This is a genomic window from Anabaena sp. CCY 9613, assembly GCF_963920895.1.
Taxonomy (GTDB): Bacteria; Cyanobacteriota; Cyanobacteriia; order Cyanobacteriales; family Nostocaceae; genus Cyanocohniella.
This window is the reverse complement of record NZ_CAWUDE010000007.1, coordinates 1-57,671: the sequence shown is the minus strand read 5'-3', so window position 1 is coordinate 57,671 and position 57,671 is coordinate 1. Positions and strand designations below refer to the sequence as shown.

The 57,671-nt window shown below is 40.3% G+C and carries 47 protein-coding genes and 2 tRNA genes (1 of these 49 running past the window's edge); 16 read left to right on the top strand and 33 right to left on the bottom strand.

Features of this window, described 5'->3' with window-relative positions; translation table 11 throughout:
- Nucleotides 1-1,313: the 5' portion of an iron uptake porin gene (locus tag ACM0OT_RS10340; protein ID WP_414564280.1), read on the bottom strand. The gene continues 286 nt to the left of window position 1, outside the view; only the first 1,313 of its 1,599 coding nucleotides appear in the window; its start codon is at nucleotides 1,311-1,313; its stop codon lies beyond the left edge, outside the window.
- A gap of 148 nt (nucleotides 1,314-1,461) precedes the next feature.
- Here ACM0OT_RS10340 and ACM0OT_RS10335 point away from each other — a divergent pair, with 148 nt between their 5' ends.
- On the top strand, nucleotides 1,462-2,493 hold the full coding sequence (locus ACM0OT_RS10335) for a metal ABC transporter substrate-binding protein (RefSeq protein WP_414564279.1): 1,032 nt from the start codon (nucleotides 1,462-1,464) through the stop codon (nucleotides 2,491-2,493).
- A gap of 299 nt (nucleotides 2,494-2,792) precedes the next feature.
- The gene (locus ACM0OT_RS10330) at nucleotides 2,793-3,563 is read left to right on the top strand and encodes a metal ABC transporter ATP-binding protein (RefSeq protein WP_414564278.1); all 771 of its coding nucleotides are present in this window, start codon (nucleotides 2,793-2,795) and stop codon (nucleotides 3,561-3,563) included.
- Nucleotides 3,564-3,638: 75 nt separating this feature from the next.
- On the opposite strand, the gene ACM0OT_RS10325 is transcribed toward ACM0OT_RS10330, so the two are convergent.
- Complete coding sequence (locus ACM0OT_RS10325) at nucleotides 3,639-3,902, bottom strand: ArsR/SmtB family transcription factor (RefSeq protein ID WP_414564415.1); 264 nt, start codon at nucleotides 3,900-3,902, stop codon at nucleotides 3,639-3,641.
- A 231-nt stretch (nucleotides 3,903-4,133) separates the two neighbouring features.
- On the opposite strand from ACM0OT_RS10325, the gene ACM0OT_RS10320 reads away from it, so the two are divergent.
- Together ACM0OT_RS10320 and ACM0OT_RS10315 are read left to right on the top strand one after the other, a co-directional pair.
- The gene (locus ACM0OT_RS10320; protein WP_414564277.1) at nucleotides 4,134-5,003 is read left to right on the top strand and encodes a metal ABC transporter permease; all 870 of its coding nucleotides are present in this window, start codon (nucleotides 4,134-4,136) and stop codon (nucleotides 5,001-5,003) included.
- A 79-nt stretch (nucleotides 5,004-5,082) separates the two neighbouring features.
- Nucleotides 5,083-5,155: transfer RNA gene (locus ACM0OT_RS10315), tRNA-Phe, on the top strand.
- A 218-nt stretch (nucleotides 5,156-5,373) separates the two neighbouring features.
- Here the strand turns inward: ACM0OT_RS10315 and ACM0OT_RS10310 are convergent.
- Both ACM0OT_RS10310 and ACM0OT_RS10305 read right to left on the bottom strand, forming a co-directional pair.
- On the bottom strand, nucleotides 5,374-5,604 hold the full coding sequence (locus ACM0OT_RS10310; protein WP_414564276.1) for a type II toxin-antitoxin system HicB family antitoxin: 231 nt from the start codon (nucleotides 5,602-5,604) through the stop codon (nucleotides 5,374-5,376).
- Entirely contained in the window at nucleotides 5,601-5,837 is a 237-nt protein-coding gene (locus ACM0OT_RS10305) for a type II toxin-antitoxin system HicA family toxin (RefSeq protein ID WP_414564275.1), read from the bottom strand. Before ACM0OT_RS10305 ends, ACM0OT_RS10310 begins: the two co-directional genes overlap by 4 nt.
- A 226-nt stretch (nucleotides 5,838-6,063) precedes the next feature.
- On the opposite strand from ACM0OT_RS10305, the gene ACM0OT_RS10300 reads away from it, so the two are divergent.
- Nucleotides 6,064-8,025, top strand: coding sequence for a pentapeptide repeat-containing protein (locus ACM0OT_RS10300; RefSeq protein ID WP_414564274.1), 1,962 nt, complete (start codon nucleotides 6,064-6,066; stop codon nucleotides 8,023-8,025).
- Between the two features lie 74 nt (nucleotides 8,026-8,099).
- Here ACM0OT_RS10300 and ACM0OT_RS10295 read toward each other — a convergent pair whose 3' ends face one another.
- From ACM0OT_RS10295 to ndhC, 3 genes are read right to left on the bottom strand one after another with little or no spacing between them, the layout of a single operon-like run.
- Nucleotides 8,100-8,627, bottom strand: a complete 528-nt coding sequence (locus tag ACM0OT_RS10295; RefSeq protein WP_414564273.1) for an NAD(P)H-quinone oxidoreductase subunit J — start codon at nucleotides 8,625-8,627, stop codon at nucleotides 8,100-8,102.
- Nucleotides 8,620-9,357 (bottom strand): photosynthetic/respiratory NAD(P)H-quinone oxidoreductase subunit K, encoded by a 738-nt coding sequence (gene ndhK / locus ACM0OT_RS10290; protein ID WP_414564272.1) that lies wholly within the window; start codon nucleotides 9,355-9,357, stop codon nucleotides 8,620-8,622. Before ndhK ends, ACM0OT_RS10295 begins: the two co-directional genes overlap by 8 nt.
- Entirely contained in the window at nucleotides 9,348-9,710 is a 363-nt protein-coding gene (gene ndhC / locus ACM0OT_RS10285) for a photosynthetic/respiratory NAD(P)H-quinone oxidoreductase subunit C (protein WP_414545259.1), read from the bottom strand. Before ndhC ends, ndhK begins: the two co-directional genes overlap by 10 nt.
- Nucleotides 9,711-9,905: 195 nt before the next feature.
- Here ndhC and ACM0OT_RS10280 point away from each other — a divergent pair, with 195 nt between their 5' ends.
- The 6 genes from ACM0OT_RS10280 to ACM0OT_RS10255 all read left to right on the top strand — a co-directional run bounded on the left by ACM0OT_RS10280 (nucleotide 9,906) and on the right by ACM0OT_RS10255 (nucleotide 12,224).
- Nucleotides 9,906-10,253, top strand: a complete 348-nt coding sequence (locus ACM0OT_RS10280) for a rubredoxin (protein ID WP_414564271.1) — start codon at nucleotides 9,906-9,908, stop codon at nucleotides 10,251-10,253.
- 111 nt (nucleotides 10,254-10,364) lie between these two features.
- Entirely contained in the window at nucleotides 10,365-11,384 is a 1,020-nt protein-coding gene (locus tag ACM0OT_RS10275; protein ID WP_414564414.1) for a photosynthesis system II assembly factor Ycf48, read from the top strand.
- A 120-nt stretch (nucleotides 11,385-11,504) separates the two neighbouring features.
- Nucleotides 11,505-11,753 carry a cytochrome b559 subunit alpha gene (gene psbE, locus ACM0OT_RS10270; protein WP_414545262.1) on the top strand — a complete coding sequence of 83 codons (249 nt, stop codon included), beginning with the start codon at nucleotides 11,505-11,507 and terminating at the stop codon, nucleotides 11,751-11,753.
- A gap of 9 nt (nucleotides 11,754-11,762) precedes the next feature.
- Entirely contained in the window at nucleotides 11,763-11,900 is a 138-nt protein-coding gene (psbF, locus tag ACM0OT_RS10265) for a cytochrome b559 subunit beta (RefSeq protein ID WP_414564270.1), read from the top strand.
- Between the two features lie 9 nt (nucleotides 11,901-11,909).
- Nucleotides 11,910-12,029 (top strand): photosystem II reaction center protein L, encoded by a 120-nt coding sequence (locus tag ACM0OT_RS10260; protein WP_010997988.1) that lies wholly within the window; start codon nucleotides 11,910-11,912, stop codon nucleotides 12,027-12,029.
- Nucleotides 12,030-12,101: 72 nt separating this feature from the next.
- Entirely contained in the window at nucleotides 12,102-12,224 is a 123-nt protein-coding gene (locus ACM0OT_RS10255; RefSeq protein WP_414545263.1) for a photosystem II reaction center protein J, read from the top strand.
- A gap of 150 nt (nucleotides 12,225-12,374) precedes the next feature.
- Here ACM0OT_RS10255 and psaI read toward each other — a convergent pair whose 3' ends face one another.
- The 10 genes from psaI to ACM0OT_RS10205 all read right to left on the bottom strand — a co-directional run bounded on the left by psaI (nucleotide 12,375) and on the right by ACM0OT_RS10205 (nucleotide 26,339).
- Nucleotides 12,375-12,485: a photosystem I reaction center subunit VIII gene (psaI, locus tag ACM0OT_RS10250; protein WP_414564269.1), complete on the bottom strand. Its 111-nt coding sequence runs from the start codon at nucleotides 12,483-12,485 to the stop codon at nucleotides 12,375-12,377.
- A 110-nt stretch (nucleotides 12,486-12,595) separates the two neighbouring features.
- Nucleotides 12,596-15,481, bottom strand: coding sequence for a hypothetical protein (locus ACM0OT_RS10245; protein ID WP_414564268.1), 2,886 nt, complete (start codon nucleotides 15,479-15,481; stop codon nucleotides 12,596-12,598).
- A 151-nt stretch (nucleotides 15,482-15,632) separates the two neighbouring features.
- The gene (locus tag ACM0OT_RS10240; protein WP_414564267.1) at nucleotides 15,633-16,280 is read right to left on the bottom strand and encodes a flagellar motor protein; all 648 of its coding nucleotides are present in this window, start codon (nucleotides 16,278-16,280) and stop codon (nucleotides 15,633-15,635) included.
- 14 nt (nucleotides 16,281-16,294) lie between these two features.
- Complete coding sequence (locus ACM0OT_RS10235; protein ID WP_414564266.1) at nucleotides 16,295-17,857, bottom strand: hypothetical protein; 1,563 nt, start codon at nucleotides 17,855-17,857, stop codon at nucleotides 16,295-16,297.
- Nucleotides 17,858-17,951: 94 nt separating this feature from the next.
- The gene (locus ACM0OT_RS10230) at nucleotides 17,952-21,194 is read right to left on the bottom strand and encodes a tubulin-like doman-containing protein (RefSeq protein WP_414564265.1); all 3,243 of its coding nucleotides are present in this window, start codon (nucleotides 21,192-21,194) and stop codon (nucleotides 17,952-17,954) included.
- Nucleotides 21,195-21,212: 18 nt separating this feature from the next.
- Nucleotides 21,213-22,349, bottom strand: a complete 1,137-nt coding sequence (locus tag ACM0OT_RS10225) for a vWA domain-containing protein (RefSeq protein WP_414564264.1) — start codon at nucleotides 22,347-22,349, stop codon at nucleotides 21,213-21,215.
- Between the two features lie 278 nt (nucleotides 22,350-22,627).
- Complete coding sequence (locus tag ACM0OT_RS10220) at nucleotides 22,628-22,873, bottom strand: hypothetical protein (RefSeq protein ID WP_414564263.1); 246 nt, start codon at nucleotides 22,871-22,873, stop codon at nucleotides 22,628-22,630.
- A gap of 3 nt (nucleotides 22,874-22,876) precedes the next feature.
- Nucleotides 22,877-23,731, bottom strand: coding sequence for a hypothetical protein (locus ACM0OT_RS10215; RefSeq protein WP_414564262.1), 855 nt, complete (start codon nucleotides 23,729-23,731; stop codon nucleotides 22,877-22,879).
- 159 nt (nucleotides 23,732-23,890) lie between these two features.
- Nucleotides 23,891-24,670, bottom strand: coding sequence for an RNA polymerase sigma factor SigF (locus tag ACM0OT_RS10210; RefSeq protein WP_414564261.1), 780 nt, complete (start codon nucleotides 24,668-24,670; stop codon nucleotides 23,891-23,893).
- An 832-nt stretch (nucleotides 24,671-25,502) separates the two neighbouring features.
- Nucleotides 25,503-26,339, bottom strand: coding sequence for a photosystem II manganese-stabilizing polypeptide (locus tag ACM0OT_RS10205; RefSeq protein WP_414564260.1), 837 nt, complete (start codon nucleotides 26,337-26,339; stop codon nucleotides 25,503-25,505).
- A 363-nt stretch (nucleotides 26,340-26,702) separates the two neighbouring features.
- Here ACM0OT_RS10205 and ACM0OT_RS10200 point away from each other — a divergent pair, with 363 nt between their 5' ends.
- Nucleotides 26,703-27,068: a hypothetical protein gene (locus ACM0OT_RS10200; RefSeq protein ID WP_414564259.1), complete on the top strand. Its 366-nt coding sequence runs from the start codon at nucleotides 26,703-26,705 to the stop codon at nucleotides 27,066-27,068.
- A gap of 73 nt (nucleotides 27,069-27,141) precedes the next feature.
- Here the strand turns inward: ACM0OT_RS10200 and ACM0OT_RS10195 are convergent, their stop codons facing one another.
- Entirely contained in the window at nucleotides 27,142-32,124 is a 4,983-nt protein-coding gene (locus ACM0OT_RS10195; protein ID WP_414564258.1) for a hypothetical protein, read from the bottom strand.
- Nucleotides 32,125-32,462: 338 nt separating this feature from the next.
- On the bottom strand, nucleotides 32,463-33,794 hold the full coding sequence (locus ACM0OT_RS10190; RefSeq protein ID WP_414564257.1) for a P-loop NTPase fold protein: 1,332 nt from the start codon (nucleotides 33,792-33,794) through the stop codon (nucleotides 32,463-32,465).
- A 749-nt stretch (nucleotides 33,795-34,543) separates the two neighbouring features.
- Between ACM0OT_RS10190 and ACM0OT_RS10185 the strand changes: the two genes are divergently transcribed.
- Nucleotides 34,544-35,389 carry a cell division protein FtsQ/DivIB gene (locus ACM0OT_RS10185; RefSeq protein ID WP_414564256.1) on the top strand — a complete coding sequence of 282 codons (846 nt, stop codon included), beginning with the start codon at nucleotides 34,544-34,546 and terminating at the stop codon, nucleotides 35,387-35,389.
- Between the two features lie 374 nt (nucleotides 35,390-35,763).
- Nucleotides 35,764-37,050, top strand: coding sequence for a cell division protein FtsZ (gene ftsZ, locus ACM0OT_RS10180; RefSeq protein ID WP_414545675.1), 1,287 nt, complete (start codon nucleotides 35,764-35,766; stop codon nucleotides 37,048-37,050).
- A 374-nt stretch (nucleotides 37,051-37,424) separates the two neighbouring features.
- On the opposite strand, the gene gshB is transcribed toward ftsZ, so the two are convergent.
- The 4 genes from gshB to ACM0OT_RS10160 form a co-directional block, all read right to left on the bottom strand.
- A complete protein-coding gene (gene gshB / locus ACM0OT_RS10175) occupies nucleotides 37,425-38,399 on the bottom strand; it encodes a glutathione synthase (protein ID WP_414564255.1) in 975 nt (324 codons plus the stop codon).
- Nucleotides 38,400-38,514: 115 nt separating this feature from the next.
- A complete protein-coding gene (gene grxC / locus ACM0OT_RS10170) occupies nucleotides 38,515-38,784 on the bottom strand; it encodes a glutaredoxin 3 (RefSeq protein ID WP_414545677.1) in 270 nt (89 codons plus the stop codon).
- 167 nt (nucleotides 38,785-38,951) lie between these two features.
- On the bottom strand, nucleotides 38,952-39,560 hold the full coding sequence (locus ACM0OT_RS10165) for a PEP-CTERM sorting domain-containing protein (protein ID WP_414564254.1): 609 nt from the start codon (nucleotides 39,558-39,560) through the stop codon (nucleotides 38,952-38,954).
- Between the two features lie 368 nt (nucleotides 39,561-39,928).
- Nucleotides 39,929-40,699, bottom strand: coding sequence for a PEP-CTERM sorting domain-containing protein (locus ACM0OT_RS10160; protein WP_414564253.1), 771 nt, complete (start codon nucleotides 40,697-40,699; stop codon nucleotides 39,929-39,931).
- Between the two features lie 621 nt (nucleotides 40,700-41,320).
- Between ACM0OT_RS10160 and ACM0OT_RS10155 the strand changes: the two genes are divergently transcribed.
- Nucleotides 41,321-42,607, top strand: a complete 1,287-nt coding sequence (locus ACM0OT_RS10155) for an APC family permease (protein WP_414564252.1) — start codon at nucleotides 41,321-41,323, stop codon at nucleotides 42,605-42,607.
- A gap of 163 nt (nucleotides 42,608-42,770) precedes the next feature.
- Here the strand turns inward: ACM0OT_RS10155 and ACM0OT_RS10150 are convergent, their stop codons facing one another.
- The 10 genes from ACM0OT_RS10150 to alr all read right to left on the bottom strand — a co-directional run bounded on the left by ACM0OT_RS10150 (nucleotide 42,771) and on the right by alr (nucleotide 56,519).
- Complete coding sequence (locus ACM0OT_RS10150; RefSeq protein WP_414564251.1) at nucleotides 42,771-45,257, bottom strand: AAA family ATPase; 2,487 nt, start codon at nucleotides 45,255-45,257, stop codon at nucleotides 42,771-42,773.
- A gap of 131 nt (nucleotides 45,258-45,388) precedes the next feature.
- The gene (locus ACM0OT_RS10145; protein ID WP_414564413.1) at nucleotides 45,389-46,012 is read right to left on the bottom strand and encodes an AAA family ATPase; all 624 of its coding nucleotides are present in this window, start codon (nucleotides 46,010-46,012) and stop codon (nucleotides 45,389-45,391) included.
- A 104-nt stretch (nucleotides 46,013-46,116) separates the two neighbouring features.
- Nucleotides 46,117-46,692 carry a CHAT domain-containing protein gene (locus ACM0OT_RS10140; RefSeq protein WP_414564250.1) on the bottom strand — a complete coding sequence of 192 codons (576 nt, stop codon included), beginning with the start codon at nucleotides 46,690-46,692 and terminating at the stop codon, nucleotides 46,117-46,119.
- Nucleotides 46,693-46,863: 171 nt separating this feature from the next.
- Complete coding sequence (locus tag ACM0OT_RS10135) at nucleotides 46,864-49,812, bottom strand: response regulator (protein ID WP_414564249.1); 2,949 nt, start codon at nucleotides 49,810-49,812, stop codon at nucleotides 46,864-46,866.
- Nucleotides 49,813-49,900: 88 nt separating this feature from the next.
- A complete protein-coding gene (locus ACM0OT_RS10130; protein ID WP_414564248.1) occupies nucleotides 49,901-52,156 on the bottom strand; it encodes a methyl-accepting chemotaxis protein in 2,256 nt (751 codons plus the stop codon).
- A 58-nt stretch (nucleotides 52,157-52,214) separates the two neighbouring features.
- Nucleotides 52,215-52,724 (bottom strand): chemotaxis protein CheW, encoded by a 510-nt coding sequence (locus tag ACM0OT_RS10125; RefSeq protein WP_414564247.1) that lies wholly within the window; start codon nucleotides 52,722-52,724, stop codon nucleotides 52,215-52,217.
- Nucleotides 52,725-52,728: 4 nt separating this feature from the next.
- Nucleotides 52,729-53,106, bottom strand: a complete 378-nt coding sequence (locus tag ACM0OT_RS10120; protein ID WP_414564246.1) for a response regulator — start codon at nucleotides 53,104-53,106, stop codon at nucleotides 52,729-52,731.
- Between the two features lie 123 nt (nucleotides 53,107-53,229).
- Nucleotides 53,230-54,297 carry a response regulator gene (locus ACM0OT_RS10115; protein ID WP_414564245.1) on the bottom strand — a complete coding sequence of 356 codons (1,068 nt, stop codon included), beginning with the start codon at nucleotides 54,295-54,297 and terminating at the stop codon, nucleotides 53,230-53,232.
- Between the two features lie 821 nt (nucleotides 54,298-55,118).
- A tRNA-Leu gene (locus ACM0OT_RS10110) sits at nucleotides 55,119-55,200 on the bottom strand.
- Nucleotides 55,201-55,331: 131 nt separating this feature from the next.
- The gene (alr, locus tag ACM0OT_RS10105; RefSeq protein WP_414564244.1) at nucleotides 55,332-56,519 is read right to left on the bottom strand and encodes an alanine racemase; all 1,188 of its coding nucleotides are present in this window, start codon (nucleotides 56,517-56,519) and stop codon (nucleotides 55,332-55,334) included.
- Between the two features lie 506 nt (nucleotides 56,520-57,025).
- Between alr and ACM0OT_RS10100 the strand changes: the two genes are divergently transcribed.
- Complete coding sequence (locus tag ACM0OT_RS10100; RefSeq protein WP_414541979.1) at nucleotides 57,026-57,523, top strand: HNH endonuclease; 498 nt, start codon at nucleotides 57,026-57,028, stop codon at nucleotides 57,521-57,523.
- Nucleotides 57,524-57,671 lie beyond the last annotated feature (148 nt).

The window sequence follows — 57,671 nt, the reverse complement described above, 5'->3', positions numbered from 1 at the left end:
TCTCCACGATCGCCTGTTAAGGTACGGCTATTGGTGTATCCCGCCCAACCACCTAAGACTATTCTTTCACTGATACCAACAGATGCTTGAACACCATAGGAATTGCTGGAAAAAGCTAAATCTTCGTCCACAATACTTTGGAATGTGGCGGCATTACTACCCGTGAGTAAGGGCTGTTTGTAAGAATTAATGTAAGTTAAACCCAAAGCAATGCGATCGCTTGGTCTGACTGTTAATTGGGCCAGCGCACCGTAAGCACCATCGAACAAACCATTTTTAGGTGATGGATCATTCGCTGCACCACTTAAATATCCTAAGCTGAGTGCTAATTTATCACCGAACTGCTGGGTTATCCCTAAACCGGCTCCATCCATTTGGCTATAAATGGGGTTGCGTGTACCAAAGGTAGATAAAGCCCCAAAACTGCCATCTCCGTCAAAAATATTGATAGTATCGGTGATGTCATCTGCTGCACCTGCATTGGCGATGGCAATTACTTCTGTCCTTTCACCCAAAGGAAAACTGTAAAACAATGCATCTATTTCGGCATTGGTATTACCATCTTCACCGGCAAAAAATAAGTTACCTTCTGGTGTGCCAATGTTGGGGCTGAGAATATTATTAGCTTGGATTCTCGTAAATAAGGTATCTCTCCCAGTAAAACTGGTGACAAATTCCACGCGTGCCCGTACGCCCAGAGTTGTATTCTTGTCTGTAATATCTTCCTCGTTGACTCTATTACCACCCAAGACATCACTAATAACCGCCACAACTTCCCCTTGCAGTTTAGTAGTGGTGGAAAACTGATTCGCTTCTAATTCGGCGGTGCGTAATTCCAGTCCATCCAAACGACCACGTAAAGTCAGCAGTTCTGCGGCAAATTCTTCTTGTAGTCTTTGCAGTTGCACTAAATCTTGTTGTCCTACCACATCACTAGTAGCGGTAGCAATTAATTCATTCACCCGATCAAGACAAGCATTCAAACCAGCAGCAAATTCATATCGAGTCAGCGCCCGATTACCTCGATAAGTTTGATTAGGATAACCTGCTATGCAACCGTAACGTTCTACCAACGATTGCAATGCTTGGAAAGCCCAATCTGTAGGTTGCACATCCGATAACTGAGAAACGGAGGTAACTTGTGCCTGAGTTTCAGTAATATACTCATTTTTTGTCTCTAAGTTAGCTATATTTAGAGACTCAGTGATTTCTGATTTTGTGGGTATTTCCCCTGCATATACACCAGTGCAAAAAAAAAGCACAGTACTGCAAAATACTGGACTAACTAGTAGATATTTACAGAATTCTCGCATTTTTTTCCTCACACTTAATTATTCTACAAACTTTTTTTACTATACTATATTGTGTATTGTGTGAGAATGAGACTTATTCTACAATAGAAAACTAAACTCATTCTCAATCAAAAATTAAAACAATATTGAATTTATAGGAGAAAACATTGTGATTTGGAATCCATTAGGATGTAGAACAGGCAGACAACGCAGAGGTATTCTGCCCTTCATGGCTCTACTTATATTGTCAGTAACCGTTGGCTGTAACCAATCAAACTCAAATTTGGGCGAAACTACTGAACAAACACCCCAGGCACAAGAAGCCGCTGCGACACCAGCAAATCAAGAAAAAATAAAAGTTGTAGCCACAATTTTACCCACTTATTTGTTTACCAAGGCGGTAGCTGGAGATGCAGCAGATGTATCAATTCTGGTACCACCGACTACAGATGTGCATGATTACCAAGCTACACCGGATAATGTTAAGGCGATCGCTTCAGCCAATATTTTGGTAAAAAATGGTTTGGGACTAGAGGAATTTCTGGATAGTACTATCAAAAATGCCGAAAATCCTAATTTGACAAGAATTGATGCCAGTCAAGGTATTCAAACATTAGACGAAATTTCACCTGTGGATCAAACCGTGACAGATACCGACGGACACAGCCACGGTCACAGTCATGATCATGCTGATGGTAATCCCCACGTTTGGTTAGACCCAGTATTGGTAAAACAGCAAGTAACCAATATTCGGGATGGATTAATTGCTGCTGATCCTGCTAATAAAGCTACTTATGAAACCAATGCTGCGGCTTACATTCAGGACTTAGATAAGTTAGATCAAGAATTTCAGCAAACCTTGCAAAAAACTCCTAACTGCACCTTTATTACTTTTCATGATGCCTTTCCATATTTAGCTCAACGCTACAACTTGAAACAAGTAGCTGTAGTGCAAATTCCTGAAGACCAACTTTCACCAGCCGATGTGCAAAAAACTGTGAAAGCTGTACAAAAATATGACGCTAAAGCTTTGTTTAGTGAACCAGGAGTAGATAATAAACTATTAACCAGTCTGGCTCAAGATTTGAATGTAACTGTGCGTACCTTAGATCCTTTAGAAACTAGTGGTGATAGAGAACCTCAATATTACTTCCAGACTATGAGAAATAACTTGCAAACTTTGGCAGATGGGTGTAATTAAACCTCATCTATTATCAAAAGTGGAGTTTTTGTCATGGCGATGCCAGGAAGCAATCTCATAATCTTGACTACAAACTACAGTTTTCAAAGTAGATAAGATTTAGTACCACAAGGTGAAAGTCAAAAAGCTTTTATTTTTGGCTTTTGCATTTTTGGAAAATTTTACCTATTTACGCCCTGGAATAGTAATATTAAAAATCCCGGATTAATAGCCGAAAACGAAAAGAATATAAGCCCCTAAAGATATTTAGGGGTATCATGAATTTTGAATTTTGAATTTTGATTCCGGAGCGAAGCAACGTGGCATCTCCAATTTTAAAAGTAGAAAGATTAACTGTATATCAAGGAAATTATTTAGCTGTTCGAGATGTTTCCTTTGAGTTATTGCCAGGAACAGATACAGCTATAGTCGGCCCCAATGGTGCAGGTAAAAGTACTTTAGTAAAAGCAATTTTAGACTTGATTCCCCACAGTAATGGCAAGGTAGAAATTTTTGGTTGCCCAATTACAAGACTAGGCAATTTACGTCACCAATTGGGATATATGCCACAAAATTTCATTTTTGACCGCAGCTTTCCCATTTCTGTAGGTGAATTAGTGGGGCTAGGATGGGCAAAGGAAAGTAAAAGAAAAAACGAGTTTTTTTCTAGGTTGTGGAGAAAAGATCAAGAAAAGTCAGCAGCCATAGTAGAAGCCTTACGACGTACAGATGCTTATCATCTGCGAAATCAAGCAATTGGTACTCTTAGCGGTGGTCAACTCAAACGCGTCTTATTAGCTTACTGTTTAGTAGCGCCGCGGAAACTTTTATTGCTAGATGAAGCTTTTGCAGGTATTGATGTCCAAGGCGCAACAGATTTTTATGCTTTACTCAATGAATTAAAAAGAGAGGAAGGTTGGACAGTATTACAGGTTTCTCACGATATTGATATGGTAAGCCATCATTGCGATCGCGTTCTTTGCTTGAATCAAACTGTTGTTTGTACTGGTAAGCCAGAAATTGCCCTATCACCCCAGAACCTTTTAGCTACCTATGGGCCAGGGTTTAGTCCCTACAAGCATCACCATTAATAACAACTTGTGAATTTTGAGAAAATTTTTATATTGAAAAGTAAAAACCAACTATTTACTACTTAATTTTTTAATTTATTCAGGTTCATCCAGGTGTTCAGCAACAGCTTGATAAAGATGAAAAATATGATTATCGTGCAAGTGATAAAATACATTCCGTCCTTGCTTACGATAGCCAACTAAACGCATTGCTCTTAAGTTGCGTAGCTGATGAGAAACAGCCGATTCACTCATATTCAATAAAGCAGCTAAATCACTAACACATAGTTCTTTATTAGCCAAAAAAGAGAGAATTCGCAATCGATTAGCATCTCCTAAAAAGCTAAAAAAATCTGCCATGCGTTGAGCTTTTTCACTGCTGAGAACTTCATCTGCTAAGTGTTGCACAATATCGCTATCTATAGTTGTTTATATTAAATTATACTGAATTATTACACGCTTGATAATCAAGTTTAATGACATTTAAAGAACCAAATTTTTGATGAGTATTTTTCTGAATTTACCTGTTAAGGATGACTAAAAAAATATATATTTTAACTACTTAGGTTCATTTATATATAGATTACGCTAATGTATTTATCCTTTAATTGCCCAATAAACTGGCTGGCAATTACCACTAGTCTGGACTTATTGAACTTGTTACAATTTCCCTTCATGCAGCGGGCGATCGCAGGTGCTGTGTTGATGGGTATACTAGGAGGCTTACTAGGTAGCTTCGCCACATTACGCCAGCTATCTTTTTTCAGCCATGCTGTGGGTCATGCAGCACTAGTAGGTGTGGTATTGGGTGTCCTGCTACAGTTAAATCCCACTTGGATGCTATTGCCGTTTACCCTAGTCTTTGGCGTTGTTGTCCTCTATTTCATCGACAAAACAGATTTAGCCAGTGATAGCGTTCTTAGTATAGTGCTATCAGGCGCATTAGCTATCGGTGTGATCCTCTCTAGCTTGGTTCCAGGTTATCGTGGCAACTTAATGAGAGTCCTATTTGGCGATATTCTGGCCATTGACACCACAGATTTAATTTTGACGCTACTTTTGTTGATAGGCAGTAGCATATTTTTACTTTCAACTCTACGACAGCAAATTTTGTTGACCCTAAACCCCGATGTGGCGCAGGTACAAGGTGTTCCAGTTCAATTATATCGTTATGGGTTTGTAATTCTACTGTCGTTGGCCGTTGCCGTGGCCATCACAGCAGTAGGCATTTTATTAGTAAATGCCTTTTTAGTGATTCCGGCCTCCACCGCCAAACTTATGAGTCACCACTTTAGCCGCTTTCTGCTCATATCCGTGGTAATTGGTGCTACCACAAGCGTTGCTGGTATCATCGTTTCGGGTCTTTTCAACCTAGCATCAGGCCCTAGTATTGTGCTTGTCCAGTTTTTATTCTTTGTCACCATTTTTCTTGGGGTCAAGTTGAGGTTCAAAGCCGGATAAAATCTTTTTTTCTTCAACCCCTTGCAAAATCCCTTTGTGTTTGCTACATTTATTAATCGTGGCTCAAAAACAAGCCCCAGCCGGGATAGCTCAGTTGGTAGAGCAGAGGACTGAAAATCCTCGTGTCACGAGTTCAAGTCTCGTTCCTGGCATATCATTAAACCTCTTAAAACATTGAGTTTCAAGGGGTTTTTACTTTAATAGGTAATAGTTTTAGGGTTAAGCAGGAAAAATCCTAGTACAGCACGGCGTAAATAGGCATACCATTTGAAATCGTCAAACAGCCTGTTTGATAAGCTTTTTGACTTTTGACTTTTGACTTTTGACTTTTGACTTTTGACTTTTGACTTTTGACTTCCGCGCAGCGGTACTAGGCTACTTCTAACGGCTTATCGGGTAAAGCAATAGGTTCTGGCAAAGCTTTACCTTGCTCCTGATACCATTCAATCAGTGATTCTATAACTTCTTGCCCATGTTTTGCGGCTTCTTCGTAGGTTACACCGTGAGTATGATAGTGCTGCCAAGGAAATTCCGGAAGGTGAACCAAATAGCAGCTATCTTCATCTGACCATTGAATGACCATACTGTAGCGATAATTCATGCTTCTTCTGTGTCAATTTCCTGAGATTTTTGTATTTCCTTTAACTTATCCAAAACTCGATTCACCTGTTTTTCTAGATATTTGGGTGCATCATCTCCATCTTTACCTGCAATAGTAACAGGTTCATCAGGTACGAGTGGATGAGTCCAGAATGTATGACTACCTTTTGCCGGACGGTAGTTAAAACCTGCTTTCTGCAATATTGCTTTTAACTCTCTAACTTTCTTGGGCATCTGCCCTCACAATAAAGTCTTGGTTTTTGAGTAATGATTTCATTAACTTTGTTTCTCTAGAATAATTATGGCAAAAATTGCCATTTTATTGAGATAAGCGATTTTTTCAAACAGTCGGGGATATGAGGTGCTTATCTGGTTAATTTCAGCAAATTTTCACAAAATCGGGAATGTTTAACAGCAAAGTTGTATAAAATCTCAGTAATAACCTCATACTGACGGGATGATGCCGCCAGACTACGCAGGAAAAAATCTCCGAGGGCGCTCTTTTAAAGGTCAAAACCTGACTGGAGCTAACTTTAGCAAGGCGGATATTCGAGGAGCAAACTTTACCAACGCGATTCTTAAAGGTGCTGATTTTACAGGTGCTAAAGCTGGTCTACAAAAGCGTTGGACTATTGGGTTGCTTATAGTCTCATGGCTGTTGTCGGCACTATCAGGATTTTTATCGCTGATTATTAGTGCATTTGTAGCATTCATATTTAGCCCTACAACTACTGAAGATTTGAGTCATACTCAACAGATCATTATTGGGATAGTCTCCCTAATTGTGCTACTGGTTTTTTGTATTATTACCCTTCGTAAGGGTTTAACAGCAGGTTTAGGAGCCGGAGCCGTAGCCGTAGCCGTAGCCGGAGCCTTCGCCGGAGCCTTCGCCGGAGCCTTCGCCGGAGCCTTCGCCGGAGCCGGAGCCGGAGCCGTAGCCGTAGCCGTAGCTTTTACATTCTTTAGTGCTTACATTGGCTGGCGTAGTTTAAGAGGAGATGAAAAAGACGCTTGGGTTCGCTCATTTGCTGTCGCCTTCGCTGCAACAGGAGGAACTAGCTTTCGTGGTGCTGATTTAACTGATGTTGACTTTACCGGTGCAATTCTCAAAAATACAGATTTCCGAAAAGCCAAACTCACCCGCACTCGTTTCTATGAAGCTAAAAAACTTCACTTTGCTAGAGTGGGAGATTCAATATTAGCTAAACGAAATATTCTCAATTTACTCGTAACCTGCAATGGTAGAAAAAAATCATATTTTAACGCTAATCTTAAAGGCGCTAACCTCATAGGTGCAGACTTAAAAGAAGCTAATCTCAAACACGCTGACTTAAGTGAAGCCATCTTTCAAAGAGCTTGTTTAGAGTGGGCAAATTTAACTCTAGCTCAAGCTGTGAGTACTAACTTCACTAGCGCCAAAATGACAGGTGCTTGTATAGAAGCCTGGAATATTGAAAGTTCAACTCAGTTAAATAATGTTGATTGTCGCTTTGTCTATCTTCTAGAAAATCCCAAACCTGGAACAGATGACCGCGAACGTCGTCCCAGTAGTGGCGACTTTCAACCAGGAGAATTTACCAAGCTGTTTGAAGAGGTTTTAAATACTGTTGATTTAATTTTCCGTAATGGCATTGATTGGAAGGCTTTTGTGAATGCTTTTGATAATGTGCAACAACAAAATCAAGATACAGAATTAGCACTACAAAGTATTGAAAATAAAGGTGATGGAGTAATTGTTGTTAAAGTTGGTGTATCTGAAGGTGCTGATAAAGAAAAGATTCATAGTGATTTTACACAAAGTTATCAATTAGCTTTGCAAGCTGTAGAAGAAAAATATAAAGCACAATTAAATATGCAAAAAGAGGAGATAGATTTTCTACGCCAACAAAGTGCAAAAATTCCAGATATGATTATTTCGTTAGCGAATAAACCTATTAATGTTCAAATTGATAATAAATTAGAGAATAAAAATATGACTAACAGTAATGATTCCAGCCGTAATATTAACATTGGCAATATTGGCGGTGATTTTAATGCTAGTGGGCAAGCTTTAAATTTAGGTGATATTAGTGGTACGGTGACAAATACTATTAATGAGTTACCAAGTTCAACTGAACCTGATAAGCCAGGAGTTAAAGAATTATTAGCACAATTACAAACAGCCATTGAAGCTGAGGAAAATTTACCGCCAGAAGATAAAGCTGAGGCGTTAGAACAAGTAAAAGCTTTGGCAGAAGCGGGGAAAAATCCCCAAGAGGGAGCGATGCAAAAGGCGGCGAAAACAGCAATAAAAATTTTGAAGGGTACTGTTGCTAGTTTCCCTGATGCAACTAAGTTGGTTGAGGAATGTGGTAAGTTGTTGCCGTTGATTTCTCAGCTTTTGGGTTCAGTAGGTTTATTGATTTATTTGTCAGTCCCTTAAAAAAACATTGCCCCCCTCCGCCGCCGGAGAGGGGTTAAAAAAGCTCACTGCTGAAACTCAGCACTTAGCATTGCCTAATAAGCATCTTGCAACTCGTAGAAATCAGGTGAAATGTAATCCTTCCGCAAGGGCCAACCCACCCAATCTTCCGGCATTAAAATTCGCTTCAGATTCGGATGTCCCTCATAGACAATGCCGAACATATCGTAAGTTTCTCGCTCTTGCCAGTCTGCGGTTTTCCAGATCCAGTAAACTGAAGGCACGCTGGGATTTTCCCTAGGTAAAAACACCTTCACCCGCACTTCTTCAGGTCTATCGGCATTATCGCCAACTTTAATCAAGTGATAGACACTGACCAAATCTTCTCCTGGGCCCAGATCAATACCAGATTGAAACTGAAGATAATTAAACCCGTAAGCATACAGAGCCGTAGCTATAGGAAGTAAGAAATCTGACTCCACCTTAATTATCTCTACCCCGTTCTTGTCGGGTTCCAAAGACTCATGCTCAAAGCCATTTTCCGTCAACCACTGGGAAATTTGTCCAGCTTTAACCAAGGAATCTTCGGCTGTTGGTACTGGTTTGGAATCTTCTTCAGCCACGGTTTTGTTCCTCCTTTTGTGTCTTTGCTGTCAGCAACGCAGGTGGTACTGGTAGACCAATTGCTTCTGTTAATTCCTTTGGTGGTGTGTAACGAGTTTCTGACTGCAAATACTTACCAGTTAAAATTTGCTCCGTGGGTTTCAGGTTGTGAGTTGTGCTGTAAAAACGGTGAACTTGCTTAATTTGATCCCGTTCTTGCATTGAGTCATTAGCGATCTTTTTCCGCAGCTTAATAATTGCGTCGATAATCGCTTCTGGCCGGGGAGGGCAACCAGGCAAATAAACATCCACAGGAATTAGCTTATCAACTCCACGCACAGCCGTGGGTGAATCCACACTGAACATCCCGCCAGTAATTGTACAAGCTCCCATAGCGATGACATACTTTGGTTCGGGCATTTGTTCATAAAGACGCACTAATTGGGGTGCCATCTTCATAGTAATTGTCCCTGCCGTAATAATTAAATCGGCTTGGCGGGGGCTAGAACGAGGAATTAGCCCGAAACGGTCAAAGTCAAATCGGGAGCCAATTAAAGCTGCAAATTCAATGAAGCAGCAAGCTGTACCAAACAGCAAAGGCCACAAACTCGAAAGCCGTGCCCAGTTATAGAGGTCATCAACCGTAGTCAGAATCACGTTTTCAGAAAGATCCTGAGTAACTGTGGGACGTTCAATGGGGTTGATGATTTGCTCTTTGTCTTGGGTTGTTAAATTTGGATTCAAGACCATTCCAAAGCTCCTTTACGCCATGCGTAAACTAGGGCGACTACAAGAATTGCAATAAAAACTAGGGCTTCAATGAAAGCCAATAGCCCCAGACGGTGGAAAGCAACCGCCCAAGGATACAAGAAAACAGTCTCCACATCAAAGACGACGAAGACTAGCGCAAACATGTAGTAGCGAATATTGAACTGAATCCAGGCTCCCCCAATTGGTTCCATACCAGATTCGTATGTGGTGCGCCGCTCTAGGCTGTTACCACTGGGTCGTAGGAGCTTGGATGCTGAAAGTGCCAAGGCAGGCACAAGGCTGCAAATGATGAAGAAGCCTAGAAGGTACTCGTAACCGCTGAGGACAAACACAATGAATATCTACCGCTTATGGTGTAAATAAGGCTGTTACTTTCTTTTACATTATATCTTTTTGACTTTTCTGAAATCTGGGAAACAGACTCTCTTCAGGTATTTGATTCGCTTTGGGTAATGATGGAAAAGTCTAACAGGTATGTCATAATTTTTAACGTATATTTAATAATTCCTCTCTGCGAGGCCTGAGCAATGAGTGAACAAGCTAGCGAACAAGCTGTTGAAAATCCAGCATTAGACCGCTACGAGTGTCGCGCCTGCGGTTATGTTTATGAACCAGAAAAGGGCGATGATAGCCATAACATTGACCCAAATACACCTTTTGCAGAACTTCCCATAACTTGGCGCTGTCCAGTGTGTACTGCGAAAAAGACCGCTTTTGCCAATATCGGACCTGCGGGGACAGCATCCGGTTTTAAGGAAAATCTTGGTTATGGTTTGGGTGTCAATCAATTGACACCAGGGCAAAAGAACATTCTGATTTTTGGGGCTTTGGCTCTCGGTTTCTTGTTTTTTATCAGTCTCTACGGCTTACAATAAGACCCGTTATCTTTTTTACCCAGTTGGGAGGGCGACCATTGCCCTTAAGGTTAAAAATCTAGAAAACAACTACACAAATTTAGAAACAAGTAAGAAATACTGATGCATCCAATGGGTATTGTGAGAAATTGGCAAAGAATATTTGCCTTGTTAATATTAGTCCTCATGTGTGTAGGTTGTAGCAAAGTCCCTTCCACCAGCTATAACCCTTGGGAAATTATTTCTGTGCCTACAGAAGCTAAGTTGCTGGATATTGCCTTTACTGATAACCCCCAGCATGGTTTTTTAGTAGGTGGCAATGCCACGCTTTTGGAAACAAATGATGGTGGTAATACTTGGCAACCACTCACACTGGCACTTGATGACCCCAAGTCTCGTTTTGACTCGGTAAGTTTTGCCGAGCAAGAAGGCTGGATTGTAGGAGAACCTTCTTTACTACTACATACCACTGACGAAGGTCGTTCTTGGTCACGTATTCCCCTCAGTGAAAAATTACCTGGTAGTCCCATCGCTATCTATGCACTAGGAGAAAACACAGCTGAAATGGCTACCGATGTAGGAGCAATTTATAAAACTACAGATGGTGGCAAAAATTGGAAAGCCCAGGTTGAAGCAGCTGTTGGTGTAGTGCGTAATATGGAGCGCTCGGTTGATGGTAAATACGTAGCTGTGTCCGCCAAAGGTAGCTTCTATTCGACTTGGGAACCTGGTCAAAGTGCTTGGCAACCCCACAACCGCAATAGTTCTCGACGCCTAGAAAATATGGGTTTTACAGAGAATGGTCAATTGTGGTTACTAGCAAGGGGGGGGCAAGTGCAATTTAACGACCCAGCTAATCCTGAAGAATGGCAAGAGGCGCAAAGTCCTGAGTTGGCAACAAGTTGGGGTTTACTAGATTTGGCATATCGCACTCCCAATGAAATTTGGATCGGTGGCGGTAGCGGTAATTTGCTGCGGAGTCCTGATGGTGGTCAGACCTGGGAAAAAGACCGCGATGTGGAACAGGTAGCTGCTAATTTGTACAAAGTTGTCTTTTTTGGAACAGATCAGGGATTCGTTATAGGCGATCGCGGTATTTTACTTAAATACCAACCAAATATCGCTAAAGCTGACCCCATAGGAGCCGCTTAGGGACACCACACGCTTAAGTATTCGCCCTGATTTCTGAGAAGAACGTTGCAACTTGTAACTGTTTTTAAACTTTGTAGGATAATAGACTCAATAACAGTCTTCATGAAGGTAGGAATCTAAATGTCAGGTACCACTGGAGAACGTCCATTTTCGGACATTATTACCAGCGTTCGTTACTGGGTAATTCACAGCATCACCATTCCCGCATTGTTTATTGCCGGCTGGCTGTTTGTCAGCACTGGACTGGCTTACGATGCTTTTGGCACACCCCGTCCTAACGAGTACTACACACAAACACGGCAAGAAGTGCCCATTGTCAAGGATCGTTTTGACGCTAAACAGCAAGTTGAACAATTTATCGGAAAGTAGTTTGGGATCATGACTAGCGGAAATAACGTCAATCAACCAGTTTCTTATCCAATTTTTACAGTTAGATGGCTCGCAGTTCATACCCTAGGCGTGCCCACTGTATTTTTCTTAGGCGCGATCGCCGCCATGCAGTTTATCCAACGCTAGGAGTCAATCATGGAAAGAACGCCAAATCCTAATAATCAACCGGTTGAACTTAACCGGACTTCGCTATATCTAGGACTTCTACTAGTTTTTGTACTAGGTATTCTGTTCTCCAGTTACTTCTTTAACTAAAAGAGAACAGTTTTTGTAAATCTTTGTTTATTTAGTTCCGTGTTGATTTTTTGTTAAGGGAGGAGAAAAGCTGTGTCAGCAGGAAGTGGGAGAATACCCCTGTGGGTCGTCGCTACGATCGCAGGTTTAGGTGTAATTACAGTTTTAGGCATTTTCTTTTACGGAGCCTACGCTGGCGTTGGTTCTTCAATGTAAAAATAACCTGATTCTGAATGCCATTTAGTATGGACTTTGTGGCAATTGTTTAAAAATCGGTATTAACAAACCGCCTGTCTCATCGAGATAGGCGGTTTGTCGTTAGAATTAGCTCTAAAATTGGTAACGAGCTACTTCACCCATGACTAATTAAGCAATATCATCGCGTTCAATGTATAACAACAAAAACGCCATTGTTACCGCCGGAAAAACTAGACTAGTCAGGGGAACAAGAATAGAGGGCAAAAATGAAGCTGCCATAGTTAAGTTTCCTATTGAATAATAGACAATCCTCGAAAACGAGCTTACTGCAAATCCTGCCTGATTTTTTAAATTCTCAAAATTTTTAACACAGCCAGTTTCATAGGAGTTTACATCCCCAGTAATTCATCTAGCCTTAAATTCGGCAAGTCTGGAGGAATCACAGTCCGCACAACCGTGACTTTGTGACTTTCCTGCTGGGTAACTTGATGGAAAGCGATCGCCTCTAGGCGAATTTCCAAACAGCCAAAGGGAATATTTAATTGAGTCATCACTTCCACATCTCCCGCAGGCTGAGGTAGCAAGTCTGTCAGCACATGAGGGCCATCCAGCAACCAGCGCGTTTGGCAATCTTCCACCCATAACTTAATAGCTACTTGCGGAGGCACAGCAGGCAATTCTATCCTCACTCTCACAGACTTACCAGCAACTAATTCCCCATCCGGTACATGCATCTGCGGAATCGGTAAAGGCTCAACTATTCCTCCTTCCAGCAATGGAGGGGATAAGTCTGAGTTGGCTTGCTCTTGCTGTTGAGAGGTACCACTGACTGTTAAATCTGCTGCCTCTATAGTATATGTATCATCTACCACAAATTCTTGTGCTAACCAAGCAGATGGTGTTGGCGGATGGACAGCCGATGCTAATTCGGGGACTGGAGGCGGTGATGCAGCGGTTTCTTCTAATAAATTATTTTCTGCATCCACATCTGCGAGTATTTCTGTTTCCGCTACTTCTGGTATTTCTGTCTCTTGTACTTCTGCTGCGATCGCATCTACTGTGCTTTCTGTTTCCTCCTCTAGATTTAATAATGAGTCAACATCTACAGGGGGAGAAGAAAGCGGCATTTGTTCATCAGGTATCCTTTGCTGATGAAGAACATCAATAATCGATTCCGGTAAAGAAGATGCTTGGCTATGCATCCACTTTCTAATCAGGGGGGAAGAATAAATATTACCTTCTGTGGTTAATGGCAAACTGGCTGGGCTAGTTACTTCTGACTCCAATTCATTGCTTAACTCTACACTGGCCGAGGCAGTTATTTCTGGCTCCGATGCATCTGGATATTCTGTATCATCAGGTACTAATTCCGGGGGAGATAATTTCAGTTGATTTTCATCCTCCAAGATAGGTGTATCAGTCTGTAGAGATTCCTCAACAGCCGCAGTATCTAGAGCATTGGCCGTGCTATTATCCTCTTCAACTTGTGTGTTAGATGCAGCTTTCACGCGTTTTAAGTAGGGAAAAGTACTGCTGAGCATCGTCACTCGATGATCTCTAATGACCAGCTGCGCTAAATTAATCGGAGCTAAGGGAGTTAAATTTTCATTTTTCTCTCTGGGTGCTGACTCTAGAGAGACAGATAAATTCACGTCATCAATCGCCAAACCTGTAGTGAGTGCAGTTTTGGCAGTGGATTGGTTCTCAGGTAGCTTTGGTAGTTGTGGCAAACGAGAATCTGCTGCTTTCTGGATCTCAGATACTGGCAATGAAGCTTCTGCTATTTCCCGTGGTTTAATTTGCGGTGGCTGTGAATGACTGAGGGCAGAAGTCTCAAGCAGCCCAGAAGCATCTTTTGGGGAAGTTTTGACCAAATTGAATAACCCTAAATCAATGCTCATAGTCCGTTCCGGCACTGTAGACTCATCTGCCGAATTGGGTGATGCGCTAGAGCTATCCAAGAAATTGAGATAACTACTTTTGGCTGCTGCTGTGATTGCCAATAATTCCGTCACATCTGCTGTAATTGTGAAAGACTTGCTAGCTAACAGAACTATTTCATCCACATCTGTAAGTGAGCCATACAAACGCATGTCTGCCAAAATCAGCTTGGATTCACAGTGAATGGGGATATTAATTACAGAACTGATATTAAAGGGCAGCGAGCTATTTGGTAAAGGCTGCCGCACCAAGGTTAAAATTTCTGACTCCAGAGGCGATCGCAGTTCAATTAGTAATTTTAGGGCATAGAGGTTTTCCGGGTATGGTGTTTCATCCTCACCATTTACCTGGTTTTGTAGCTCTACGTGCCCGTTAATAGTGAGTTTTTCTCCCCAGCGAGCAATGTAAATTTCTCGATCTAAGGTGAGCAATAATGGCGGCGGTGGTTGTACAACTGAACTATCTTCCAGTTCCTCATGTTCTAGTAAAGTTTCAACGGTGGGTAAAGCTAAATCCATTAAATTTTGTAAAATTTGCTCTGCCGTTTCGCCTTTCAACCAGACGGGACTAACTGGCTGGTCATTAACTGCACTTCCCTCTTCTATTTGAGTTGATAAATCGGTAGTAGCCGACTCACTTTCACTGTATACAGTCACCGGAGCTATCAATTCTTCATCAGCAATAGTGGCTGAGTTGATGTCGTTGTATACAGTCACCGGGGCTATTAATTCTTCATCAGCAATAGTAGCTGAGTTGCTGTCGTTGTATGCAGTCACCGGAGCTATCAATTCTTCATCAGCAATAGTAGCTGAGTTGCTGTCGTTGTATACAGTCACTGGGGATATCAATTCTTCATCAGCAATAGTAGCTGAGTTGCTGTCGTTGTATACAGTCACCGGGGCTATCAATTCGCCATCAACAATATGGAGTGAATTAGACTCTATACTTTCCGTCTTGCTCAAGCGCTCCCGTGTCTCGTATGCTTCCTGAGACAAGACTTGCAGGTTGATACTGTATTGCCACGATTGACCGAAAAGATCCGACATTAAATCCCCTGAGCATTGCAATTCCCAAATACCTGGCTTGAGGTGGGTAAAGGGAATTACCGCCATTAAACCTTCCGAGTTAGTGCGCCGCGATCGCTTTTGAATACGCCGTTTTGGGGGAATTTCTTGGGTTGAAGAGTGAGTAACCCGGATTTCTACATCCGTATTAGGCAGGTTAGAACGAGCCAAAACTCTATACCGACCTTCCAAAATTTCTAAGTTTGGCGATTCCAGGGTATGCCAAGAGCGATCGCCCTGCTTCTGTATTAGAAATTGCCAGTGTTCCATTGTGAGTGATGCCCGTACCAAAGAGCAGCAGAGTCAGATTGTGCGTTATCTTGCTTGCAAGTTTACCTCAGCAACTAACAATTGCATCACCCAATGTTACTATTTGCTTCCCAGTCCGGCAACATTACCATCTACTTTACAAAAACTTTAATTACTTTACTTCTTGCACTTTCCCTAACCGGGTAAAGCGAATTTCAATCCGTCGCCGTGTTTGATCTTCTTGACGCGCGATCGCCGCAAATTCTCCACTAGGTAATATTAACTGAGCAGCTGAATAAGCACGGAATGATAATCCCTGGAGTCTTTGTTCTTTTAGCTGGATATTACGCAGCACTTGTACTACTGCCAAAGCGCGCATCAATCCTAAATCAGCATTAGAACCAGCTTGTAATTTACCTACTGGCAATGCACCACGCGCCACATTTTCTAAATTTAAGTCTAAGTTACTGGCTACATTACCGTTGGGCTGACCGTCTGTATGTCCAATAATTTCTACAATATTAATATTATATTCTTGAGTCCTACCTTCTATTTCTGGCACTATTTGCCGAGCAATATAATTCAACATCGCAGGAGGAATTGTCGCGCTACCGGAAGCAAACCTATATGCACCTTCATCTTGGATCACAATAATTGGTGGTGTATCTGTTACCCCCACATTTTTATTAATAAACGATGTTACTATAGCCAATAATAAAAACAAAAGCAGTATCATGAAGGCATTAGACATTAAATCTGTAAAAGCCGTAGACACGTTTAATTCTTCATGATATTCATGATGTTGCCAACGCCTAACCATGTTTTTAATTAATATTAACTATGAGGTAAATTATCTATGATGTTGTCTTGTGGCTCAGATGACAAATTTTTGTCTTGCTGACGTAATCGATAAATTTCATGCTTAGTATCATTGAGATGCTGAATGCACATTTGTAAATTGGTATTAATATTTTGCAAATTTTCTTTATTTACTACTGTTTGCCGATTCATGCCTTCTAGTAAGAGATTACCTATATTTTTATACTTTGTCACCAAATTAGAATTACCATTTTCGATTAATTCTGTTAATTTTTCATGATTGCCATTAATGTAATTAGATAAATTACCAATGGTCGAATTAACTGCTGTGGAATAATTATTTATTATACCTAGTAACTCTTGTAAAGCTACATTTATTTCCTGTAAACTTTCAGTTTTATCGATAATATTATTTTCTAATTTATCCAGTTTTGTCACTGCCTTACGAAAACTGTTAGCACCTTGCTGGAGTTGAGGAATAATTTCACTTAAGGAATTTTGGTTAACTTGATGTAATTCTAGTATTTGCGAAGAAGTTTGATTTACAAGCTTCATTTCTGCTCCTAATTCATAAACTTCAGTCACAAATACTTCTAAAGATTGAGTTGTGTTAGCTAAATTTGTAGCAGATTGAGAAAAGTTATCTTGTAGCTCTTTTAAACTGGTGATAGAAGCCGATAATTTTTCAGGAAACTGACTATGAGCAAATATTTCAGCAGCTTCTTTAAAGATATATGATTTAGCATTCAGTTCGTTAATTGCCATTTCAAATTCATCAGCTGCGCTCGATATAGTACCAGCAGCTTCTGTAAATCTTTCATAAACTTGCCTAGCTAAATCTGTAACTTCTTTATTTCCTGAGGCTATTTGTTGTGCTACCTTACCCATAGATTTTTCTACCGCATCTCGCACAGTATCACCAAATCTAGTTAAAAACTTATCTTGTTGGGATACCATTTTATTAACTATTTTATCAAGACGAGTATCACCTTGTACTTGAGGTAAATAAATATTATCTAAATAATCTTCTAAAGCACTCAAAACATAATACTTGAGAGCGCTAGTATTAAATTGAAGATTAATTATTGTCAGCAATGCACTAAAAAAAAGTCCTGTCAAACTCGTCACAAATGCAATGCTCATTCCTTCTAAGGGCGTTTTTAATTGTTCGACTAAATTATTAATATCAAGAACATTAGTTTGATTAATTGTCTGACTCAGACTAGATAAATTAATAGTGATTCCCGCAAAAGTACCCAGTAAGCCAAAAGCCAAAAGTAAATTTGGCATGATACGGCAAAAATATTCGATTTGTTCCAGCGAAAATATTTTAATTTTTTCTTGGCTGTATACTTGGTCAATTAAAGCTGTTGTATTCACGTTATCTAAATGAATACTTGCTTTTTGAAATCTTCTTTCTAATGTTTCTACTATTTTTGGTTGCTGTCCTGGGGAATGATGATCAATTAATCTTTTTACTTGTTTGGCTAATGCTTGCAAATATTGATATGCAGCAATCCGCAACCCAATTGTAATTATAGAGGGAATAACAATGATGAGAATAGTGATAAAAATCAAGTACCCTGGTATTGGTGGCATGAAATTACCCAGATATGAAGTAGTAAGAGAGGATAATAAATTTTAGGTAAGTATCTACCATGAATAAAAAACATTAAATTGAGTATTCATCAAGCAGTTTTTGTTTCTTTCGTTCGTAATCTTCTACAGTAATTAAATTTTTATCTAACAACTGTTTTAAATTTTCTAAAGCTGCGCGTAGTTTTGACATATTATCAGTAGATTCTGCTGCATGATTATCTACTATTTCACCAACAATAGTTTTTTGTTCCCCTGGATTATGGTTAAATGGAAGTTCTGGAATTGAGGAATTAAATTGCTCGTTCATTTTTCTGCGAAACCGATTAATAATTCCTTCTTTAGCTGTGGGATTATTGCTACCAATTATTGCCAATTTATAAGGATAATTAGGATGTTCCTCTGCTAATTCGTCTACTTCTTTGACAAATTTCCTGAGTCTAGGTAAATATTCATTTTTCCATAACTCAGGTTGTCTTGCTATCACAGCAATTTCTTGAGTTAATATTTTCTTTAACTCTGCCTTCATATCTGGATGGTTAACAAGTTCTTCTAAAGCTTGACCCCATTCTGCACTGAGATCAGCTATGTAGTAGTTATCTCGTAACTCATCATAATATTTAAATTCTAATTGCTGATTTTGGGGATTTTTTTGCAATAGTTCTAAAGCTAGACAAGGATACAAAACATCCTCTAATTGTTCTACGGTTATTGCATCCGGAGGAATAATATCAGGGAAAGTAATACAATAATCATTATGTAAACCAGACGTTGCAGAATGCTGTTCTCGCAAGTAATAATTTTGCATTCTTTCCAGACTATTAATTAATCTCAAAGGAAATCCTGCATACTCATTGATAAATAAAATTTCATCCTCAGCCTGCATTGATTTTAAAACACTTGGATCAACACCTAAATCTTGAGTCAACAAAGTTTTAAACTGTCTCACTTCTAACTCATCTGTGTCTTTAAATCCTACTAACTTACTACTTTTCGCAGGGTCATCACGGAAATGAGGGTCACTTAAATTCAAGCGTAGTAGAGGTTCAGCTTCTTGCATGATTTGTGCTAAACGAGTTGAACGTGCTGCTGAGTAGTTTTGCATGAAGCGCTTAATCACCGATTTGACGACATTATTACCACGTAAAGCAAATATACTGTCAACGCTTAGATTAATATCTGCTTGTAGTAATTCTTGAGTAGTACGTTCTTTATCGATAAAACCTGCTAAAGAATTTCCTCTTCCAGTTTGTTCGGTGATAGCTGAACTGACTAATACTAACTGCGATCGCACATCATCTTCAGGTAACATAATTTGATGACAGCGTTCAATATCCTCATTGTCAAATATAGCTTCACCGCTCATTTCATCAAAATCTAATTGTCTTAAATCGCTATCTTGTTTTTCGTAAATATTTTTTATATCTTCTACCAAGCTACTAAAAGTAGTAATTTTAGTAATTTTATCTTGAACATATTTTTGTAAGGCATTAACAATTTTTAGCGTTTCTTGAATTACATTTAAATCAAAATTATGCTTGATGATTTTACAAATTTCCTGCAAGCCTCTTTTCGTCTCTGATTGAAAATGATTATTCTTAGTATTTAAGAATGGCATTCCCAATTTATCTTCAATGTCTGCAAGTATTTGTTCTGTATCTCGCCAAGATTTATCTATATTTTCTAGTCGTTTACTATTACCTAAATCAGTAATTATGGTTTGTAAATTATATTGATAATTATTTAGTTCATGTTGCAACGCATCTAGCCAATCACGGCTACTTTTAATGGAAAAATTAGAATTTATTGGTGTTAGCAATTGATTTAAATAATCATCAATATTGTTTTGAAGTTCTTTAATAAGATTAGGCGCAACTTGGATTAATCTAGTCAACCAAATTCCTCTATTACTCTCCGTTTCACCTGGTTGAACTTTACGAAACTGTTCACGAAATTCTCTAGGTATTTTTTGCCTAATACTATGACGATCATCTTTATTTTGACATTCAGAAATTAATCTTTCTAGTCTAATTCTCCAAGTATTCAGATTATTGCTAAATGTATTATTAGATTCTTGAACACTTTCTGATAACTTAGTAATTAAACCATCTCTAGCAGCTAAGTCATTGTGCCAACGATACTGAACAAGAAATTGTTCAAGTAAATTCAAAGGATCTGGACTTTGATGTTTGCCATTTAACCAAAAATTGACTAATTCTAAACTAACTTGATTTAATGAGATTTGAATTACAATATCACGAGGAAAATAAATTGCAGCTAATCCAAATGTTAAATACCGTTGGCTATTATAACGTGGGTGTTTATCCGATTGGATCATATGTTGTAAAAAATTATCTCTATTTCCTTTGATTATTGGTGCTAATTCTCCAGTAAAATCTAAAGCAATTTTATGAGCGATCACATTACACAACTTACCTTGTGTAAGAATTGCATATTCACCACTAGTCTGATGAGACACTAAGTAAGAATAATCAAATGGTGGACGTTTTTCTTGCACATAAACTGGATTTTGGACATCATAGCAAGCGGCAAATTCTGTACCAGGACTGCTGTAATAATTTAATTCTTTTAAAGCGGCATAAGTATTAGCATTCATATTAGGTGTATTGCCATATAATTCTGGACTAATCACTAAATAGCCCACAATTTGAGCGCTTTGATCACCATATAAATGTCGCAGACTATAGGCAGTATCTAAAAACATACCGCTGCCTGTACCACCGCATAATGAACCCACTACAAAAATATTCAAGCCTGCTTCTACTTTTAACCCTGTTTTTAGCAAGAAAGACTCATGTCCTCTCGTGCGTCTTTCAGCTGTTTCAATTGCTGATTGAATTTTATAGTAATTATGGAAAAAAGCAAGTCTTCCTACTGGTCTAATACCTTTTGCACCTTCTTCAACTGCTTTAATATTGCGTAATAACTGCGGAGGAAACCATCTAACAATATGGTCATAAGGGCCATAATTACTATATTCTGAACGCCTTTCTATTCCTTCGACAAACATAGTCACTTCTTTTGATGACATAGTAGCAGTGACTTTTTCAGCTTCTCGAAAACTTAAATCAACACCATGATAAGTACTACCTGTACGAATACCAGTTACTTGAGTAGCAGCTTTATCAGTATCAAGATGCACAAAACTGATAATTGGTAGATTAGTTAAATTTCCATAGCGGTCAACAATTAACCGTCGAATTCGCATTAATACATCTCTACCAGTACCACCTAAACCTATACAAATTGTGCGACTTATTCCCCGATATTGTAAATCATTGGTAGTTGCTGAGTTCATAAAATATTTCCTGAGATGCTATTTATTAACTTGAATATTAATCTCGTAATCGCGTTGGCGATGATCTGGACAATTGAGTCTAAATTTAGATTTTGATATTAAGGTGCGTGTGGTAATTTCCCGCCCGTTATAAGTAATAGTTTCTAATTTATTAGGTACTAAATAAAGTTTTTCTCCCTTACGTTCGAGGTATGCCCTCACTTCTGTACCTGGACAGTCTATAACATCCGTACAATTATCTTCATGTTTCCCAATGGCAATTTTTTGATTATTATTTAATCTACATATTTGTTCTTCGTGTCCTTCAATATTGACGTAAAATTGCCATTTTTTACGTATTCGATGTAACTTCAAACTAGCCGCTAAGAAACTAGTAAGTATTAATAATAAAATTAAACTAGGTGTTCCTAACTGTCGTCTTAAATAAAAATTAACTAAACAAGTTTCTTGATTACCTGGCGCTGGTGTACAAAACTCTTGTACTGTCGGTACAACATCAACTACGGTTAATGTATATGGTCTATTTTCCTGAGTAATAATCGAGAGCGATCGCTGGTTCAAAGGTAAGATTTCTATCCAAGCTTGTCGCTCTTTGCTTTCGGGAGAGTCAGAGATTCTCATGGGACTATCAGCGGGAGTTTCTATCCAAACATCTGACGTAATCCCCGGTTTAGTAAATAAAGGTGCATCTGTTAACCAAACAATAGATTGCGGTTTAATTTTTTGATTTTTTTGTAGACGATTATGATTAATTTGAGCAATACTTTGATAAATAATTAACTCTGCACGCTGAATATCTGTACCATAGTAATTGGCATCAGATACTAAAGGTATTGCTGCTAAAATTTTTTCAATATTTTCTTGACTTTTATGAATATATTTAATCGGGGTTCCTAAAGGATTAATATAAGGATTTTTGTCTTGTAAAACTACATGATTAGCGAAAGGAACAATGTAGATATAATCTCCTGGTTTAATGCTATTTTCAATTATTTGACGCAAACGAATGCGTCCTTCATTATTTAAGCCGACGCTCTCTGTCAAATCAATTGCCAAAACAACATCTCGTCCACCACTTAACTGAGAGACTAAATTTAAGCCAAATTGTTGTATGCGAGTTAGTTGTTGTCCAGGGGGAATTTTTGTTAAAGTCACAAATCAGACAGCCCCAAAAATACTATGTAAGAATTCTTGCACAGTATGTAGTTAACTTTGTCAATATAAAATCAACAGCAATTTTGCTTTTATAGTTGAGTATATGCTTACATTTTAGCGTTTTGACCAGTAATTATGAGTTAATTACTATGTAAACATTTTGTAAAAAAAATGAAAAAAAATATACCTGTAAGATGAACATGGTTACTTGAGACAAGCAAAACCGAGTGTTATCTACAGGTTAATCACAAAAATTAACAATGTTAACTTGAAGGGTATCAGACACCGTAATGGTTTTGATAGTAAGCCAAGATTTGCTGCACACGGTGCCGACTTTCTGACCTAGAGTTAGGTTGGCAAGAAATCACTAACCCAGCAATTTGGCTTTGATCATAATCAAATTGTTGAGATGACTGAGGAATTAAAGCAACTTCTACACCTTCAACTTGGCGCAAATGAGCAGCTATCTCTCGATAGACTGCTAAAGGTAAACCAGTAAATTCAATTTTTTCCTTAGTCTCCATCTTTTACGAAGCTCCGACAGTAACAGGATTTTGAGGTGTTGTCATCGAAACAGAATTGCCAACATTAGTTGTGGCTGATGGCGTTGAGTTGCTAGCCTCTTCACCCACCATTCTGGCGACTTCAATACCATATTGTTCCAGAATTACAATCGGATTGGAACCTGCATTCATTTCAATACGTTTAATTAACAGTCCATTTGCAAGTCGCTGTCCTGCCTGTACATAACGACTCGTGGTTTCATTGGGGACTTTAATAATCGCTTGGGGTTCTTTCCCAATTAGCACTACACCACTTACTGTAACTGCCTTAGCTAAGTCAGGTTGCGCTGGTGGTGGTAATACAGATACCAAGGTGGGATTGGGGACAACTTGAGGCATAACCGATGGCAGAACTGAAGCCTGAATAGGAGGCTTTGGTGTTTGTGCCACATTGCTGGAAGCAACAGGAGTTCTAGTTCCAGTAGAAAGGGCCGCACTGCTGTTTGGCTGTCTGGGTACCATAGCAGTAGGTAGGCGGGGTAACACCGGAACTACCCTAGCAGTAGTTGTACTTTGAGGAACCGAAAGAACTGGCTGCCCGATAATTTGGGCAAACGGATCAGTACGCCCTTGTGAAACTATGACTACTCTCTCTGTAGCATTAGTGGGTTGGATTAAGTTAGGAGTTGCCGAAGCATTAGTTACTTCCTTGGTGGTAGATACCACAGGATTATTAAAGGATTGAGTCGCCAATGGCGACTTTGTAGCTGGCGTTGCACTAGGCACAGGAGCAACAGCTTCTGGTGTACTTTCTGTAGTACAGCCTGCGATCGCCAAACTTAAACACGCTGCAAATGCAATTTTGGAATTTCTGCCCATTAGCCGTTCTCAAAAGCTACCGGAAACATTGCTGGAGGAAATCAACCATGCCTATTTGTATTTCAGGCAAAGTATCTTCCCGTTATAACCTACTTTTTATAATTTTAAAGGTTATTTTTAGCACACTTAACCTAGGGGAAATGCGGCTAACCTGATGGGTTATTCATCCTCTGCGGTACCCATGAGGTGCTTTAACAAGCCCAGTCCTTTTTTCACCCTCCGGGAAACTGTAACGACACTAATCCCCAAATGTTCTGCTACTTGTTTTTGGGTCAAGTCCTGTAAAAATACGCATTCTAGTACTTCACGAGTACATTTTTCTAGCTGAAACAGGGCTTGTTGCAAGCGAATTTGGTCTTCTTGTGCCAGTTGAAAGCTACGATGACGTGGATCGGGAACCAATTCTCCTAAGCTGGTAGACCCATCTTCTCCGTCCAAAACTGGGACATCTAAGCTCAGAGGAGAGCGATTGACCCATGCTAATTTAATTTCTTGCCATTCATTGGGGGAAATTTCCAGTGCTGCGGCTAATTCAGCATCGGTAGGTTGGCGATTATATTTTTCGCGTAAGGAACGTGAAACGCCAATTGCCTGCTGTTGTAGAGCTAAATAACGCCGAGGAATTCGCACCGTCACACCTTTATCTCGCAGGTAGTGTTGAATTTCACCACGAATGTAGGGAATAGCAAAGGAACTGAAAGCATGTCCTTTAGAAATTTCAAACTTTTCAATAGCCCGAATTAAACCCAAACAGCCAACTTGCAACAAATCATCATAGTTTTCACGACATTGATTCATCCAATAGTGAGCTTCTTTTCTCACAAGTCCAAAATTTAGTTTTACCAGTTGATTGCGAATAGTTTCGGAACGAGATTGCTGATATTCTCGCAACAACTGCCAAATTTCATGCTTAAGTTCGTTGGTGACTGTAGTAGGCATAGCACCGCATGTATTTAGCAAATGATTAGTGAATACCTGCTTATCAACAGCTACGATTGTGAAATATTCCAGAAAAAAATATGCTATTTTTCCCATAAAATATATGGTAAATAACAACTTTAGCTGTGAAATACCTTAGAGGCTTGACAATCGCCCAAAATATCAATAAGCGAGGCTGGTATTTCTCTTGTTATTTAAATTCGTGATTATCTGTAGCTTTTGATGACTACATTTAAACAAAATATAAAATTAGTTCTATAGTTTCAAACCGAGATTGTACCTAAATTCATTAATCAATGAATCAGACTGTTAATAATGATTTTTATAAATAATTTTTAGGATGTTTCAGTGGAAATACTGTAGTTAACAAATGAGATTCATCTGATATTCAAAATTATTAAGTAACTGTGAGTATAAATAAATTTAATTATCAAAGCTGTTATGGTTTTTCAGCAAATAAAAAATGTTATCTGTTCTCAGTTATGTATATTTTGGGTTGTAGTGTAAATCTAAAAATATAATGTTAAGTACTCTTCCCTGTTGCCTACTTTAGAGACATCAAAAAATTAAATTCCTCAATTCCTGCATCCAATACGACTATCAGATTTCTTTTCCCCAGCCTCTCCTGCCTTCCCTGCTCACCAAGGCGATTAATTATTTTTTGATGACATTGGTGCCGTGCCTCAACCATCATGAATCTCAGCTAAGTGAATAAAAAACCCATTTACATCCCCTGAATGTATGGGAAGCAAATGGGTAAAATCTGGTAATAAAGCTGATGATTAAAGAATTGAATTTATGAGTACTAGCTAGTAGCCATACTCAAAAGAATTTAGCCACGATTAGGTTCAACTCGGGCATAAAACAGACCGCGAATCTTGACTTCCTTCGGTTCGCCAGCACCTAAATCAGTATCAGAAGGTTGTTCGCTCTCGAAAGTACCAGCAATTTCACCACTAGAGCTATCTATTTTGGCTACTTGCAAAGAAATTTTGCCATCGAGAATTTCCACCCGTTTGACGTTAGCGCGGGTCAAGTCTTCGTCATCTGCTTGGGCAGGTAGAGCCACAGCATTATCGTAGCCACTGACAACACCACGACCTTTGGGATCTAAGAAAGCTGCACCACGATAGGAAGGAACTTTGAAAGTACCTTCAAAGTCCGTAGAGGTGTTGATACTGGTCAAACCAGGTTGTGTTTGAGCAATCAAATCTTTGATGGTGAAGAGGAAAGGTACTGATTCACCACCAGGGAGTTTGACAGTGATGGCTTGGAAGTCCAGACCATCTGCTTCTACAAAGGTCAGGCTGTTATCTGGATTGATTTTCAAATCACCTTGTACCTGGTCAATGGTAGAAGTGTACCTGGTCAATAATTTGCCAGAAACAAATTCTGCTGTTTGCCGTTTATTGGCAGGTTCTTCTTTCACAAAGAAAGTGGTTGGTTCCAAGCAGAGTTCTTTGATGCTGTAGGATTTGCTGGAATCAATGGGAATAGAACCACGGCTAGTTTCTGCCAACTGGGGGCATTTGTTAGCCAAGCCAGTGCCGCGAATTTGTTCGTAGGTCAGTACATCCCTACCACCGGTAGAAGTGGGAGCATCACTACAAGCAGTTAATAGGCCAAGACACACAGCCAAGAATGCAACAATTAAAGCGCGATACCTCATGGTCAACCTCAATGTCAAAAATTAATATCTAAGTTGTAAAAGTCAAATCAGCCAGATCATACGATTTTTTTTCACTCAAAATCAAAGCAGTCTAGTCTTATCTAAAAACACATAATGAGATTTTACTCACTTAAAGGCTGTACTAGACGCGATCGCTCACTTTTAGAAGTGATCATGAGTGCCTGTAATATGGACAAAGTACGTCAAGCTGAAATCTTTGCCCCAATAAGCTTGTAGCTTCTGAGGCTTCATCTTTGCTACTCCATAGGTGTGTACTTATGCCCTGAGAAATTAGTGATCACAGATAAAAGCCAAAAATCTTCGGTAAATTTGAGTAGACTTCAACTACACGGAGATAATGGCATGAACAATAAACAAAGTGTTGAATCAGAAAATTTGTCTGATCAATTGCAAATGATCGCAACGGCAGTAAATGATGTAGCTCAGGCTTGTGAGGGAGATGCCATCGCTCTTTTGGGCTTGCTGCGGCATTTGGAACAGTTACATCGAGATATTCGAGATAGCTCTTTTCAAGAGAGTTTGCCGGATAATCGTCAAAAACTCTACTCTTTGCTCAAAGATATTGAGTCTGAGGGGGGCTGGCCTTATATTGAGCGCATGAGGCTAAAAGCCTTTCTCGCAATTTTGCCGCCATCCGCAATGGAGGAACACAGCGAGGCGGAAAACAGCGATGATTTGTTAGAAAGCGATCGCTCTTTGAGTTGGTAAGCTCAAACTTAGTTTTGAGTTTTGAATTCAGAATTGTTCGCGCTTCATAATTCTTAACTCATCACCTTTGTATTTAGCGCCTGGGACTGATGCCATCACAAAGAAAGCGATCGCTTTCTTCAACGTTGCGGTTGTGCTTGAGGTAATCATCTACCCAGTTGCAACCACGCAGCAGCAGGTGATCAAGATGCAAATCCCACAAAATGATTGTTTTATCATCACTAGCCGATGCCAGGGTTTGACCATCAGGACTAAAGCCAACACTTAACACAGGGGCGCGATGTCCGTTGAGGGTTTTAATCAATTTACCTTCACGGCTCCAGAGTTTGACTGTGCTGTCCCAACTGGCAGCAGCCAGCAATTCACCTTGAGGATTGAATGTAACAGCGTTGACGCTATCGCTGTAGCCCTTTAAGAGTGTTTTTAACAACGTCCCATCGTATCGCCACAACCGGACTGTATTGTCCCAACTGGCAGAAGCTAGCAATTGCTCGGTGGGACTGAAGCTCACACCTAACACCCAGCTATCGTGGGGTGAAAAAGTTTTGAGCAAAGTTCCATCTCGCCGCCACAGTTTTACTGTTTGATCATCACTGGCGGAGGCTAAAAGTTGACCATCAGGACTGAAGTTAATGCTATTTACCCAACCATGATGCCCAATTAAGGTTGTGATCAAAGTCCCATCCCGTCGCCACAGTTTGACTGTTTTATCTTTACTGGCTGATGCTAGTATTTGACCATCAGAGCTAAAACTGACACTCATAACGCTGTCAGTATGCCCTTGGAGAGTTTTCAGTAAAATCCCATCCCGTCGCCATAGTTTCACTGTTTTGTCATAACTGCCTGAAGCCAGAATTTCACCTTTGGGGTCAAAACTGACACTAGGAACTCGTTCTGCATGTCCCCTGAGAGTTTTGTAGAGTCGAGTTTCTATTTCACCGTTATTAGTATTTCGTTGCCAAAGTTTCACTGTGCGATCGCGACTACCAGAAGCCAACATATTACCGTCAGGACTCCAGGCGATGCTTAAGACTCGATCTTGATGCCCTTGAAGAATCGGTAATTTTGGTGCTTCTACATTCCACAGTTTGACGCTTTTGTCATAACTGCCTGATACCAATAGTTGGCTGTCGGGACTGAACGCCACGCTAGACACAGCGTCACTGTGCCCCCTCAAGGTTTTAAGTAATTTACCGTTGACACTCCAGAGGTTAATGGTATTGTCATCGCTGCCCGAAGCTAACTTTTGACCATCAGCACTAAAGCTAAGGCTCCAAACTGTACTATTGTGTTGCTGTAAATTTGTATAAACTTGAAAGTCCCAACTATCTTGACTGTTTATCCCCAGTTGCCACAATTTAACTGTGCTATCTCGGCCTGCTGATGCTAATAATTTCCCATCTGGGCTAAAGGTAACAACCGTCACGCCTTGATGATGCCCTCGCAAAGTTTTGACTAGGCTGCCATCGCGCCGCCAAATTTTTACTGTTTTGTCGTCACTAGCTGAGGCGATAAATTCACCATTAGAACTAAAGGTAACCCAGTTAACCCAACCTTGATGTCCCTTGAGGGTTGTGACTAAGCTGCCATCTTGACGCCAAATTTTGATAGTTTTATCTTTGTTGCCAGTAACCAGTAATTCACCATCAGGACTGAAACTAACACTGTAAACCGAATCATTTTGTTCTGCTAAGGTTTTAAAGGGTTTGAGGTCAAATACGCCCGTTGTGGGGTTTTTTCGCCAGATATGCACAGTTTTGTCTAGACTGGCTGAAGCTAAGGTTTGGCCATCCGGGCTAAAACTGACGCTAGTAATAGCATCGGTATGTCCTTTGAGTTCTTGCAATAAATTACCGTCAGAACGCCACAGTTTTACCGTTTGATCTCGACTACCAGATGCTAATAATTGACCATCAGGACTAAAACTGACGCCCCAGACAATATCTGTGTGTCCCTCGAAGCGGTTTACTTCCGTTACCCCATAAACTGCTTGTTGTAGGGCTGTTACCACCCGCATTTGGGTTTCTGCTTCCACGCCCTTTGCTTGTTTGAGTTTTCTCCAAGCCCGCAAACTTTCTAGCAAAGCATCAAATTCTTTATTTGAGTTAAACAAAGCTTCACTTGTGGCAGCGATCGCGCTAATTTTCAAATTGGATTCACTGCGTTCGGCGCGCATTGTTTGGCTAATTGCTGCTCTTTTTTGTAAGTCGGCGTGCCACCATAAGGCAGCGATTGTGCCTCCCATAATTGCCAACAATACACCTGCGATTCGTGCTTCTCGCAATCGCCGTTGTAGCACCAGATTTAACTGCTCTTGCGATAGCTTGTGGGCTACTTCGACTTTGTTTTTTTCAAATTTAACTTTTTCTAATTCAGCAACTATGCCATAGTTATTTTTTTGGCGAATCGGTTCTACTAAATAATCATGAACAAGTTGATAGCGATCGCCTACCTCTTCTCGCAACCGTAAGACTAAACCTGAACCCACTAAAATTGCTAAAATTAACTCCCAAGCCAATTCCACGTCATATTGTTTTTCGAGAGCAATGGCTAAATCGGCTTTGGTTTTTAACGGGCGCGTGCCTTTTTCATCTGTTAACTCAAACAATAATTGCCAACTCAATTCTTCATTTTCTTGACCACAATCTTTAATTACCTCTTCTAACCAGCGCTCTACGAGTTTTTCTGAACCGCCACAACGCGTATATTGTTCCAGAGTAGTAATGTTATCTGCTTGTAGTTGTACACCCACTATTTGTAATTCAATGGGATGTACTTCCCCGATTTCTCCTGCTAAATCTTGCACTAATTTGTGAATTAACTCATCGCTTAATTCATAATGAGAACGTTGGGTAAAGCTTTTAATAATACCCGTAGTATCTTGAATAGAAAAATTACCTAAATAATAACGAATGTCTTTATCAAGAATATTTTTATTGATTATGCATAAATCATATAAAGTATCGTTGTTTTTGTTGCTTAAACGTTCAAATTCTAATAAGTAATGTAAGTAGTCTTCTCTTAAACAAAGAATTATTTTTAGATGAGCAATATTTAAACATTTACTAAAAAACTTATAAAAATTGGTTATCTGTTGAGAATTACTAATGAAAAAGAATTCTTCAAATTGGTCAAAAATAATAATGATAGTGTAATTGCGTTCAACGGCTAATTGTAGTTTTTCCAGGAGAATATCCGAAGTAAAGTCCGTAGCAATTGGTATATCTGTTTGTGCTAATGCCCTGTTGATACTACTGCCCAAGGCTGTAACCCAATCGGTATAAGCAGAGATAATAATGGGCAAAGGAATACGTTCACCGATAATTTTTGCCTTTAACGCTGGTACTAATCCCGCCTTGAGAATAGAACTTTTACCAACACCGGATGGCCCATGAATTACTGTAAGTTTGTAGTCAGCACGGGTAATTCTTTCAATTAAGCGATTAACATCTTGCTGCCTCCCAGAAGCAGCTATTTCCCGAGCCACATCTTCTGGAATAAATGGTGCTTTTTGCGTTTCTAGAACTGGGTTAATTCGGAACCGTTGCGGCTGCAATTGACTGGCACCAATGAAGGCACGAAAGCCATACTGATGTTCTATTTGGATTTTTTCTTGCTTGAGGTGAAAGGCTTCGGCGTAGTCATGACGCTCATAAAAATAAAGCGATCGCAACTCTTCTAATATTTCCAAATATAGTGATGGCTCATACTGTAGCTCACAAACGACCTTTGCCCATTCCAAATTACTGATAGCTTCCTCCCATTCACCCATATGCCTTTGTGAACGTGCCAGCAACAACAGGTACCAACTTTCTTGTTGTCGTGAAACTTCAGTTGCCCGTTCTGCGGTGGTAAGTGCCGTATTGGCTAATTCGTGAGCTAGCACCCAATTAGACTCAGAAGCTGCCACATCTGCTAAAAAACCATAATCTTGAGCAACTTGTGCTGGCAGACCATACTTTTCATGCAATTGCAAGGAATTTTGAGCTAATTTTTTTAATTCTTGCCAAGCTTGTAAACGTTGCAACATTTCACAAGCAGGTAAAATAAATTTAGCAACCAAGTCTTGTCTTGCTTCTTTTTCTAATACCTCAAGACATTGTTTAAACAACAAAAAAGCTTCTTGACAGTAACTTTGGTTAGCACTGGGATTTAAGTCTGCCATGCGGCGATAACACAGACCTAAATGACATAATACTACTGCCTGCCAAAGCCGATGATGTGAAGTCATTGCTCCTGTTTTTAAAGTCTCTACTTCACTATCAACAAGCATGTGCTGTTGCCACAGAGATAAACTTTGTTGATAGTGATCTAAAGCATCATCAATTTGATCATTGGCATACTTATCTCTCCCCAACACAAATTCTAAACTAGCTTCTAATTCTGGTTCTAATTGAATATCATATAAGCGCGACAAATCACTCCGGGCTGATTCAATTTCATGGCGATGTTGTGATTTGGGGGCTAAATCAAGAGCCGCATTAGATAAAAATTTATCAGCCCCCGCTTCTAAGACCTTAGCAAATAAAGATTCTGTCTCTTGTCGAATCAAGGCAATTAAATCTTCTTTTGCCATTTCAAATTTGATTGTGGTGGCAGCCCAGCTTTTAAAGTCAGGTGCTAACCGAGAAAGTAATGATGCCACTTCATCCTGAAGCCACAATACCAGTGGAAACGGAAAAGTAGCAGCATAAATATCTCGTGCCTGGTTAATTCCAATTAGTAAGTCATCAATAGCGATTATTGACTCTAGTCCAAAAACCATGACAGCTGATGGTAAAGAATCTGTAACTACAGCAAGATGATCAAGAAATAATTCTGATGCTATTGTGGTATGTAAGGCAGTATTAGATACCTGAAGACATATCTCTTTTAAATTGATGTCTTGAGTAAGAGAATGAATATCTTCGAGAATTTGCTCACGTAATTGCTCATAATTACATCGGACTAAAATTACAGCAAATTGACCTTTTGATAGCTTAATAGATCGGACTAACCTTTGCAGAGAATGTTGATTATTGTGAGCGCCCACTACTACCGATTGTCGCTGTGTCATAACTGAAAATTGAGCCATAAAAGAAGGATAAAAATTTCACATCAGAAATTCCATATCAAAATAAAAAATTAAAAAAGGCACCTGTACCGCTATGCGGAAGTCAAAAGGAGCCAGCCAGTGCGTTGGTGAGGCAGTCCGGTCTTGGGGAGCCACCTTGTTGGGCGGGTTTCCTGACTTGTAGCAACTGGCATTCAACAAGCTATTATTTTGGGCTTTTGAACTTTTTCAGTAGACTCTATTTAGTCCGCAAAGTACTAGTGGCTTTTCTAATTTCTCATTTGTAAATCTAGTAGTGCTATTGGTAATTTTTGGTTTGAATTTATGAAAATTTGAGCTTGTTACTTGTTTTGCTGCCAAGCGATAACTTTTGCTGTCTCTGCTAATGCTGGACTAATCCCAAACCATCGCCCCACAGGATCGCGGTATTCAAACAGATACATACTTCGTAATAAGCTTTGATAGTCAGATTCACCTTTGACAGTCTGTTGTTGCATGACTTCAAATAATAATTCCCACTGGCATTCATCAATAGCTAATAGCAAATCATCACGGTAATCTTTAATTACTGCTTCTAAACAATCTCTAGAGAACGGTGGATCTTGCCGTTGGAGACAGCTATAAAGTAAACCTAATAAGTTACGGATATGTCCACCACTGACGCGACAAATCCGTTCGAGAGTTTCCAGGTGGTCAAATAATTCGGTGATTAATAACAACCTGTCATCACTAGGAATTTGGGGAAAAGCTCTTGCCAATACTAGTTGGCGTAACAGAGACATACCTGGTTCGTAGTCACTACCATCTCTTTGCCTTACCCTTACCATTGGCAATACCTTGGGCGCAATACCCCCACCCAAGCGATTTTTCAAGGTTTCATATTCGTTAGAGAAAATTAACGCTAAGGGGATTGTATAAACTAAGTGGCATTTGAGACGGCGTAACTGTTCGCCTCTGTCAATGAAAAGATACTCTGGTTGTGTCCGTCCTGATGCTAAGGGACGCATATCAACTCTATCCAGGTTATCTACGATGACCACCAGTCCTTTTTGTCCTCTTAACTTGAGTTGTTCGATAGCTTTCTCTAACACCTCTTCGTTAATGGCTTGCAAAATACTATTGGTGCGTGGTTCTAAATATTGTCTCAATTGATTTCGTAACTGAGTGCTATCTTTGGTTTTGGCAGTAATTTTCGCAATACCTAAAGACAACTCTGCTTGTGCAGTTAGGTCAATAGGAGTTTGCAAAAAATCCCCAATTTCTCGAAAAAGATTGGTAAAGTAAGTAGGTTTTAGCTTGATACCGATCGCTTCTAAACTCGCACTCACTTGACGGGCTACACTCAGCAAAATATCACTGATATCGATATCCGCCATATCCAAATCTTGGCTGGATTCAAAATAAACTACGTGAAATCCTGCCACTGCCAATTCTGCTTTCAGACGTTGTAATTCCGTGGACTTACCACAGCCGATATGACCTGTAAATAGTTGGCAGGTCGGCTCATCTGGAGAAATCCGAGTGATAGTACGTTGCAATTCTTCAACTATCTTGCAACCACGTACATCAGCAAAATCTATGTAATACTGCTGATCAAACATGTCACCCATATTCAGGGTGTAGCTGGGGTTACATGCTTTGTAGAAGCGCGATAAATTCAGTGTATTTATCATGTAGATGCGTTTTTTGTTCGTATTATAAAATACAAGTTATTTAGCAATTTTTGTAGACACATAATTAATTTAAAATTTGTATCTACCGAAAGACAACACTAAAAGCGGGATCGCTACAAGTAAATGTCAGTAATTTGCTAAACATTCAGTTATCCCTGATACGTACAGTATATCCGTCTTTTTTACAGATGTATTGAGCTTTTGACAATCTTTAAGTTAATTTAGACTGAGTAAAAACCCATGTATCATAGTTGACTTGTAAAATACTACTTACTATTGTAAGCCTCAATTTATGTAGTTGCTTTTGGTTTAGCATATTGTTTTTCTTTGTCTTGACAAGAGGGGGATGAGGGATTATTCGTCATGGGGAAGTTTCTTTTGTCCTGCACTCCGCACACCCCATACCCTGGCTGCTTTTGAATGTGTGAGAAATTTGCACAAGAAACCTATTGGCACTCATCTGGTAAAACACAAGTTGTGTTATGTTTGTCGATAATTTTTTGTAGCCTTCTTAGCACATGTAATAAGCTGTTACCTGCCAAACAGGTTACATTCGGTTTAAACTAAGCACTGCAAAGTGGCATCAAAAACTTACTGTTACCTGATTATTGGTGTAGTTTCTGTAAGGTGTTACTAAAAGTAAAAAAAGTCTTGAGGAGAGAGGTCAATAGATACCAACAGGGTTTAGTGTAATTAATCAATGATCTGAGCCTAGCAAATACTTAGACTGAAACCAAAAAGGGGTTTGAATGGCTGGCATAGTATCAGTTTCTCATAAAGATTTAGCCCAACGCCGTAAGAAATTACGTCGGCAGCGGCAAATGAAAATTATTCAGGCTATTTGGCGCACAATTGCCATTACTGGTTTGACAGGAGGTTTGCTATGGGTAGCAATCCAACCCATATGGGTACTCAACGCTCCCAACCAAATTGTCATGAAATCAGGCAATCAAGTACTATCACAAGAGGCAATGCAGTCATTACTGGTGATATCCTATCCTCAGTCTTTATGGCGCATTGAACCTTCTGCGATCGCCAAGTCTTTGCAGCAACACCCGACTATTGCCCAAGCGAGTGTTAGTCGTCGCCTGTTTCCCCCTGGATTAAACATTGAAGTCCAGGAAAGAGTTCCTGTGGCCATAGCTCAAAGCTCTCCAGCACCAAAAACAGATGCTAATAAACAACAAGTATCTCTGGGCTTACTAGATGCTAGCGGAGTTTGGATTCCCTTAGAAAAATATACGTTAGTCAATCCCAATATCAAACTACCGAGTCTTAAAATTATTGGTTCACCAGATCAGTATCAGTCCTACTGGAGTCAACTTTATGCATCCTTGAGTCAAAGTTCAGTGAACGTGACAGAAATTGATGGACAAGATCCTACGAATCTAATTTTGAAAACAGAACTAGGAATTGTGCATCTTGGTGCCCCAAGTACTCAGTTTACTGAACAGATGAAAGTACTTGTCCAAATGCGATATTTATCTGCAAAAATCGATTCTAGTGAGATAGAGTACATTGATTTGAAGAATCCCCAATCTCCATTAGTACATGTGAACCAAAAAAATCAAAAGATTAAATCCCAAACTCCCTAAAAATATTTGCTAATCTAAACCATTAACAACAAATAGTGGGAGGGAATTGGGTATGCTGAAGTCATAATGTGCCAAATCGGCAACATGGTAATGAAAATATTAATATCTCATTGAAGTTATACAGATCAATTTTAAGTAAATGTAGGTATACTTCTCTAGAATTAGCTGTGTGATTGCCTCCAGCACCACGCTTTGCGTAATCAGCTGCATTCAGGCTCCTCCCATAGCAAACTTTCGCACTGTCAATCCTGTTAAGGTTGTCAGTCGTGATAACAATAAAGATACAGTGCCATCGATTTTGGCAGTGTCAAACTATAGTTGACTCTTAGGTGAATAGTACCTAAAAAAGTCGTTTATCTACCTTTCTGAATCCAATGACACTTGATAATCACCAAGGGCTTAGTTATAAAAACTCCCAATCTGTGGGACAGCAGGGATTTCCACTGGCAGTTAATTCGACCAATCCCTTTAATAATTCGGGGCTGAACTTTGGACAAAACCACGACAGTAAAAAGTTGTCTACAGAAAATAGCCGGATTGGCGAGATTGTTCCAGGTCGAGTGGCCAACATCAAAGTAATTGGTGTCGGTGGTGGCGGAGGCAATGCCGTTAACCGCATGATTGAGTCTGATGTCTCCGGAGTAGAGTTTTGGTCAATTAACACTGATGCTCAAGCTTTGACGCTAGCAGGCGCACCTAGTCGGTTGCAAATTGGACAGAAGCTAACGCGGGGTTTGGGAGCGGGTGGTAATCCTGCCATTGGTCAAAAGGCAGCAGAAGAATCACGGGATGAAATTGCTACGGCTTTAGAAGGTGCTGATTTAGTATTTATCACTGCCGGTATGGGAGGCGGTACGGGAACTGGTGCAGCCCCAATTGTTGCAGAAGTAGCAAAAGAAATGGGCGCTCTTACTGTTGGTGTAGTCACACGTCCATTTGTCTTTGAGGGACGGCGACGTACTACCCAAGCCGAGCAAGGTATTGAAGGGCTAAAAAGTAGAGTAGATACACTAATTATTATCCCCAACAACAAATTGCTGGAAGTAATTCCTGAGCAAACGCCTGTACAAGAAGCCTTTCGCTATGCAGATGATGTGCTGCGTCAAGGGGTACAAGGCATTTCCGACATTATTACAATTCCTGGTTTAGTTAACGTTGACTTTGCTGATGTCAGAGCTGTAATGGCAGATGCGGGATCAGCATTGATGGGGATCGGTGTCAGTTCTGGGAAATCTAGAGCGAGAGAAGCGGCGATCGCCGCTATCTCTTCACCATTATTAGAATGTTCTATTGAAGGTGCTAGAGGAGTTGTCTTTAATATTACAGGTGGTAGCGACCTCACCCTACATGAAGTGAATGCTGCTGCTGAAGCAATATATGAAGTAGTCGATCCCAATGCCAATATTATTTTTGGCGCAGTGATTGATGACAGACTTCAAGGTGAGGTGAGAATTACTGTAATTGCCACTGGGTTTACAGGTGAAATCCAAGCAGCACAACCACAAAATGTGGCTAATGCCAGGGTAGCCCCTGCCTCTAAGAAACCCACCTCACAACCCCCAGCAGCTAACCCTCCTACACCAGTGGCAGAACCAAAAGAAAAATCAGGATTAGATATTCCTGACTTTCTACAACGGCGGCGTACACCCCCAAGGAATTAATTGACTGGGCATTTAAGTTTTTAGATGAAATTTGCAGTCTCAAATTTTACTGGGTGCTGTATAAAATCTACTAGTTTTAAAGTTTCACCATAGTCAGGGGTAAGTAATGTTGTTGCTTTTCTCGAAGCTGAAAATTGGTGAAAGAATTTGTCAGTGCTATCTACACAAGCAAATCAACTTGGGCAAGAGTCACTAACTCGGATGTCTAAATTTTTGCTTGGCAACAATTAAGTGTAAGTAGAGAGATTTGGTTATTAGTCATTGATCACTTGAGAAGTTGATTTTTCCCTACTCCCCATTACCCCTTATCCCCAGAGGGGGCCCCGAGTTCCCCACTCTCTACTCCCACAACATAGAACCAAGTTAAATTATGGTCATTTTTTAACTTGTAGAGTTTGTTCAACCCATTCGATCACCTGATAGCCTAAGCGAGTGTTATCCAGCCGATCAATTTCCCGAATTCCTGTAGGACTAGTGACATTTACTTCAGTCAGGTAGCCACCAATGACGTCAATACCCACAAAAATCAAGCCGTCTTTACGTAAAGTTGCGGATATTTGGGTGCAAATTTCATACTCTCTAGGAGTAATTTCCGTTTGAGCAACTGTACCGCCAGTAGCCATGTTATTGCGAAAGTCATCACCGCTAGAAAGGCGATTGAGAGCGCCAATTGGTTTACCGTCAAGGATAATAATTCGCTTATCTCCTTCTTTGGCCTTTGGTAAATAGGTTTGCACCATCACTGGTATTCGACCACGAAGTGTACTCAGTTCCACAATCGAGTTGAAATTGCGATCGCCTGGTTGTAAGAATAAAATCCCTTCCCCAGCTTTGTTACCCAGTGGTTTGATAATTGCTGCACCCTTGGCTTCAAGAAATTGCCGAATTAACTTTTTGTCTGCACTGACAATGGTTTCTGGAATTGCATCAGTAAACTGAAGGGCATACATTTTTTCATTTGCCCCACGAATACCACTAGGACTGTTAATCACCAAAGTTTTTTGTTGGTCAATGCAGTCGAGAACATAGGTAGCGTAAAGGTAGGCATCATTAATTGGTGGATCTGTTCGCATGAATACAGCGTCCATTGTTTCTAAAGCGGTAAAGCAGCCTGCGCTTAACTTATACCAAGGATTTGCTGCTATCCAACGTCCTGAAACCAACTGCACTGGAACGAGTTCTACCTGCTGTAACATTGCCCAAGCTTTGCTATCTACCACACTCAGCAGATTCGCTTGAGTCACCCAAATTTCATGTCCTAGGGTTTGCGCTGCTTCCATCAAAGCAACGCTGGTATCATGACACGGATCAAGCTGATGGATGGGATCAATAATAAAAGCCAGTTTCACGCTGTTTGCCTCAATCACCGGGAAGTTTGAGATTACTCAATTTAGATTATCCCCTGATGATTAGACCAATTCACAATTGCTTTTGGGGGAAAAAGGTTTAATCTTGATCTTGTCGCTACTTGGATGCTGTTACTAGTAGCTCATCTAGCTTGCCCTTACCCTCTAAAGCATGAATATCGTCACAGCCACCAATATGGCGATCATTGATAAAAATTTGTGGTAGCGATCGCTTACCATTAGCTCTTTGAGCCATTTCAGCCCGTTCTGCTTCATCTCCATCGATGCAATATTCGATGAAATCAACGTTTTTCTTGTTTAGTAAATTTTTGGCACGGATGCAAAATGGGCAAGTACTCCAAGTGTAAATTTCGACTTTGGCAGCCATGGGGTTCTCAAGTTAATTTAATACTTCTCAATTTTAGCTAAAACCGACAGAAGCCCATCCCAAAATGAGTTTTTTCACATATTAATTACTAATTAATAGAAACGGTGCATTAGCCTACCGCATAACACACCATTCCATCAGATAATTAATTTTTTAGTATTTGTTAATTAACAAAACTTGCGACGACGAGAGACAGCCATGCCACCTGCTACTAAACCGAGAGCTAGGATTGTAGCAGGTTCGGGAACCTGAGTTACAGGTGGTTTAGGATCTCCTACTGTGTAGTAAACACTGATGTGAGATACATCTTTAACGTTTCCACCATTAAAGCCAAATACACTTTTGAGAAATGGGCTTGACCAAGTACCGGAAGTTACTCCATCCTCAAGTTGATAACCTACCAGTGTAGTACCTTGACCGCTCTTAAAGACGAGCATAATATTCTCCCAGGTGTTTTCGACGACACTGGAGATATTCCAAGTGCCAGTTTTACCCTCACCAGTACCTAAATAACCTGTGTTTTCGCCGATTTTACCTCCAAATACCCAATTAGTAGAGTCGAAGAACTCTTCAGAATTCACTGTCATGGGATTAGTATTGAGAAAATCTTGTGTTGCACTGTTACTGCGTTCGCAAGCAGAAGTGCCTGATACTAAACCAGAGATGCTGCTTTCACAAGCAAAGGTAGCAGCATGAGCGGGTGCAGCTGCTAGGGTAGCGATAGTACCTGTGGCGATCGCAGCAGAGGCTAATAAAGCAGAAAATTTGTTGATCATTGTTGTCCTTAGTCTTTCGGTAACTTGTTATACAACTTATTTAGAATATGCTTGAAAAAAAGATACTAAGCAATACATTCGCATCTGAATTTATCTAATCTTTATTACTTGTTAGTGACAGATAAAGATTGTGCATATAGAGAGTAGAGAGAAAAATTTTGTTTTTTGTCGAGATAATTTTTCCTTGCTAACATGACAAGCCAATGGAGCCTTTTCGTCAATTTTTTTTTCGACAAATAGGCTCCAGACTCTAGTTATTTACGCAAATACACTGAAGGCAAAAATGAATTTTTTTGTGATCGATAATAGGCGATTACATTTGCTATTTTTGACCTCTAACATTTGATATAACTTGATGGTAAATTGAATTAATTTTGCACTAGTGGCTTCTTTTTTAATCCTTTGAGCGCACCCATAGCACAGAATCCAAGGGCAATTACTGTAGCAGGTTCAGGTACACGTTTAGGAGTCTCAGGAATAGTGACGTAAGTAGCCTTAAATATGGAAGCGTGAGACAAGTCCTTACCTTGTTTGCCATTTCCAGCTAGAGAAACGCCAATTGTATTGAAGATTCCTTCTAAACCTGTTTGGGAAAAATCAATGTCTTGAAACAGATAGGCACTATAGGAAGTACTACTCTTGAGACTGATTACAAATGTATTTAGACCACTACCTAGTTCCTCGCCCAGACTCCATGAGCCAATGTTAGAGCCATTTTGTGCTTGAAAACCAAAGTTGTTATTTTGATTTGAGTCTGACTTTCCTACTAAATCCCAGGTGACGTTAGAGCCAACATTAAATAGACCTTGATTTAATGCAGTTAATAAAGGATTTCCTGCTCCTGTATCATTACCACTTATAGGCCCCTGGCAATCAGTAGCATTAATTCCTCCAATGGAAACATCAGTAAGATTACAGGTCAAACTAGTAGTAGTAGGAGTAGAAGTAGAAGTAGTAGAAGTAGTAGGAGTATTAGGAGTAGTAGAAGTATTAGAAGTATTAGAAGTATTAGAAGTATTAGAAGTATTTGTGTTTTTATTAGGATTCTTTGCTAAAGCCGACGGAGCTATGGTAAAGCAATAGATTCCAATTACAGCCATCGATAGTCCAAAACCTAATTTAGAAAATATTCTTGCCATCTTGGTTTCACTTCTGTTTTATTTATTGAATAGCTCTGCAAAGCTTGATAAAAGCTGTTGACAAATCACCTATTAATTATGTTACGAATAATTTGCTATTGGCTATATTAGCGATAAAAATTATTGGGATCTTTATTTATTTAGAGTATCCAATAAAGATTTAAAAAACAATAAATATTATCTTTTGATTTAGATAATTATTTTTTTTGTTTCCAGTACTAATACTGTAACTTTGGTCTAGTTGTGATATGTGGATTTTTTAAGTATACTTAGGCAATTATAATATCCCTTATAAGATTGAAATTTATATACAGCAAGACTTTGGAAGAATGGTTTTAATCTTAAATAAGTCTTTAAGCGCGGCAGAATTAAAAATGTCGAATAAAAAATAGAGTAATTACGCAATTATTTTTACTGAAACATAGATAAAGATGATTTAAGTCCTTGATAGCGTTGATAGCGTTTTTCACTGTGGTTGAGTATCGCTTGATAATGAATAAAGATTGGGGAAAACTCCCATATTCAGGTGGGCGATCGCCTGCACTGAAACCTAGCCAAAGGTTATGGTATTCTCAGCAATGAGCGCTGCATCTTCATGATCTAAACAGGGAGATACCAAAGATGTCCGTTAGTAATTCACCACCTCAACTGAAACGAGAATTAGGGGTGTTTGGCGCCACCTTAATGGGATTAGGCTCAATTATCGGTACGGGGGTATTTATCAGTATTGGTATTGCCACAGGAATTGCTGGCCCAGCGGTAATTTTAGCAGTGGCAATTGCGGCAATGGTTGCTACCTGTAATGGACTGAATAGTGCCCAGCTAGCAGCTAATCATCCAGTTAGTGGTGGCACTTATGAATATGGCTATAAATATCTCACACCGGCATTTGGCTTTACTGCGGGTTGGATGTTCTTAGTAGCCAAGACTGCTTCTGCTGCCACTGCTGCTTTGGGTTTTGCGGGGTATTTACTCAACATTGTGGGGTTAAATGCCGATTGGGTTGTTCCCATAGCAATCTTAATTGTAGTAATTATGACGTTGATTGTTTTAAGTGGCATTCGACGTTCTAATGTTGCCAACACCTTGATTGTGTCGATAACGTTACTATCTTTAGGATTTTTTATTATTATTTGTCTACCGCGTGTTGCCGAGGTGGGCGTTGACAATTTGACACCATTCTTTGCTAGTTCCCCTGGGGCTATTCTTCATGCAAGTGCCTTAATGTTTGTCGCCTACACAGGTTATGGACGTATTGCCACAATGGGAGAAGAAGCACGTTCCCCCAGAAAGACGATTCCCAAAGCAATGATTGTCTGTTTGTTACTCACGATGACGCTTTACATCACAGTGGCAACAGTGGGTATTGGGGCTGTGGGAGTAGATGTATTAGGTATAGCCCCAGGACAAACACAGGCAGCCCCCTTGGAATTGGCAGCCCGTAGCGTTGCAGGCACGGGTGCTGGCTTTGTTTTAGCTGTTGGGGCGATGACAGCAATGTTGGGTGTGTTATTAAACTTGATTTTGGGCTTATCTCGTGTATTACTAGCAATGGGACGACGTGCTGATGCCCCCAGATTTTTGGCCTGTTTGAATCGACAAGAAACTGCACCACACTGGGCTGTGATAGTTGTTGGGGGTGCGATCGCTCTTTTGGTATTGTTGGGTAATGTGAGAACTACTTGGTCATTTAGCGCCTTTAGTGTCTTAATTTACTACGCTGTCACTAATTTAGCTGCCTTAAAACTTTCTCAATCTGAGCGACTTTATCCTGTATGGATAGGTTGGGTGGGTCTTTTATCTTGTTTATTTCTCGCTTTCTGGGTTGATTCTACGATTTGGCAAGTGGGTTTAGGGCTGATTGTGGCTGGGTTAATTTGGCATAAGGTTCGGCAGACCGTATCTTGACTACTTGCGCGATGAAAATATTAAGTGGTAGTGGAAAACTTCAAACCCTTGTCATTGCGTAAAGCCCTAGCGGGCATAGCTGCGCTTACCGCGTAGCGTCTCGTAGAGAGGAACGAAGCAATCGCAATATATATTTAATTTTGCGTAATCACTTACCCACTCGTCAGGGATTTGAGATGTCTAGTTTTTCTTGCAAAATCCAGCGGCGAAAAAGTTCTACGATAATCCGCCAGTCTCCTTGAATCTCTTCAACTACATCATGACGCTTTAAAGTAGTCAGTGCTGCCTGAATAATTTCACTACCCAGACTTGTAGACTGAGTTAAGGCATCCAAACTTAGACCTTCTGGGTGGGGTGCAAGTAACTGTAATATGACTTGCTGACCATCAGCACCTTGAGCCGCCTGTCCCCAAACCCCAGTAAAGTAACCGCTTCCCCGTTTAAAAAATACTGGGTCTTGGATGACAGCTTGCACATCTTCCACGGTGAAAACTGGATTACGGGAACGTCTTTGCTCAAAAACAAAATCATTGTAGTGGCGTACTAGCTGGAAACCTACCAGTTGTAATAAATATGGTTGGCCGGATGTTAGTTGATAAATTTCGTCTAAAGCTTCTGGGGTATAGTCTAGGGGGAAATCTTCAATCACTGGGTTGGCTAAAATTTGGCGTGTAGTCCCTGGATTCATAAAACCAACTTTGATAGCAGAAGCAACACTGGCGTAGAAAGGTTGAAAATAATCGGTGGTCATTTCTTCTAAAGTGTGCAACCCAGCTAAAGCAAAGGCTATTTTGGGACTCATCTGCACCAGTCCCCGCAGATAACCCATAAAATCCGGCGGGATTTTTTCTGCTGTGATTAAATCTTCAATTTTTTCAAACTCGTCTAAGGCGATGATTAACCCACCATCTAATTTTGTGGTCACTTGTTTTAAATAGCGTTCAAAAGTTCGGTAGGGAAGGTTAAGTAAATCAGCATCACTTGGGGGTGGAAGTTGCACAACTTGAGAAATTTCATCAGTAATTGCCATCAGCACCTCACCGACTCCTTGGGGACTATTTCCCAAACGCAGGAGGTTGATATAAACTAGCTGGATTCCTGCACCTATAGATTTAGAAGCATTAATTAGGATAGAAGTTTTACCCATGCGTCTATGACCGTAGATAACTACAGACTGGAGTTGATGACCTGTTATCCAAAGTTCTTCTAATTGCCGAATGATATCTTCTCTACCTACAAATAAAGCGTCTTGTACCGGGTCGCCAACTACATAAGGATTAGTTACAGGCTGGGTGATAGTAATTTCTCCCACTTCGCCAGCGATTTGTAAAAGGCTTGCTTGCCAAGTTTGAGCAATGTCTACAATTAGACCTCGTTCTGCTTGTGGTAGAGTGTCACCTGTGTTGAGTATATTTGTAAGTTCACCTAAGGCACGATTGAGAGCTAAAGACCTCGCGGAACGAGACACGCTGCGTTCAACAAATTGGACATCTTCAATGACTCGGCACAAACTGTTAAGAGCTTGCCAAGTAGTTGGACGTAATAAGGGTTGTTGTGGAAAAGTAGGTAATTGTATGGTGGCAATTTTTGTAGGTTTTCGGCCTTGATTATACAGTGCTAGGGTTTTGGCTAGGGTATACATTTCCTCTCCATAAAGAAGAGAACGCACTACAATAAAAGCCTCAAACGCTTTTTCTGGTTGTTTTTCATGCAGATACCAAAAACCAGCAACAGTAGCATGAGCAGGAGTATCTAATTTCAAATTTGCACTTAGAAAAGCAGAAGTAAAACGTAGTAGGTTCCAGTCAAATGGATCTTCTGCTAGTCGAGAAACACGCCAAATAATTTGATCTGATGCTGTTTTGGCAAGTACTTTATCAACTGCTTGTACAACAGGAATAAATTGCAGGGTATACGCCAGCAGTTGATTAGCATTATGCACACCTATTTCCCAATCTTGTTGCAACCAAGTTTGCAAACGAGAAGCGAGACGGGGTAAGGGAAGAGGAGTTATGCGGGGAAATTGCCAGGTTCCAGTTTTAAGAGAGTACGAGTTGAAAGGTAAGCTAAAAAGCCATGTTTCCAGACGTAGGTTAGATACGCCTACCGCCACGCCTCCCGCCACGCCTAGCCCCACGCCGAACGCCACGCCTCCCGCCACGCCTACCGCCACGCCTACCGCCACGCCTCCCGCCACGCCTACCCCCACGCCGAACGCCACGCCTCCCGCCACGCCGAACGCCACGCCTAGCCTCACGCCTCCCGCCACGCCTACCGCCACGCCTACCGCCACGCCTACCGCCACGCCTTCCGCCACGCCTTCCGCCACGCCGAACCAGTCAATAGAAACGCCTAATGTTTCTAAAATTAGATTTACAACTAAGGGTATAACTACTGTCAATACCAACCCTTGTAAAAGCAATTGACGCTCGTTGGGATTTTTACGCAACGATTCCCATCCTTTTCGCAAATTCATCTCCTTTGCAGGTGTATACCCACCCCCAAAGGTATCTACATACCATCGCAAAGCTTGGGGAAAGAAACACACCCAATACAGCAGGCGGAGGTAATCTAAGGGTTTCCATAGTGAGAGGGGTCGCCGCAATTTAGGTGCTAAGTCTAGGCGAGGTACTGGGGGCTGTTGGCTCATGATTCAGCTTCCATCTTCGTTGGTGAAGAACCTAACCCCCCAACCCCCTTCCCTCATAGGGAAGGGAGCAAGATTACTCCCCTCTTTGCGTCGGAGAGGGGTTGGGGGAGAGGTCAAAAGGCTATGGTGAATCACATACCCTCCGTATAATTTGAATAAGTTCGATAACACAACTGCATGAGTTTCCGGGGATGTCCACCACTTTCTCGGATTATTTGCATGATTTCTGCTTCAGTAAAACTCACGGAAGTTAAAGCTAAACGACTATTAATAAAATCAATGGCGCTGGTTTTATCCCAAGGCTTGATATATTCCTCTTGGCAAATACCAGCCAGTGGTGATGTTCTACCGTCATCTTGACTATCGTTAAATAACCTTTCTAATGGTTCACTGGCTGCTAAAATTAACCGCAGACAAGCATTACTTCCCTCGGCTAAACCGCGCAGTTGATCTCGGACTTGGCGAGTAAAACCCGTCCAAGTAAACTTACCGACATTATCTATAGCCAAAAGTACTCTTTTATCTCGTAAATTGCGAGTTAGCATATAGCCTTTGCTGTCAGATATACCTACCTCGTAGCACAAAGCACTGTAAAATTCGTTTTCATCATGCAGTAAATTTAAGTCGAGAAACACTGGTTGACGCTGGAGACGACTTTCGGCCTGTTGACAAATAGCCCATAACAGAGAAGATTTGCCAATACCCTCTTCCCCAATTAAAGCAATGCTACTACCACTATTAAGTACTTCAAATATCCGCCGAGTTTCACTTTCTCGCCCAAAAAATTGTTGGGGATCTTCTATTCTGCCTTGTTGAGGAATGAAGGGGTTTGTAACTGTACTTTTAATAATGGGAGGCTTTAAGTGTTTTTTTTTACATAAATAACTGGTTTGAGATACTCTGGAATGCCTTGTAATCGAATTTCCACACAGCCAAACTTATAAGCATCTTCAATGGAACGATTGGCTACTAATGCTTTATAAAAACCAACGGCAAATGCGATCGCAGCTGCATCACCAATAGCATCATTCATCCCAATCACAAAGGGGATATGTTCAGCAATGGCTTTCGCCTGTATCTCAGAATAACAGGCATTAAGTAGCACACACTCAACTTGATCGAATAACCCAAACATAGCTGCTAAAGCTTCAGGCTCTACAGGCTGAATTTGACCGATTTTATTCTCAAACCCAAGTTCACCAGTACTTTTACCATGTCCAGAGAAATGTATTATTTGCGGGTTAACATCAAATATTGCTTGTGTAATATCCCCGACGCGCACTGATTCTCGTTGCTCTATTTGATACTTGTGTGCTTCTTTAGCTATTTGCAGTCTTTCTTTGATATCTCGTAATTCCTGCCCCAAGCGTAGCCGAGACGCATCACTAGGATCAGCAGCTAAAAACAGGATTTTTACAGGGATACCATTATTCATTCATGAGAGTGAAAATACTGATTTTGTTTGTCAGTATATCACTGAAATTCAGCAAAATATAGCAATTTTGTCTTAATCTGTGAGCGCAAGGCTCATATCCCGGATTTTTTCAAAAATTCGGGGAGCTTTTTGTTCGTAATTCATTTAGGCGAGTCTCCACTAGTTTGCGGCTTAATGCGATGTTGCCGTTGCGGGAACATTACCAATAATTTCTTCAAGAGTTTTGAGTAAATCCTGTTCGTTGTAAGGCTTAGAAAAATACGCCCGCGCTCCTAATTGCATGGCTAATTGTCGATGTTTATCACTGCTGCGAGAGGTCAACATGGCAACTGGAATATGTTTCATATCCATGTGGGAATTGATGCGACCTAAGAAGCCATAACCATCAAGGCGCGGCATTTCAATATCACAAATTACTGCTGCGACTTTTAAGCCAGTTTCTAGTTTTTCTAAGGCATCTTGACCGTCTTTGGCTTGTTCTACTTGATACCCACCTTTTTCTAAAGTTAAGGCTAAAAAACGCCGCACGTTAATTGAGTCATCGATAATTAAAATTGTGCCTTTGTTATTAGTAGTAGGTGCTGGTTGTTTGTTGTTATCAAAGCACAGGAAAGGTGTTTTTAACCTAACTGATGGTAATTGCTTGTTTTTGGGAGTACGTTGATTAGTGGCAATCCAATATAGTAATTCGTTAGTATTAACTAATGCTAATACTCGACCATCACCGAGAATTGTGCAGTTACTAAAGCCTTCTGGTAAAGGTATATTGCCCTCGACTTGGCGAATGGCTACTTCTTGTTCACCCCAGCAACGGTCTACTTGGATGGCTACTGGCTGATTATTACCTTTAACTATTAAGACACTGCTAGCGTTGATTGCTGGGGGAGTTTCCCGTTCTGAGTTATCATAGCGCGGACAATTAAACTCGAAGTAGCGACCAAGGCGAATCAATGGCAGCATAGTTCCTTGCCAGTTGAGGACTTCGCTACCTGCCATTGAAAATACTCGTTCGTTTTGCAGTAAAAATATTTCGGAAACGACTTCTGTGGGAAATGCCAAAAGCATTTTATTGCTTTCTACTAGCAGTACCCGCGCTACGGAAAGTGTAAATGGTACTGAGAGGGTAAAGGTAGTTCCTACTCCTAATTCGGTGTCTACTGTTATGTCTCCTCGCACCGATTTGAGGTTATTGCGAACTACATCCATACCGACACCACGACCAGATAAGGCGGTTACTTGGTCGGAGGTGGTAAACCCTGGTTCAAAAATTAGTGATAATAGTTCTTCGTCGCTAGCACTAGCTACTAAAGTAGTATCTAATCCCATAGCTGCGGCACGGGAGCGAATTTTTTCTAAAGAAATGCCCCGACCATCATCACGCATTGTCAGGATTGTGCGATTACTGCGATGGGTAGCGGTAATTTCAATTAATCCTTGTTCTGGTTTATTTAAAGTGCGGCGTGTGGCAGCATCTTCGATACCATGATCAAAGGCATTTCTTAATAAATGCATCATCGGCTCGTTTAAAGCTTCTAAAATGCTGCGTTCAATTAAGGTGTTACCACCTTCAACTTTTAGTTGGACATTTTTGCCGTATTCTACATTGAGGTCACGTAAAGCTCTCGGAAAACGCTCCACTAAATCAGAGATGGGACGCATCCGAATATGTGTGAGTTTTGTTTGTAATTGTTTCGATGTTTTATTCAGTTTGCGAGCAATTTGATCTGTATCGTCAACACTTAATTGAATATCTGTTGTGACTTCTTGTACCTGGACAATGGTTTCCATTACTTCCTGCGATCGCAGGTTTAATCCGTTATACCGATCCAGTTCTAAGGTATCAAATTCTGAGATATGTTCTATATCAATTTCTGTAAGCGATGGGCTACGCCCCACCGTAGGTGAACGCACGCCGGATGTTTTCACCAACGGCATGGCAATTTTATCGTAAATTGTCCGCAATTCATGGTTTTCTCTTTCGAGAATTTGTACTCGCTGATTCAGATTACGCACAAGTTTACGTAATTTTTCTAGTTGCGAATTTAAGCCATTGCGCTGGACAATTAGTTCGCCAAATAAATCATTAATTTGCTCCAGTTGTTTACTGGGAACCCGCACAGTATTGTCTGGTATTTCCCAGTCTTTGCTAACGTTATTTAGCTCGTCTGTGTGTTCAATAAATGTATAGTCGGTGGTGGTAATTTCGGGAGCCAAAACCAAACTTTCTTCTGGGATGTCAACATTAGTTATTGGTGCATCTTCTAGGAATGATTCGGTGGCGAGAAACTCAGCAATAGCCTCTGCTTTGGAATGTTGATTATAAATTGCTGGAGTAGTTACTACTTCAGTTAACTCAATTTTTGTCGGTAAATTATCTCGTTGATTTGTTAAAACCAAAGCTTGCGATCGCCGCCATGCTTGTAAAGCTATTTGGGCGATTTCGGACACGCGATCGCTTGTGGTGTTGCTGATATGATGGGCTATGGACTCACAAAGGCTGGTAAAAGCTGGCAACTGCAACATTTCCCCCAAACCGCCCAATTCAGCCGCCATAATAGCTACTTCTTCTTGCAAACAAGGCTGGGCGCTATCTGCAATTACAGCTTCTAGGCGTTGTAAACATCCTTCTACTTCGGTTTCAAACAACAACGGCGTAATGTCTTGACCATCTTCTGGCGATAACATACTAGAAGCGTCTTCCGGGGTAGGTTCACCCAGGCGATGGCGTAGTTCGTCAAAAACTGGATAACAAAAGGTAGTTAACCACTGGTCTTCAATAACATTTCCTTGTGAGAGTAAGTCCACTATCTGACGTAGCCAATCAACACCAGAAAGCAGTAAAGTTTGTAAATCTGTGTCAATTTCTAGAGAATTTTTGCGGGTTTTTAAAACTTTAAAAGAATCTTCCAAACGATGCGCCAAATCACTTAGCGCCCGAAATCCCATCATCCCCGCACCGCCTTTGATGGAATGGGCAGCTCGCAGTGCTGCATTAATTCTATCTAAATCAATGCGGTGAATAGTATTGATTTCCAACAATACTGCTTCTAAGGTATTTAAGTAATCTGTGGCTTCTTCCAGAAATTGCATCTGGATTTCTAGTTCTTTATCTTTTGACATAAGTTTTATTTAGTCATTGGGGATTAGAGGCTAGGGGCTAGAGGCTAGAGACTGGGAATTTTGCCCCTATATCCTCCTACTGGCTAACTCAATTAACTTTGAAAGTTTCCACTGTTTCTTGTAATTGCTGGGAAATTTCCACGGTTTGGTGTAGAGATTCGGAAACTGAGCGAGAAGAATCTCTAGTGCGTTGGGAAATGGCGGCAATATTTTGCATCAATTGGCTAACTGATTGAGATGTTTGTAACTGAGATGCCGTTGCTGTGGAAATTGACTGTACCAATGAATCTATTTGTCGTGATACATCTAAAATCTCACCCAGGCTGTGCTTGGCTTCTTCGACAATTTGAGTACCTTGTACAACTTGGGTAGTGCCTATTTCCATAGCCTGCACAACTTCGCTGGTTTCCCGTTGGATGTTCTCCACAATTTGCTCGATTTCTTGGGTAGCGGCGGCACTACGTACAGCTAATTCGCCTACTTCTTCTGCAACTACCGCAAAACCTTGGCCTTCTTCACCGGCGCGGGCGGCTTCAATACCGGCGTTGATGGCGAGTAAGTTGGTTTGGGTGGCAATTTGGTTAATTAAAGAAACTACGCGAGAGATTTGTTGCGAAGATTCTCCTAAGCGTTTGACTTTTTTAGCCGTGTCACCCACAGTTTCTCGCAAACACAGAATGTTTTGGACTGTTAAATCCATTGCTTCTCCACTCTTGGTGGCAGTTTGGGCGGCATGGTTAGCTACCACAGCGGCTTGTTGGGCGTTTTCAGCAACGCTTTTCATGGAAGAAGTCATTTGGTCAACTGCATCTAAAGTGCGGTTAATTTCGGCAGCTTGGGTGAGTGCTTCTTCTGCTAATTGGCGAATTGCGCCTTCGTTAGAACCAATTGCGCCGTTAACTTGGGTAGCAGCTTGTTTAACTTGGGTGACGATATCCCGGAGATTTTCGACAATGGAGTTGAAAAAGTCGGCAACAGTCCCAATTTCCCCAGCCGTCACGTCTGCGCGTACTGTCAAGTCTCCTCTGGCTGCACCTTCTACTTCATTGAGTAGTTCTAAAAGTTGCAATTGCAGTGTTTGGTCAGAATTGAGTTCCCAATTATGTCTGGCTTGGTGTATGACTGCTTGTTCTTTAAGTAAGACTTGTAATTGGGATGCTACTTGGTTAATGTCAGCATTCATTTGGCCTAACTCATCTGTTGTGGCTGTGGCCAAACGAGTATCCAGTTCGCCTTGATTGATTTTCGATAAAGCCGTAGCAGCATTTAAAATTGGCTGAGTGGTACACTTGGCTAACCAAACTGCGATCGCAGCTGTGATGATTGCGGTTAGTAATGTGCCAATTGCTATTGTTTGGAGTAATTGTCTCTGGGGTACAAATGCTGTGGCGGTATCTGTAGTTAATAATACCTGCCAATTTAAACCAGGGAAGCCGTCGAGTCTGCCGGGTGGAATGTAACTAACTAGTTGTCGTTGTTGATGATTAACTGCTGTAAAACTATCTACTTTGTGGGCTTTGAGTAGTTGAGCTAAACCAGGATATTTTGTACCTAATAATTCTGTTTGAGGAGTTAGAAAAACTTTGCCTGATGTATCGAGCAAATAATATTTACGCCCGTTGACTGTGTAGTTTTTCAGCGTATCTTCTAAGGATTTGATGGGGATACTTGCTCGGACTACACCAATGGTTTCGCCAGAAACGTCATTTTTGACAGGTGCAGCGATTTCCATAACTGATTTTTCTAGCTTACTGATAAATGGAGTATCTTTTTTCAGAGTCTCCCAAAAGTAATTACGGTCTTTACCATGATCCAAAGGTTTGCCGACAGATTGGACTATCAAGTTACCTTCAATATCAAAAACAGCAATACTACTATATGCCTTATAAGGTTCAACAAAGCGATTTAAAACTAACTGTTTTTCGGCAGCAGTGGTACTTTTACTAACTCTGGCATTGGTTAAAAATGGTAAACTTGAGATAATTTGAATATCTTCATACTTTCCCAACATAAAGCGGTTTACCTGATCTGATAGATTAGTAACTGCCGCTGTTTGAGATTGGGCGATTTGTTGAGTAATAGATTTATGAGCCAATCTATAGGCGATCGCCCCCATCACCAAAGTTGGTAAAGTGCCAATAGCGATCGCTATAATTACTGCTTTTTTACTCAAGCCGAGTCGGTGGAAATATCCAAATACCTGATTTTTATAAGCATGATTATTCGTTTCCGGATGATTTTGTATCGGCAAATCTACTTGCTGATCAGTAATTTTGGGAAACGAAAAAAAGGTTTCCTGTTTTTGAGTATGATTACTCTTAGCCGTGTCAGTTTTATTAAACATAATCTAATTCGCTTGAATAGGTAAATGAGAACACTAAAAATCTAAATTTTAGTAGCACCTAATCACTGCGGAAAATAGGAGAATGCACAATAGCTTGTGCATCTAATGCCAGTAATATTTCCTCTTGTTGAACAACACATCCACGTAAATAAGGTACTAAACTAGATGCGACTTGTCCTACAGGAGACTGAATATCATCAGGCATAAACTTAGTTATACCTTTGATTTCTTGCACAACTAAGCCTAGAAGCAGTGATTCCACCTTGATAACGATGACATTATAATGTCTCAATCTATTATCTAAAGATTCTAAATTGAGCATTCTAGGTAAATCAATAGCCCAAATTATGCGACTTCGCCAATTCATTAATCCGAGTATACAAGTCAGCATATTCGGCATAGAAGTTATAGATTCAACAGGTACAATAACTGCTTCTTGCGTATAATTCATAGCTACAATAGCAGTGATTTGCTGATTTAGCTGAAACTTGAGATAACCATCTCCTAATTTATTTTTTTTAGGTTGTTTGTCAAGTGTTTGGTCAAGTATAATTTTAGAATTATTCATTTATTTAAAGTACGACTGATTTAATAGCACGCAGTAACTGTTCGCGTGTATAAGGCTTGGTAATATAAATGTCTGCTCCTTGTTTCATCGCCCATAATCTATCAATTTCTAGATTTTTAGAACTGCAAATTACTATGGGCAATTTTTGAGTCAAAGGATGTTTTTTGAGGGAACGACACAGCTCAAATCCACTCATTCCTGGCATGACTACATCGGTAATAATTACGTCTGGCTGCTGTGAGATAGCTTGTTCTAAGGCATCTTTTGCACTTACTGCCTGAATGATGTTATAACCACTTTCTTTGAGATAATAACTCATTAGTTCCAATTCACTAGGCGAATCTTCAACAATTAAAATTGTGCCAACTAAAGTTAAGTTCATTTTTCTTCTCCTGACAATATCAATTCGTAGTTTGTAATCAAGAACCTTATAGGTGATATATGTTGAGAATTGTTTCAGATGCAAAAACAAGATTAAGCATGTTTTTCCCTAGATTCATGACAATTAATCTAGGTATTTAAACACCATTTTTAGTAACTCTGGTTGTGTGAAAGGTTTAGTTAAATAACCCGATGATCTGACCATTTTTGCTTTGGCTCTGTCAATAAATCCTGTCCTCCCAGTCACCATAATAATTGGGGTATTTTTAAAAGCTGAATGTCTCCTTAATAAAGAACACAGTTCATAGCCATCTAAATTGGGCATCTCTACATCTAGTAAAATTAAGTCTGGTTTACTGCGGAGTATTTGCATTAAAGCTTTGACAGGATCGTTGATTGTAACCACAGAAAATGTCTTGCCATCCAAAAACATTTTGATGGAATTTAACACTGTTTGACTATCATCAATGCAAGCAATTGTATATAAAGTTTTTTTGATAACCTGCTGGTCATTTTTGTGATGAATGTGTCCAGGTGACTCAAAACTTTTTGATGGCGAAAATTGTTGATTATGGGAAAATTTAGTTTGAATGGCAGGCGGCTTGATTTTAGATAAAAGTGAATAACCCTTACCCGGATTAACTTGTGGCTGGACATTTGTCCGATTTCTTAACTGCCTTTGACAATGTTCGACTAGTAAACGCAAATCCAAATAACAGAACTTTGGTAGTTCCTCCCAGGAGTTTTCCGGAGAAAATTCATAATTCCCTTCGATTAAACCCAGAAATGACTCCAGCACTTCTTTGGCTAATTCGTATATCAGAGTTTCTGCTTGGGTGGAGGTGATATATTCCTGATTCACCAACCAACAAATTGCTTGATAATCTGCATATGGCATGGACTGATGTTCATTTTTCGGTTCAAACATCAACCGCATTTGCACACGAATGGCGCTGTTCAGAGTGGGAATTTGTTGACTGAGGCGCTGCAAATGGTAATCAAGCCGCTCAAATAGTTTATCTGAACAAGAGGCGTAAGTAAGTTTACCGTCCTCTATATTAATTGACCAAGAAGCTGTTTCAGTAAATATACGTAAACAACCTGTAGCGTGGCGACCAGTTAATTGGGCTAACAGAGATAAGGGATGTAGTTTTTGGGGTAATCGATAACTACTTATAGAAGTTGTATTCATTTTGCTTTTACTTCAGCTAAATTTGTGCAGAAGCTTGGCCACACTTCCCCATACATGTGGGTTAATAGCGTTTTTGAGTAACAGGTACAAAAATTTTACTGGGGAATTTGTGGTTAAACTTAAAGGCCGCAGTTGTGATTTTTAAATCTCTATTTGTGAAGTAAGTATAAGCAAATTTACTTACTAAATAATCATGAGATGTTAGGCAAAGATAAAGACCAAATACAGCCATTTGGCTCTGATGAATTTTTCAGAAAAAGTCGGAGAAACAGTACTGCTAAATTAACAAAATTCAACTTAGCTTTTGACAGTATTTACACTTAGATTCCATTGAGAGTGGGAATCTCAGACGGCTAATTAAGTAAACTTACGGGAGATTTATATAAATTAACAATGAACTATACCTCAACTTCGTATTAGTGCAATTGTCTATATAATTCCCACTTCAGGAACTAATATTAATGTGATGGGATAAAATTTTCTTCTCAATTTGAGATTTTGGCAAAAGCTGCTAGAGGTGCGATCGCATATCTTCCTTGCTGATCTCTGCTCACTAACCCTCAAGCACAAATACCTGGCGACTATAAATTGCGGCTCGACTGACTTGTACTCAACGTGAGTTCAAAATCATCTCAAAACAACTGACATGCTGTCGGCGCTACATCTCCCATGTCAATATATGGAGTTTTGCACCTATAGCGTCAGCTGATAAGTTTGGATTTTTAGATGAGAAATTAGTTAATCCATAACCTAACATTGGCACAGGTAATATTTACCTACACCTACTCCTGAGAGTCTACTTTTTAGTTTGGCTTTGAAAGTGCGGATGAAAGGACTTGAACCTTCACTCCTTTCGGAACTAGAACCTAAATCTAGCGCGTCTGCCAATTTCGCCACATCCGCATCAGTTTTTTATGATAACACACGAAATCTTATATGGGAAGAGGGAATGAGGAGTTGACACTCTCCGGGTTAAAGACACTTTCAACGAGTGGTTTTTATCAAGAAGATTTTTCCCCAATCCCTAATCCCCATCATATAACTGCAACACGAGGTAAACGATGCTTGAAGCCGCAGAGAATTTCCCAAGAAATAGTATTTAGTTGTTCTGCCCAATGGTTAGCTGAAATTTCTTCTTTTCCTTGTTCTCCCAGTAGGGTAACTACTTCGCCTTCTTGTAAGTCTGGAATAGCGCTGGCATCAAGCATTAATTGATCCATTGTGATAGCGCCAATTTGGGGTAGGCGCTGACCACGAATTAATACTTGCATTTTGTTGGAAAGATTTCGCGGCACACCATCAGCATAGCCGATGCCAACGACGGCGATGCTGAGTTCACGGGGGGCAATAAATTGTTGACCGTAACTTACACCTGTACCGGCGGCAATTGTTTTCACGTGGGTAACTCGTGCCTTTAACTGCAAAACGGACTTGAGGTTAATTACATTTTGTAAATGAGTGGCTGGATATAGTCCGTAAATGGCTAAACCTGCGCGCACAATATCGTAGTGTAATGCTGGGTCTGCAAGAGTGGCTGCTGAGTTGGCTAAGTGTAAGCAGGGTGGCTCAATTCCCATGTCTTGGATTTGGGCGATCGCCTGCTCAAATCGTCTATGCTGTTCTTGCATAATTGCCGGATCAGGACTATCTGCTGTGGCTAGGTGTGAGTAAATGCTGGCAATATTCAGGTGTGGTAAGCGTTGAACTAACTGGACAAATTCACCTGCTTGTTGCCAATCAGTTCCCAATCTCGACATTCCCGTATCTAATTTGATGTGTACAGGTACAGAAGAACCGTAATTAATGCTTTCTAAAACATTAGAGAAAACAAAAGCTTGTTTGAGACTGCACAAAGTAGGCTGTAGTTTCCAATGGGCGATCGCATGAATTTGTTCTGGCGTATGAGTTGCACCTAAAATCAAAATTGGTGCTTTTATCCCACCTTCTCGTAATTGAATGCCCTCTGGAACTGTCGCAACTCCTAACCAACTAGCTCCCGCTTGTAGTGCTGTTTGAGCTACTGTCACGGCGCCATGACCATAGGCATCAGCTTTAACTACTGCCATCAACTGGGTACGTGGCGACAACAACTTTACTAATTGCTGTACATTATGCGATAACGCACCCAAATCAATTTCTACCCAAGCACGTTGCGAGAACCAAGCATAGGTGTCGCACTGTTGCTGATCACTAAAGGTAGGGGTTTGTTTGCCACTTAACATTTTTATACACTCCTATCACGCCACTCTTGCACTTCTAGATTGTCTATATATTCTTATGCACACTATTAACAGCCACATCAGAGTTAATCAGGAAGTTTACCGTTGATTAGGGAATTTACACAACATACTGAGGTGGCAGATAAGTAAATCAATGTTTACTTTGGTTGTCAAAATGCTGTATTTTTCTTTGTTACCAACCCTTGTAGCTGATCATTTTTCAGCTATATCAGTTTGGCTAATACTGCCAGTACGAGGAATTTTGGCATCTGTTCAACGTTTAGAATAAATTTTTTTTCAGGCTGAGGGCTGATGACGACTACCCTACTATTTTTTTATGTTCATGAAAAAACGGCTTAAGTCTCTTTTCTGTCAGGATTTGCCAGAAATCATTAGTGGTTTGTAAATTTTAGTTCTTGAATTATTCCGAAAGTATAATTTATTCTCATCTCCCAAGAAGAGTATCTTTGTGTTAATATATGTAAAACTAATACCTCGAGCGCTAACCAATGGGGAAGGTTTTAGTCCTAAACGCCTCTTACGAACCGCTCAATATTACGAGCTGGCGTCGCGCTGTGATTCTGTTAATTAAAGGCAAAGCAGAACGCATTGAACATAACGGTAAATTCTTGTATACAGATTTTCCGTTGCCGACTGTGATTCGGTTGCGTCATTATGTGCGCGTTCCCTACAAAGAAATTCCTCTAACTCGCCGAAATATTTTGCACCGTGACAGTCATGCTTGTCAGTACTGCGGTTATACCGGAGATGAGTTGACACTTGACCACGTAATTCCGCGATCGCGTGGCGGAGGCGATACTTGGGAAAACATTGTTACGGCTTGTGTGCGTTGCAATGTCAAAAAAGGAAATCGCACACCATATGAAGCGCATATGCCTTTGCGCCATCCGCCACGCCAACCCTACAGCAGCCTTTATTTTGAAGTTAGTAAACATCTTAAGAGTGGACTGCATAACGAGTGGCAAAAATATGTGATCGGTCTTTAAGCATCAGGGAATAACCCTAACAGACCAAAAACATTGCCACCTGTCATAGGTGTCATATTTCTGCGTCTGCTGGATTTGTTGTGCTGACAAATTAGGTGAAGTACTCCGGCTTGCTTCGCTGAAACCGGAGCTTCAGTAAAACAACCAT

Coding starts and splice junctions, on each gene's coding strand:
- ACM0OT_RS10325 (WP_414564415.1), bottom strand. CDS start 3,902: ATGGCAGATTTTTTTAGCTTTTTAGGAGATGCTAATCGATTGCGAATT.
- ACM0OT_RS10320 (WP_414564277.1), top strand. CDS start 4,134: ATGTATTTATCCTTTAATTGCCCAATAAACTGGCTGGCAATTACCACT.
- ACM0OT_RS10310 (WP_414564276.1), bottom strand. CDS start 5,604: ATGAATTATCGCTACAGTATGGTCATTCAATGGTCAGATGAAGATAGC.
- ACM0OT_RS10305 (WP_414564275.1), bottom strand. CDS start 5,837: ATGCCCAAGAAAGTTAGAGAGTTAAAAGCAATATTGCAGAAAGCAGGT.
- ACM0OT_RS10300 (WP_414564274.1), top strand. CDS start 6,064: ATGCCGCCAGACTACGCAGGAAAAAATCTCCGAGGGCGCTCTTTTAAA.
- ndhK (WP_414564272.1), bottom strand. CDS start 9,357: ATGGTCTTGAATCCAAATTTAACAACCCAAGACAAAGAGCAAATCATC.
- ACM0OT_RS10280 (WP_414564271.1), top strand. CDS start 9,906: ATGAGTGAACAAGCTAGCGAACAAGCTGTTGAAAATCCAGCATTAGAC.
- ACM0OT_RS10275 (WP_414564414.1), top strand. CDS start 10,365: ATGGGTATTGTGAGAAATTGGCAAAGAATATTTGCCTTGTTAATATTA.
- psbE (WP_414545262.1), top strand. CDS start 11,505: ATGTCAGGTACCACTGGAGAACGTCCATTTTCGGACATTATTACCAGC.
- psbF (WP_414564270.1), top strand. CDS start 11,763: ATGACTAGCGGAAATAACGTCAATCAACCAGTTTCTTATCCAATTTTT.
- ACM0OT_RS10260 (WP_010997988.1), top strand. CDS start 11,910: ATGGAAAGAACGCCAAATCCTAATAATCAACCGGTTGAACTTAACCGG.
- psaI (WP_414564269.1), bottom strand. CDS start 12,485: ATGGCAGCTTCATTTTTGCCCTCTATTCTTGTTCCCCTGACTAGTCTA.
- ACM0OT_RS10245 (WP_414564268.1), bottom strand. CDS start 15,481: ATGGAACACTGGCAATTTCTAATACAGAAGCAGGGCGATCGCTCTTGG.
- ACM0OT_RS10240 (WP_414564267.1), bottom strand. CDS start 16,280: ATGGTTAGGCGTTGGCAACATCATGAATATCATGAAGAATTAAACGTG.
- ACM0OT_RS10230 (WP_414564265.1), bottom strand. CDS start 21,194: ATGAACTCAGCAACTACCAATGATTTACAATATCGGGGAATAAGTCGC.
- ACM0OT_RS10220 (WP_414564263.1), bottom strand. CDS start 22,873: ATGGAGACTAAGGAAAAAATTGAATTTACTGGTTTACCTTTAGCAGTC.
- ACM0OT_RS10215 (WP_414564262.1), bottom strand. CDS start 23,731: ATGGGCAGAAATTCCAAAATTGCATTTGCAGCGTGTTTAAGTTTGGCG.
- ACM0OT_RS10210 (WP_414564261.1), bottom strand. CDS start 24,670: ATGCCTACTACAGTCACCAACGAACTTAAGCATGAAATTTGGCAGTTG.
- ACM0OT_RS10205 (WP_414564260.1), bottom strand. CDS start 26,339: ATGAGGTATCGCGCTTTAATTGTTGCATTCTTGGCTGTGTGTCTTGGC.
- ACM0OT_RS10200 (WP_414564259.1), top strand. CDS start 26,703: ATGAACAATAAACAAAGTGTTGAATCAGAAAATTTGTCTGATCAATTG.
- ACM0OT_RS10195 (WP_414564258.1), bottom strand. CDS start 32,124: ATGACACAGCGACAATCGGTAGTAGTGGGCGCTCACAATAATCAACAT.
- ACM0OT_RS10190 (WP_414564257.1), bottom strand. CDS start 33,794: ATGATAAATACACTGAATTTATCGCGCTTCTACAAAGCATGTAACCCC.
- ACM0OT_RS10185 (WP_414564256.1), top strand. CDS start 34,544: ATGGCTGGCATAGTATCAGTTTCTCATAAAGATTTAGCCCAACGCCGT.
- ftsZ (WP_414545675.1), top strand. CDS start 35,764: ATGACACTTGATAATCACCAAGGGCTTAGTTATAAAAACTCCCAATCT.
- grxC (WP_414545677.1), bottom strand. CDS start 38,784: ATGGCTGCCAAAGTCGAAATTTACACTTGGAGTACTTGCCCATTTTGC.
- ACM0OT_RS10165 (WP_414564254.1), bottom strand. CDS start 39,560: ATGATCAACAAATTTTCTGCTTTATTAGCCTCTGCTGCGATCGCCACA.
- ACM0OT_RS10160 (WP_414564253.1), bottom strand. CDS start 40,699: ATGGCAAGAATATTTTCTAAATTAGGTTTTGGACTATCGATGGCTGTA.
- ACM0OT_RS10155 (WP_414564252.1), top strand. CDS start 41,321: ATGTCCGTTAGTAATTCACCACCTCAACTGAAACGAGAATTAGGGGTG.
- ACM0OT_RS10150 (WP_414564251.1), bottom strand. CDS start 45,257: ATGAGCCAACAGCCCCCAGTACCTCGCCTAGACTTAGCACCTAAATTG.
- ACM0OT_RS10140 (WP_414564250.1), bottom strand. CDS start 46,692: ATGAATAATGGTATCCCTGTAAAAATCCTGTTTTTAGCTGCTGATCCT.
- ACM0OT_RS10135 (WP_414564249.1), bottom strand. CDS start 49,812: ATGTCAAAAGATAAAGAACTAGAAATCCAGATGCAATTTCTGGAAGAA.
- ACM0OT_RS10130 (WP_414564248.1), bottom strand. CDS start 52,156: ATGTTTAATAAAACTGACACGGCTAAGAGTAATCATACTCAAAAACAG.
- ACM0OT_RS10125 (WP_414564247.1), bottom strand. CDS start 52,724: ATGAATAATTCTAAAATTATACTTGACCAAACACTTGACAAACAACCT.
- ACM0OT_RS10120 (WP_414564246.1), bottom strand. CDS start 53,106: ATGAACTTAACTTTAGTTGGCACAATTTTAATTGTTGAAGATTCGCCT.
- ACM0OT_RS10115 (WP_414564245.1), bottom strand. CDS start 54,297: ATGAATACAACTTCTATAAGTAGTTATCGATTACCCCAAAAACTACAT.
- alr (WP_414564244.1), bottom strand. CDS start 56,519: ATGTTAAGTGGCAAACAAACCCCTACCTTTAGTGATCAGCAACAGTGC.
- ACM0OT_RS10100 (WP_414541979.1), top strand. CDS start 57,026: ATGGGGAAGGTTTTAGTCCTAAACGCCTCTTACGAACCGCTCAATATT.